This is a genomic window from Microbacterium sp. Z12_35, assembly GCF_058310475.1.
This window is the reverse complement of record NZ_JBZEGJ010000002.1, coordinates 1-56,604: the sequence shown is the minus strand read 5'-3', so window position 1 is coordinate 56,604 and position 56,604 is coordinate 1. Positions and strand designations below refer to the sequence as shown.

At 70.5% G+C, this 56,604-nt stretch carries 56 protein-coding genes and 1 riboswitch (1 of these 57 only partly in view); of the genes, 19 read left to right on the top strand and 37 right to left on the bottom strand.

Features of this window, described 5'->3' with window-relative positions; all coding sequences use genetic code 11:
- The 6 genes from AC4FS1_RS13200 to AC4FS1_RS13175 all read right to left on the bottom strand — a co-directional run.
- Window positions 1-872: the 5' portion of an ABC transporter ATP-binding protein gene (locus tag AC4FS1_RS13200; protein ID WP_491155854.1), read on the bottom strand. It extends 4 nt beyond the left edge of the window; only the first 872 of its 876 coding nucleotides appear in the window; it begins with the start codon at window positions 870-872; its stop codon lies beyond the left edge, outside the window.
- Window positions 873-918: 46 nt separating this feature from the next.
- Window positions 919-2,196: a dual-specificity RNA methyltransferase RlmN gene (gene rlmN / locus AC4FS1_RS13195; protein WP_491155852.1), complete on the bottom strand. Its 1,278-nt coding sequence runs from the start codon at window positions 2,194-2,196 to the stop codon at window positions 919-921.
- Window positions 2,197-2,376: 180 nt separating this feature from the next.
- Window positions 2,377-2,730, bottom strand: coding sequence for a VOC family protein (locus tag AC4FS1_RS13190; RefSeq protein WP_491155850.1), 354 nt, complete (start codon window positions 2,728-2,730; stop codon window positions 2,377-2,379).
- Between the two features lie 78 nt (window positions 2,731-2,808).
- Entirely contained in the window at window positions 2,809-3,648 is an 840-nt protein-coding gene (locus AC4FS1_RS13185) for an SDR family oxidoreductase (RefSeq protein WP_491155848.1), read from the bottom strand.
- Between the two features lie 70 nt (window positions 3,649-3,718).
- On the bottom strand, window positions 3,719-4,492 hold the full coding sequence (locus AC4FS1_RS13180; protein ID WP_491155846.1) for an enoyl-CoA hydratase/isomerase family protein: 774 nt from the start codon (window positions 4,490-4,492) through the stop codon (window positions 3,719-3,721).
- Window positions 4,493-4,526: 34 nt separating this feature from the next.
- Window positions 4,527-5,291, bottom strand: coding sequence for an SDR family NAD(P)-dependent oxidoreductase (locus AC4FS1_RS13175; RefSeq protein WP_491155844.1), 765 nt, complete (start codon window positions 5,289-5,291; stop codon window positions 4,527-4,529).
- A gap of 117 nt (window positions 5,292-5,408) precedes the next feature.
- Here AC4FS1_RS13175 and AC4FS1_RS13170 point away from each other — a divergent pair, with 117 nt between their 5' ends.
- Together AC4FS1_RS13170 and AC4FS1_RS13165 are read left to right on the top strand one after the other, a co-directional pair.
- The gene (locus AC4FS1_RS13170; protein WP_491155842.1) at window positions 5,409-5,894 is read left to right on the top strand and encodes a GNAT family N-acetyltransferase; all 486 of its coding nucleotides are present in this window, start codon (window positions 5,409-5,411) and stop codon (window positions 5,892-5,894) included.
- 511 nt (window positions 5,895-6,405) lie between these two features.
- Window positions 6,406-7,170, top strand: a complete 765-nt coding sequence (locus AC4FS1_RS13165) for a phosphotransferase (RefSeq protein WP_491155841.1) — start codon at window positions 6,406-6,408, stop codon at window positions 7,168-7,170.
- A gap of 9 nt (window positions 7,171-7,179) precedes the next feature.
- Here the strand turns inward: AC4FS1_RS13165 and AC4FS1_RS13160 are convergent, their stop codons facing one another.
- From AC4FS1_RS13160 to AC4FS1_RS13150, 3 genes are all read right to left on the bottom strand, one after another.
- Window positions 7,180-7,965, bottom strand: coding sequence for an energy-coupling factor transporter transmembrane component T family protein (locus AC4FS1_RS13160; protein WP_491155840.1), 786 nt, complete (start codon window positions 7,963-7,965; stop codon window positions 7,180-7,182).
- On the bottom strand, window positions 7,962-9,422 hold the full coding sequence (locus AC4FS1_RS13155) for an ABC transporter ATP-binding protein (RefSeq protein ID WP_491155838.1): 1,461 nt from the start codon (window positions 9,420-9,422) through the stop codon (window positions 7,962-7,964). Before AC4FS1_RS13155 ends, AC4FS1_RS13160 begins: the two co-directional genes overlap by 4 nt.
- The gene (locus AC4FS1_RS13150; RefSeq protein ID WP_491155837.1) at window positions 9,419-10,066 is read right to left on the bottom strand and encodes an ECF transporter S component; all 648 of its coding nucleotides are present in this window, start codon (window positions 10,064-10,066) and stop codon (window positions 9,419-9,421) included. The genes AC4FS1_RS13155 and AC4FS1_RS13150 overlap by 4 nt, the downstream gene beginning before the upstream one ends.
- Window positions 10,058-10,167: riboswitch (TPP riboswitch) on the bottom strand. Its footprint overlaps the gene before it by 9 nt.
- Before the next feature lie 37 nt (window positions 10,168-10,204).
- Between AC4FS1_RS13150 and AC4FS1_RS13145 the strand changes: the two genes are divergently transcribed.
- Entirely contained in the window at window positions 10,205-11,686 is a 1,482-nt protein-coding gene (locus AC4FS1_RS13145; RefSeq protein ID WP_491155835.1) for a D-alanyl-D-alanine carboxypeptidase family protein, read from the top strand.
- Between the two features lie 13 nt (window positions 11,687-11,699).
- Here the strand turns inward: AC4FS1_RS13145 and AC4FS1_RS13140 are convergent, their stop codons facing one another.
- The 3 genes from AC4FS1_RS13140 to AC4FS1_RS13130 all read right to left on the bottom strand — a co-directional run bounded on the left by AC4FS1_RS13140 (window position 11,700) and on the right by AC4FS1_RS13130 (window position 14,210).
- Entirely contained in the window at window positions 11,700-12,617 is a 918-nt protein-coding gene (locus AC4FS1_RS13140; RefSeq protein ID WP_491155833.1) for a DnaJ domain-containing protein, read from the bottom strand.
- Between the two features lie 88 nt (window positions 12,618-12,705).
- A complete protein-coding gene (locus AC4FS1_RS13135) occupies window positions 12,706-13,083 on the bottom strand; it encodes a PPOX class F420-dependent oxidoreductase (protein ID WP_491155831.1) in 378 nt (125 codons plus the stop codon).
- Between the two features lie 77 nt (window positions 13,084-13,160).
- Window positions 13,161-14,210, bottom strand: a complete 1,050-nt coding sequence (locus AC4FS1_RS13130; protein ID WP_491156770.1) for an enoyl-CoA hydratase/isomerase family protein — start codon at window positions 14,208-14,210, stop codon at window positions 13,161-13,163.
- A gap of 115 nt (window positions 14,211-14,325) precedes the next feature.
- Here AC4FS1_RS13130 and AC4FS1_RS13125 point away from each other — a divergent pair, with 115 nt between their 5' ends.
- A complete protein-coding gene (locus AC4FS1_RS13125) occupies window positions 14,326-15,828 on the top strand; it encodes an ABC transporter ATP-binding protein (protein ID WP_491155829.1) in 1,503 nt (500 codons plus the stop codon).
- Window positions 15,825-16,646: an ABC transporter permease gene (locus AC4FS1_RS13120; protein WP_491155827.1), complete on the top strand. Its 822-nt coding sequence runs from the start codon at window positions 15,825-15,827 to the stop codon at window positions 16,644-16,646. Before AC4FS1_RS13125 ends, AC4FS1_RS13120 begins: the two co-directional genes overlap by 4 nt.
- Here the strand turns inward: AC4FS1_RS13120 and AC4FS1_RS13115 are convergent.
- Entirely contained in the window at window positions 16,639-17,094 is a 456-nt protein-coding gene (locus AC4FS1_RS13115) for a hypothetical protein (RefSeq protein ID WP_491155826.1), read from the bottom strand. The genes AC4FS1_RS13120 and AC4FS1_RS13115 overlap by 8 nt on opposite strands.
- Before the next feature lie 159 nt (window positions 17,095-17,253).
- Here AC4FS1_RS13115 and cofG point away from each other — a divergent pair, with 159 nt between their 5' ends.
- From cofG to cofC, 4 genes are all read left to right on the top strand, one after another.
- Window positions 17,254-19,815: a 7,8-didemethyl-8-hydroxy-5-deazariboflavin synthase CofG gene (gene cofG, locus AC4FS1_RS13110; protein WP_491155824.1), complete on the top strand. Its 2,562-nt coding sequence runs from the start codon at window positions 17,254-17,256 to the stop codon at window positions 19,813-19,815.
- Entirely contained in the window at window positions 19,812-21,302 is a 1,491-nt protein-coding gene (locus tag AC4FS1_RS13105) for a flavin-containing monooxygenase (RefSeq protein ID WP_491155822.1), read from the top strand. The genes cofG and AC4FS1_RS13105 overlap by 4 nt, the downstream gene beginning before the upstream one ends.
- Window positions 21,299-22,315: a glucose-6-phosphate dehydrogenase (coenzyme-F420) gene (fgd, locus tag AC4FS1_RS13100; protein WP_491155820.1), complete on the top strand. Its 1,017-nt coding sequence runs from the start codon at window positions 21,299-21,301 to the stop codon at window positions 22,313-22,315. Before AC4FS1_RS13105 ends, fgd begins: the two co-directional genes overlap by 4 nt.
- Window positions 22,316-22,522: 207 nt before the next feature.
- Window positions 22,523-23,209, top strand: a complete 687-nt coding sequence (cofC, locus tag AC4FS1_RS13095; RefSeq protein WP_491155818.1) for a 2-phospho-L-lactate guanylyltransferase — start codon at window positions 22,523-22,525, stop codon at window positions 23,207-23,209.
- A 140-nt stretch (window positions 23,210-23,349) separates the two neighbouring features.
- Here cofC and cofD read toward each other — a convergent pair whose 3' ends face one another.
- The 17 genes from cofD to AC4FS1_RS13010 form a co-directional block, all read right to left on the bottom strand.
- Entirely contained in the window at window positions 23,350-24,327 is a 978-nt protein-coding gene (gene cofD, locus AC4FS1_RS13090; protein WP_491155816.1) for a 2-phospho-L-lactate transferase, read from the bottom strand.
- A 43-nt stretch (window positions 24,328-24,370) separates the two neighbouring features.
- Window positions 24,371-25,741 carry a glutamate-1-semialdehyde 2,1-aminomutase gene (gene hemL / locus AC4FS1_RS13085; protein ID WP_491155814.1) on the bottom strand — a complete coding sequence of 457 codons (1,371 nt, stop codon included), beginning with the start codon at window positions 25,739-25,741 and terminating at the stop codon, window positions 24,371-24,373.
- A 91-nt stretch (window positions 25,742-25,832) separates the two neighbouring features.
- A complete protein-coding gene (gene hemB / locus AC4FS1_RS13080; RefSeq protein WP_491155812.1) occupies window positions 25,833-26,816 on the bottom strand; it encodes a porphobilinogen synthase in 984 nt (327 codons plus the stop codon).
- Window positions 26,813-27,619, bottom strand: coding sequence for a uroporphyrinogen-III synthase (locus AC4FS1_RS13075; protein WP_491155811.1), 807 nt, complete (start codon window positions 27,617-27,619; stop codon window positions 26,813-26,815). The genes hemB and AC4FS1_RS13075 overlap by 4 nt, the downstream gene beginning before the upstream one ends.
- Complete coding sequence (hemC, locus tag AC4FS1_RS13070; RefSeq protein ID WP_491156769.1) at window positions 27,616-28,632, bottom strand: hydroxymethylbilane synthase; 1,017 nt, start codon at window positions 28,630-28,632, stop codon at window positions 27,616-27,618. The genes AC4FS1_RS13075 and hemC overlap by 4 nt, the downstream gene beginning before the upstream one ends.
- 1 nt (window position 28,633) lies before the next feature.
- Entirely contained in the window at window positions 28,634-29,305 is a 672-nt protein-coding gene (hemQ, locus tag AC4FS1_RS13065; RefSeq protein ID WP_491155809.1) for a hydrogen peroxide-dependent heme synthase, read from the bottom strand.
- 41 nt (window positions 29,306-29,346) lie between these two features.
- Window positions 29,347-29,625, bottom strand: a complete 279-nt coding sequence (locus tag AC4FS1_RS13060; RefSeq protein ID WP_491155808.1) for a hypothetical protein — start codon at window positions 29,623-29,625, stop codon at window positions 29,347-29,349.
- Complete coding sequence (locus AC4FS1_RS13055) at window positions 29,615-30,025, bottom strand: phage holin family protein (RefSeq protein WP_491155806.1); 411 nt, start codon at window positions 30,023-30,025, stop codon at window positions 29,615-29,617. The genes AC4FS1_RS13060 and AC4FS1_RS13055 overlap by 11 nt, the downstream gene beginning before the upstream one ends.
- A 5-nt stretch (window positions 30,026-30,030) precedes the next feature.
- Window positions 30,031-30,528, bottom strand: coding sequence for a hypothetical protein (locus AC4FS1_RS13050; protein WP_491155804.1), 498 nt, complete (start codon window positions 30,526-30,528; stop codon window positions 30,031-30,033).
- A 107-nt stretch (window positions 30,529-30,635) separates the two neighbouring features.
- The gene (hemG, locus tag AC4FS1_RS13045) at window positions 30,636-32,099 is read right to left on the bottom strand and encodes a protoporphyrinogen oxidase (protein WP_491155802.1); all 1,464 of its coding nucleotides are present in this window, start codon (window positions 32,097-32,099) and stop codon (window positions 30,636-30,638) included.
- On the bottom strand, window positions 32,096-33,130 hold the full coding sequence (hemE, locus tag AC4FS1_RS13040) for a uroporphyrinogen decarboxylase (RefSeq protein ID WP_491155800.1): 1,035 nt from the start codon (window positions 33,128-33,130) through the stop codon (window positions 32,096-32,098). The genes hemG and hemE overlap by 4 nt, the downstream gene beginning before the upstream one ends.
- 68 nt (window positions 33,131-33,198) lie before the next feature.
- Window positions 33,199-33,951 carry an SDR family NAD(P)-dependent oxidoreductase gene (locus AC4FS1_RS13035; RefSeq protein WP_491155797.1) on the bottom strand — a complete coding sequence of 251 codons (753 nt, stop codon included), beginning with the start codon at window positions 33,949-33,951 and terminating at the stop codon, window positions 33,199-33,201.
- Between the two features lie 11 nt (window positions 33,952-33,962).
- Window positions 33,963-34,292, bottom strand: a complete 330-nt coding sequence (locus AC4FS1_RS13030) for an NIPSNAP family protein (RefSeq protein ID WP_491155795.1) — start codon at window positions 34,290-34,292, stop codon at window positions 33,963-33,965.
- Window positions 34,293-34,365: 73 nt separating this feature from the next.
- Complete coding sequence (locus AC4FS1_RS13025; RefSeq protein WP_491155793.1) at window positions 34,366-35,364, bottom strand: NAD(P)H-quinone oxidoreductase; 999 nt, start codon at window positions 35,362-35,364, stop codon at window positions 34,366-34,368.
- Window positions 35,365-35,395: 31 nt separating this feature from the next.
- A complete protein-coding gene (locus AC4FS1_RS13020) occupies window positions 35,396-36,628 on the bottom strand; it encodes a serine hydrolase domain-containing protein (protein ID WP_491155792.1) in 1,233 nt (410 codons plus the stop codon).
- A gap of 20 nt (window positions 36,629-36,648) precedes the next feature.
- Complete coding sequence (locus tag AC4FS1_RS13015) at window positions 36,649-37,596, bottom strand: 3-hydroxyacyl-CoA dehydrogenase family protein (RefSeq protein ID WP_491155790.1); 948 nt, start codon at window positions 37,594-37,596, stop codon at window positions 36,649-36,651.
- Window positions 37,597-37,678: 82 nt separating this feature from the next.
- Entirely contained in the window at window positions 37,679-39,592 is a 1,914-nt protein-coding gene (locus tag AC4FS1_RS13010; protein WP_491155789.1) for a helix-turn-helix domain-containing protein, read from the bottom strand.
- A 292-nt stretch (window positions 39,593-39,884) separates the two neighbouring features.
- Here AC4FS1_RS13010 and AC4FS1_RS13005 point away from each other — a divergent pair, with 292 nt between their 5' ends.
- From AC4FS1_RS13005 to AC4FS1_RS12995, 3 genes are all read left to right on the top strand, one after another.
- Window positions 39,885-41,654 (top strand): ABC transporter family substrate-binding protein, encoded by a 1,770-nt coding sequence (locus AC4FS1_RS13005; RefSeq protein WP_491155787.1) that lies wholly within the window; start codon window positions 39,885-39,887, stop codon window positions 41,652-41,654.
- Window positions 41,655-41,745: 91 nt separating this feature from the next.
- Window positions 41,746-43,281: an ABC transporter permease gene (locus AC4FS1_RS13000; protein WP_491155785.1), complete on the top strand. Its 1,536-nt coding sequence runs from the start codon at window positions 41,746-41,748 to the stop codon at window positions 43,279-43,281.
- Window positions 43,281-44,417, top strand: coding sequence for an ABC transporter permease (locus tag AC4FS1_RS12995; RefSeq protein ID WP_491155783.1), 1,137 nt, complete (start codon window positions 43,281-43,283; stop codon window positions 44,415-44,417). The genes AC4FS1_RS13000 and AC4FS1_RS12995 overlap by 1 nt, the downstream gene beginning before the upstream one ends.
- Window positions 44,418-44,431: 14 nt before the next feature.
- Here the strand turns inward: AC4FS1_RS12995 and AC4FS1_RS12990 are convergent, their stop codons facing one another.
- Entirely contained in the window at window positions 44,432-45,034 is a 603-nt protein-coding gene (locus AC4FS1_RS12990; RefSeq protein WP_491155781.1) for a PH domain-containing protein, read from the bottom strand.
- A gap of 38 nt (window positions 45,035-45,072) precedes the next feature.
- Here AC4FS1_RS12990 and AC4FS1_RS12985 point away from each other — a divergent pair, with 38 nt between their 5' ends.
- Together AC4FS1_RS12985 and AC4FS1_RS12980 are read left to right on the top strand one after the other, a co-directional pair.
- Window positions 45,073-46,836 carry a dipeptide ABC transporter ATP-binding protein gene (locus tag AC4FS1_RS12985; protein WP_491155779.1) on the top strand — a complete coding sequence of 588 codons (1,764 nt, stop codon included), beginning with the start codon at window positions 45,073-45,075 and terminating at the stop codon, window positions 46,834-46,836.
- Window positions 46,837-46,883: 47 nt separating this feature from the next.
- A complete protein-coding gene (locus AC4FS1_RS12980) occupies window positions 46,884-47,393 on the top strand; it encodes a VOC family protein (protein WP_491155777.1) in 510 nt (169 codons plus the stop codon).
- A 40-nt stretch (window positions 47,394-47,433) separates the two neighbouring features.
- On the opposite strand, the gene AC4FS1_RS12975 is transcribed toward AC4FS1_RS12980, so the two are convergent.
- A complete protein-coding gene (locus AC4FS1_RS12975) occupies window positions 47,434-47,997 on the bottom strand; it encodes a YbaK/EbsC family protein (RefSeq protein ID WP_491155776.1) in 564 nt (187 codons plus the stop codon).
- A 90-nt stretch (window positions 47,998-48,087) separates the two neighbouring features.
- On the opposite strand from AC4FS1_RS12975, the gene AC4FS1_RS12970 reads away from it, so the two are divergent.
- A complete protein-coding gene (locus AC4FS1_RS12970; RefSeq protein ID WP_491155774.1) occupies window positions 48,088-49,389 on the top strand; it encodes a glutamyl-tRNA reductase in 1,302 nt (433 codons plus the stop codon).
- Window positions 49,390-49,527: 138 nt separating this feature from the next.
- On the opposite strand, the gene AC4FS1_RS12965 is transcribed toward AC4FS1_RS12970, so the two are convergent.
- The gene (locus tag AC4FS1_RS12965; protein ID WP_491155772.1) at window positions 49,528-49,941 is read right to left on the bottom strand and encodes a nuclear transport factor 2 family protein; all 414 of its coding nucleotides are present in this window, start codon (window positions 49,939-49,941) and stop codon (window positions 49,528-49,530) included.
- Window positions 49,942-50,074: 133 nt separating this feature from the next.
- Here AC4FS1_RS12965 and AC4FS1_RS12960 point away from each other — a divergent pair, with 133 nt between their 5' ends.
- Entirely contained in the window at window positions 50,075-50,644 is a 570-nt protein-coding gene (locus AC4FS1_RS12960; protein ID WP_491155770.1) for an HhH-GPD-type base excision DNA repair protein, read from the top strand.
- A 1-nt stretch (window position 50,645) separates the two neighbouring features.
- A complete protein-coding gene (locus AC4FS1_RS12955) occupies window positions 50,646-51,032 on the top strand; it encodes a DUF1801 domain-containing protein (RefSeq protein ID WP_491155768.1) in 387 nt (128 codons plus the stop codon).
- Window positions 51,033-51,108: 76 nt separating this feature from the next.
- Here the strand turns inward: AC4FS1_RS12955 and AC4FS1_RS12950 are convergent, their stop codons facing one another.
- From AC4FS1_RS12950 to AC4FS1_RS12935, 4 genes are all read right to left on the bottom strand, one after another.
- Window positions 51,109-52,494 (bottom strand): glycine--tRNA ligase, encoded by a 1,386-nt coding sequence (locus AC4FS1_RS12950; protein WP_491155766.1) that lies wholly within the window; start codon window positions 52,492-52,494, stop codon window positions 51,109-51,111.
- 162 nt (window positions 52,495-52,656) lie between these two features.
- Window positions 52,657-53,991: an alpha-hydroxy-acid oxidizing protein gene (locus AC4FS1_RS12945; RefSeq protein ID WP_491155764.1), complete on the bottom strand. Its 1,335-nt coding sequence runs from the start codon at window positions 53,989-53,991 to the stop codon at window positions 52,657-52,659.
- Between the two features lie 31 nt (window positions 53,992-54,022).
- Entirely contained in the window at window positions 54,023-54,889 is an 867-nt protein-coding gene (locus tag AC4FS1_RS12940) for a hypothetical protein (RefSeq protein ID WP_491155762.1), read from the bottom strand.
- 9 nt (window positions 54,890-54,898) lie between these two features.
- The gene (locus tag AC4FS1_RS12935) at window positions 54,899-55,264 is read right to left on the bottom strand and encodes a hypothetical protein (RefSeq protein ID WP_491155761.1); all 366 of its coding nucleotides are present in this window, start codon (window positions 55,262-55,264) and stop codon (window positions 54,899-54,901) included.
- A gap of 94 nt (window positions 55,265-55,358) precedes the next feature.
- Between AC4FS1_RS12935 and AC4FS1_RS12930 the strand changes: the two genes are divergently transcribed.
- Together AC4FS1_RS12930 and AC4FS1_RS12925 are read left to right on the top strand one after the other, a co-directional pair.
- Complete coding sequence (locus tag AC4FS1_RS12930) at window positions 55,359-56,165, top strand: SDR family oxidoreductase (RefSeq protein WP_491155759.1); 807 nt, start codon at window positions 55,359-55,361, stop codon at window positions 56,163-56,165.
- Window positions 56,166-56,191: 26 nt separating this feature from the next.
- Window positions 56,192-56,383 carry a multidrug transporter gene (locus AC4FS1_RS12925; RefSeq protein WP_491155758.1) on the top strand — a complete coding sequence of 64 codons (192 nt, stop codon included), beginning with the start codon at window positions 56,192-56,194 and terminating at the stop codon, window positions 56,381-56,383.
- Window positions 56,384-56,604: the final 221 nt, after the last annotated feature.

Sequence of the window (56,604 nt, the reverse complement as noted above, 5' to 3'; positions counted from 1 at the left end):
GCTCCCACCTCGGCGGACCTCTCCACCGCCGCGTCCCCGCCGAGGAAGGACAGGTAGATGTCCTCCAATCGGGGGCGCACCACTTCGAGCCGCGCGGGCTCCCCGCCGGCGGCCATGATCTCCGCCACCCGCGCGCCCGGGTGGACGGTGCGCTCCTCGTGCGTTCCGTCATCATCCGTCCAGCGCACGATGGGAACGCGCGCCTCGGCGCCCCCGAGCCGGTCGATCGGCCCGACCGAGGCGACCCGACCGTCGACGAGGATCGCCGCCCGCTCGGAGAGCTCGGCCGCCTCATCCAGGTAGTGGGTCGTCAGCAAGATGGTCGTACCGTCCTGCTGGAGCCCCCGGATGAGACTCCAGAATTGACGGCGCACCTCAGGATCGAAGCCCGTCGTGGGTTCGTCGAGGAAGAGCAGTTCCGGGCGGCCGATGATGCCGAGGGCGACGTCCACGCGCCGGCGTTGCCCGCCGGAGAGCTTGCGCACGCTCACGCGGGCCTTGCCGGTGAGGCCGACCGCGGCGATCACCTCGTCGACGTCGCGCGGACGTGGGTAGAAGCCGGCGAAGTGCGCCAGCATCTCGCGCACGGTGGCGGACGGGGCTTCGCCGGTGTTCTGCAGCACGATGCCGAGGCGCGCCTTCCACGGCAGGCCGCCTCGGTGCGGGTCGACGCCCAGGACGGACACCTCACCCGATGTCCGGTCGCGGTAGCCCTCGAGGATCTCGATGAGCGTGCTCTTGCCGGCACCGTTGGGGCCGAGGAGCGCGAAGCACTCCCCGCGCTGGATGTCCAGATCCACACCGCGGAGCGCCTCGAACCCGCCGCGATAGACCTTGCGCAGGCCGCGCACGCGAACGACGTCCTCTGTCACGCTTCCCAGTATGAGTCGCCGCCGCGGGTCGACGGCTCGTACGAGCTCAGACCGCGGGTGCGGCCGCGGCGGCGACCTCGTCCTCGGCGGTGGCGACCAGTTGGCCGCACGCGCCGTCGATCTCCTTGCCGCGGGTGTCACGCAGAGTGGTGGGGATGCCGGCGGCGTTCAGTCGACGGACGAACTCGTTCTGCACCGGCACCTCGGATGCGGTCCAGATCGAGCCGGGCGTCGGATTGAGCGGGATCGGGTTGACGTGCACCCACCCCCGGCCACGCGCGTTGAGCTTGTCGGCCAGAAGGTCGGCGCGCCACGCGTGGTCGTTCATGTCCTTGATGAGCGCGTACTCGATCGAGACGCGCCGCCCGGTCTTCTCGAAGTAATCGCGCGCGGCGTCGAGCGCCTCATCCACCTTCCACCGCGAGTTGACCGGGATCAGCTCGTCACGGAGGTGATCGTCGGGCGCGTGGAGGGACAGCGCGAAGGTGACGGGGATGTTCTCGTTCGCCAGCTTCGTGATGGCGGGCACGAGGCCGACGGTGGACACGGTGATTCCCCGGGCACTCATGCCCAGGCCGTGCTCCTTGTCGACCATGACCCGCACGGCCTGCATGACGCGGGCGTAGTTCGCGAGGGGTTCACCCATCCCCATGAACACGATGTTCGAGACCCGCTCGGGCGACTGACCCGGCCCGTCGGATCCGCGGAGGGTCTTGCCGCCCAGTCCGCCGTCGGCGATGAGCCGGTTGGCACGGACGATCTGCTCGATGATCTCGGCCGCCGACATGTTCCGGGTGAGGCCGGCCTGCCCGGTCGCGCAGAACGGGCAGTTCATGCCGCATCCCGCCTGGCTCGATACGCACAGGGTGATGCGGCCGGGGTAGCGCATCAGCACCGACTCCACCAGCGCGCCGTCATGCAGCTTCCACAGGAATTTGATCGTGTCGCCCTTGTCGGTCTCCAGTCGCCGCACCTCGGTGAGCAGGGGTGGCAGCATCCCCGCGACGAGTTCGTCGCGACCGGCGGCCGGGAGATCGGTCATGTCCGCCGGGTCGGACGTGTAGTGCGTGAAGTAGTGCTTCTCGAGCTGCTTCGCACGGAAGCCGGGGAGTCCCAGCTCCGTCACCTTGGCGACCCGCTCGGCGGCGGTGAGGTCGGCCAGGTGGACGGGCGGCTTACCGCGCTTCGGACTGGCGAACTGCAGCAGCGGCCGGCCCGCGTCATCCTTCTTCTGCGACCAGCCCTCTGTTCGGGGCCGCACCTGCGGCGCCGCGGGGCGCACCTGACGGGGCTTGGTGGTGCGCACGGGGGGCTGATCGGTCATGGATTCAGGGTACCGGGGCTCGCCTGCACAGGACCTGGTCGCCTCGAGCCCGCGCGGACGGGGGTGGGGCCCGCGCGGGAGCGGGAGCGGGCGGGAGCCCGCGAGACTGCACCGTGCCCACGAGACCGCGGCGGAAAGCCGCTCGCTCGTGGGCAGCGTGCAGTCTCGCGGTCCCCGGGGTCAGGCGGGCACGGGAGCGCCGAGGTAGAGGGGGTTGCCGTCAGGGTCGCGCACCTGCGCGACACGCTCACCCCATGGCATGTCGTCGGGCGGCTCCTCCGACCGACCACCGGCGTCCAGCACCGCACGGTAGGCATCGTCGACATCGTCGACGTAGAGCCAGATGGCCACGCGGCCGGATGCTGCGACATCGGGCTCGAGGCCGATGCCGATCGCCCCGGGGCCGATGTCCAGAGCCACGTACACGTCCTCGAACCGGTAGCGCTCGACCGCCCCGAACGCCCGCTCGTAGAAGTCCTGCAACCGCGGCAGGTCGGGTGTGCGCAGGATGGGGAACAGTGACCGCACCGTCATGCGCGCCACGGTACGCCGCCCTCACGCGCCCGTCACCCCTCCCCGCGGCCGGCCGGGCGGATGGGCGGCGCGCGGGCCTCAGTCGAGGAAGATGTCCGGGAACAACGCCGCGTCGGGGGTCCCGGGCACCGCGGCGTACCGGGAGAAGTCGGTGACGCCGGCCTCGGCGAGCACGTCCTCGACGATCAGCGTCTGCCCGGTCCGCTCCCCTGCAGGCGTCGTGAGCACCTCGTACGCGGCATCCGCATAGATCTCGGGTGTGCGGCTCGCGGCCATGATCCGGTCGCCGCCGAGGATGTTCTGCACCGCGGCGGTCGCGATGGTCGTGCGCGGCCACAGGGTGTTGGCGGCGATGCCGGCGCCGGCGAACTCCTCCCCCAGGCCGAGGGTGACCATGGTCATCCCGAACTTCGCCAGGCTGTACCCCGGATGCGCTCCCAGCCACCTCGGCGTGACGTTCAAGGGCGGCGACAGCGTCAGGATGTGCGGATTCTCGGCGTCCTTCAGAATCGGGATCGCCGCGCGCGAGAGCAGGAACGTGCCCCGCACATTGACGTCCTGCATGAGGTCGTACTTCTTCGTCGAGAGGTCGAGCGAGCCCGACAGGTCGATGACGCTGGCGTTGTTCACGACGATGTCGATGCCGCCGAACTCGCCCTGGGTGGTGAGCACCGCCTCGGTGATGTCGTCTTCGTTGCGCACGTCGCCTACGATCGGCAGAGCCTTGCCGCCCGCCTCGCGGATCGCGGCGGCCGCGGTGTGGACGGTGCCCTCCAGGCGTGGATGCGGGGTGTCGGTCTTCGCGAGGATCGCGACGTTCGCCCCATCCCGCGCCGCCCGCAGCGCGATCGCGAGGCCGATCCCGCGGCTGCCGCCCGACATCAGGATGGTCTTCCCGGCGAGGGTGTTCTCGGTCATGACGTTCCCTTTCCCCGTGATGTCTCACTCGTGCAGGTTTCCAGCGCACAAAACCTGCGTGTGCGGGACATCATGTGCGTTTCTTGGCGGATGCGGCGGCGAAGGCGCCCACGCGAGCCTTCGCGTCGGCCGTGTCGAAGGCGGCACCGATCGTGCGCGCCTCGTCGTCGAGATTCTCGGCGAAGGTGCGCTCGGCACCTGTGCGCACGAGCCGCGCCGCCTGGCCGAAGGCCGCCGTAGCGCCGGCGAGCCAGAAGCGCGCCACCTCTTCCGTGCGGGCGGCCACGCCCTCGGCCGGCACGACCTCGGCGACGAGCCCCCACTCGAGGGCTTCGGAGGCGGACAGCGAGCGGTCCTGGAGCAGCAACTGCAGCGCGCGGCGCTGCCCGATCGCCGCCGGCAGAAGCGTCGTCACCCCGAGATCGGGGGTGAGGCCAATGTTGGCGTACTTGCTGACGAACCGAGCCGCGTCCGAGGCGACCACGTAGTCCGCGGCGAGCATGAGCCCGAGGCCACCTCCGGCCACCGCCCCCTGGACAGCCGCGACCACGGGGACCGGGGCTTCCGCGAACGTGCGGATGCCCTCGTGGATGATGTGCGCGGTCGCCGTGAGATCCGCGCCGGACGCACCCGACGTGGCCATGGCCACGACGTCGCCGCCGGCGCAGAAGGCCGGCCCCGCCGCATCCAGGATCACGGCGCCGATGCCGGGAGCCGTCGCCGTGCGGGCCGCATCGCGCCACCGTTCAGCCATCTCGAAGTCCATGGCGTTCAGCGACGCCGGCCGGTTGAGGGTCACCCGCGCGAGGTTGCCCTCGACGGTCACCAGGATGCTGTCGCTCACGCTCGTCCTCCTCTTTCGGCCTCGCGAGGCGCGGTCATTTCGGGGCCATCCGGATCGCACCGTCGAGGCGGATCGTCTCACCGTTGAGATAGCCGTTGTCCACGATCGCCATCACGAGGCGGGCGTACTCGTCGGCGACGCCCAGGCGCGAGGGGTAGGGCACCTGCTGCCCCAGTGAATCCTGCGCGGCCTGCGGCAGGCCCCGGAGCATCGGCGTCTCCATGATCCCGGGCGCGATCGTCACGACGCGGATCGCGTGGCGGGCGAGCTCGCGGGCGATCGGCAGCGTCATCGCGTGGACCCCGCCCTTGCTCGCCGAATACGCCGGCTGTCCGATCTGACCGTCGAAGGCGGCAACGCTCGCGGTGTTGACGATGACTCCGCGGTCGCCGCTTTCCGTTTCCGGCTCGGTGCGGGCCATGACCGCTGATGCCTGGGCGATCACGTTGTAGGTGCCGACGAGGTTCACCCGCACGATCCGCTCGAACGCGTCGAGCGGAGTGGGGAGGCCCTCGCGGTCGAGGACCTTTCCGGGCGGCGCGATGCCGGCGCAGTTGACCACCACCCGCAGCGGACCGGCCTCGGCGGCGACCGCCACGGCGGCAGCGATCTGCTCGGGGTCGGTGACATCCGCCGCCACGAACCGGCCGTCGATCTCCGCCGCGGCTTCTTCGCCCGGCGAAGAGGGCAGGTCGACGATGGTGACGGTGGCCCCGGATGCGGCGAGCCGACGTGCGGTCGCCCGACCCAGGCCGCTCGCACCACCGGTGACCAAGGCAGTCGCGCCTGCGATGTCCATCCGCTCTCCGTTCGTCGTCGAAACCGGGACCGGGTTCCAGCCTAACCGGCACTCAGGTTCGCACCCCGCTCCGCCCCGTGTTCCCCCACCTTGCCCGGCCGGAGGCAGGATGGGAAGGTGACGGTACGCATCGAAGAGGTCGGCGTCGACGATCCGCGGGCGGTGACCCTGCGTGACCTCCTCGACGAGGAACTGAGCACCCGCTATGCCCACGTCGTGACCGGCGAACCGCCCGAACTCTCGGCAGCGCGCAACGCGGCCCTCCGCGTCCACCCCGAAGACGTCGTCACGACCTTCCTCGCGGTCGACGAGTCGGGCACGCCGCTCGGTCATGTGCTCCTGCGTCGCCTCGGCCAGGAGTGGGAGCTGAAGCGCCTCATCGTGCCCGCAGCCGCGCGCCGACGCGGGGTGGGCCAGGCCCTCACGGCGGCCGTGGTGGAGCGGGCCCGCGCCGGGGGCGCGCGGCGCGTGATCCTGCAGACCGGGGCACCGCAGCCCGAATCGATCGCACTGTACGCCGGAGCCGGCTTCACGCCCATTCCCGTCTACGAGCCGTACGTGGCGACGATGCCGGAGTCGCTCTGCTTCGAGCGCACGCTCTGACCTCGACCTCGACCTCGACGCGGACGTCGACCTCGACCTCGACCTCGACGTCGACGTGGACGTCCACGCCGACGCCGACGCCGCAGCATCCGAATCAGGAGATCTGACCGACACAGGCCGATCCGCCCGCAAACGTCCTGTCTGCGCCGCATCTCCTGATTCGGGCACCGGGCAATCGCCGGAAGCGGGCGCCGGGCGCAGCCCGAAGCCGGCGGAAGCGGGCGCCGGGCGCAGCCCGAAGCCGGCGGAAGCGGGTGACGCCGACACATCCGAATCAGGAGATCTGACCAACACAGGCCGATTGGCCCGCACGCGTCCTGTCTGCGCCACATCTCCTGATTCGGGCACCGGGCGCAGCCCGAAGCCGGCGGAAGCGGATGACGCCGCAGCATCCGAATCAGGAGATCTGACCGACACAGGCCAATTGGCCCGCAAACGTCCTGTCTGCGCCACATCTCCTGATCTGGGCGCCGCGCAGCGCCGGAAGCGGACGGGAGCGGATGATGGGGCCATGAGCGAGAGCGCACCGGCCACGTCGCAGCAGTCCTTCATCCCGCCTGCCGTTCCCGCCCCCGCTCGCGTGCGCGAGCTCGCGGGCGGCGCCTCCCTCGAACCCGTGTGGGAGAACGAGCTCGGCGGCGTGACCTTCCGCGCGAGCGGACGCGACGGCATCCGATACATCAAGTACGGTCCGCGTAACGCCGAGACGTCGATGGCGGCGGAGGCGGAGCGCATTCGATGGGCGGCGCCGTACACGCCGGTGCCGTCGGTGCTCACGGCCGGGGCGGACGAGACGTCCGAGTGGCTCGTCACCGTCGGGATCGACGGCGACAGCGCCGTCTCACCCCGCTGGCTTCCCGACCCCGCCACGGCCGTCCGGGCCATCGGGAAAGGCCTGCGCGCCCTGCACGGGGCCCTGCCGGTCGATGAGTGCCCCTTCGACTGGAGCATCCCGGCACGTGTGGCGAACGCCGAAGAGCGGGGCATCCACCTGCCGTCGGCCCTGCGCGACACGCCTCCGATCGACCGGCTCGTGGTCTGCCACGGCGACGCGTGCGCCCCCAACACGCTCCTCGGCGAGAACGGCCAATGGGTGGCGCACGTGGACCTCGGTGCCCTCGGTGTCGCCGACCGCTGGGCCGACATCGCCGTCGCCGCCATGAGCACCGAGTGGAATTACGGCCCCGGATGGCAGGACGCCCTGGTGGAGGCCTACGGCATCGCGGACGATCCGGTTCGGATGGCGTTCTACCGCGACCTGTGGAACGCGACCTGACCGCCGGAGTCAGAGACCGAAGATCGGGCGCCACGCGCCCACCATCACCGACACGACGACGGATGCTGCGGCGATGACCGCGGCCACCAGCACAAGCCCCGCGTCCCGGCCCCGGAAGCGCGACGGACGCGCCCACGTCCGCTTTCCCGGGGCGCCGAACCCGCGAGCCTCCATAGCCGTGGCGAGCTTGGAACCGCGCCGGATCGCGAGGACGAGGAGCGCGAACATCTGGCCGAGCAGCCTCCGGATCCGTCCGGTGTCGGCGACGCCGCGCGCACGGCGGGCGAGCGACAGCTCACGCCAGTCCTCCAGGAGGAGCCCGACGAGGCGCAGACCGGCGAGCGCCCCCAGCACGAAGCGCGCGGGCAGGCGGAGATTCTGCGCGAGCCCGTCCGCGAGGTCGGTGGGATCGGTCGTCGCGAACAGCACGACGCTCGGCACCGCGATGGCCAGCACCCGGAGGAAGATGGCGAGGGCCAGCGCGATCGATCCGTCGGTCACGCGCAGCACCCCCCACTCGACGTAGACGGCGCCGGAAGGCCGCCCGTAGAGCACCGTCGCGGAGGCCGCGATCACCGCCCCGACGACGATCGGCCACACCCGGAGCCACAGGTCGCGGACACGGATGCGGGTCAGCGGAAGGAGAAGGAGTGTCGCCCCCAGGGTGACCCCGGCCGACACCGGGTCGATCGACGCGAGCAGCGCCCCGGTGAGGACGAGCGTCGCCGCGAGCTTGGCGACCGGGTTCATCCGCGCCAGCAACCCGTCGCGCGGACCGAGCGAGATCAGACTCACGCCGCCCCCATCACGAGTTCGTCGTCGGCGAGCGCGTCCACCAGTGCACGATCATGGGTGACGAACGCCACGGCGGTGCCGCCGGCACGCAGAGCGTCGATGAGCGACGCGATCTCGCGCCAGGTCACCGCATCCTGACCGAAGGTCGGCTCGTCGAGCACGAGCACCCGCGGGGCCGTCGCGATCGCTGCCGCGACGGTCAGCCGCCGCTTCTCCCCGCCCGACAGCGTGAACGGGTTGACGTCGGCGAGCCGGGTCAACCGGAGCTTTTCGAGCAGGTCGTCCACGAGCGGCGCGATGTCGGCGGGATCGCGGTGAAGCGCGCGCGGCCCGACGGCGAGCTCGTCGCGCACCCGTGTGGTGAGGAGCTGATGCTCGGGCTCTTGGAACACCATCCCGATGCGAGTGAGCAAGTCGCGGGCGCGCCATCCCGTCGGAGCAGGCCCGAGCCGGCCGGCCAGCTCGGGTGTTGCCGCGAGCTCTCCGCCGGCGGGGCGCAGGAGGCCGGCCAAGGTCAGGGCGAGCGTCGACTTACCGGCACCATTCGGACCCGTCAGGGCGAGGGCGCGGCCCCCACGCAGCTGGGTCGAGATCCCGGATGCGGCCACCGCCGCCTCGCGCGCACCGAACCGCCGGCGCCCCACTGCCAGGTCTGCGGCACCGAGCAGAAGAGGCGCCGACGCGGCGCGGACGGTGCGCTCGATGCCGGGCGCCACACCGGGAACCCACACCCCGGCCGCGGTCAGAGCAGCCGCGTGGCCGCGGAAGACGGCATCCGGAGAACCGTCGGCGCGCACCCCACCGTCCCCGAGCACGACGACACGGTCGACGGCGTCCGCCCACAGCGACACGCGATGCTCCACGACCACCAGGGTCGCGCCGGTTGCTGCCGCAGCGGCCACGACCGCGTCGCGCACCTCGACCGCGCCCTGCGGGTCGATGTTCGCGGTGGGTTCGTCCAGGAGCAGCAGCCCGGGGCGCATGGCGAGGAGACCCGCCAGTGCGAGACGCTGCTTCTGCCCGCCCGACAGCTGTGCGGTCGGATGGTCGCGCGGCACCGGAAGCCCTACGGCCTCGAGCGCAGCATCCACCCGTCGCCAGATCTCCTCGCGCGGCACCCCGAGGTTCTCGCACGCGAACGCCACGTCATCCCCGACCCGGGCGAGGATGACCTGTGCGTCGGGGTCTTGCAGCACGAGCCCCGCACGACCGCGGGCGTCGCCGGCGGGCACGCCGTCGATGGTCAGCGAGCCCGCGCTCTCGCCGTCCTCGGCGTCGCCCACCACCCCGGCGAGCGCGCGGAGGAGCGTGCTCTTGCCCGATCCGCTGGCACCGAGCAGCAGCACCCGCTCCCCCGGCTGCACGTCGAGGTCGAGACCGGAGACCGCCCAGCGCCGCCGCCCGGCGTGACGCCACCCCCACCCGCGGGCGCGGACGCCGGCCGGAGCGACGTTCACGCGGGTTCGGCGGAGTCCGCCTCGCGGATGCGGTGCTCCCGGCCGGCCGCGAAACGGTCGAGCGCACCCGTCGCCGCGAGCGCCCGGGCGAGCACCCACGAGACGAGGCCGGCCAGCAGGAGCCCGGAGGCGACCGCCGCGACGAAGTAGACGACGCGGGCCTCGAACGCCAGGGCCGCCACGGAGGAGAAGGACGTGTCCAGCAGCCCGACGGCGAGCCCGGCGAGGGCACCCGAGACCAGCGCCGCGCCCAGGCGCCAGTTGGCGTAGGCGAACAGCGCGAACCCGAGCTCGGCTCCGAGGCCCTGCACCACGCCCCAGATGAGCGTCGTGAAACCCCACTGCGTGCCGATCGCCATCGACACGACGGCCGCGACCACCTCGGCGTACAACGCGGCGCCGGGCTTGCGGATGATGAGGCCGCCGAGCACGCCGGCGAACAGCCATCCACCGGCGAGAAGCCCCGACATGCCTGGCGTGAACGCCAGAAGTGTGTCCAGAGCGGGCCAGGCTTGACCCCACAACCAGAAGATGACGCCCGCTGCGACGCCGATGACGCTGGCGACGACGATGTCGACGACCCGCCACCGGAAGCGGCGGGTTCCGGTCCCGGTGCGGGCGGATGTGGACGTGGAAATGTTCATTTCGCTCCTCCCTGCGCTGGCATGACCCAGATCAGGTTCGACGGTCGAAGCGTGGATCGCTTCCTCTCAGCCCGGCTCACCGGACTCCCGTGGTTTGTCGCGCCTGAGTATACCGGCGCCGAACGGTACGTTAGGCGGGTGACTGCCGAAGCGCCTCCGCCCACCCGGCGGGCTCTGCGCACGGAGGGCCCCGCCGCGGAGGAAGACGCCTCATCGGGCGGCGCAGAGAGCCCCGGCACCCTGGTGATGCAGGAACCTGCCGACCCGCCGGTCGCCGCCAGACCTTCCGGACCGGTTGCCCTGGCGTGGGTGGATGAAACCCGGGTCACCATACCGGTGTCGACGACCGACGCCGCGTCTGCGACCGCGCCCGCTTCGGCGCCCGACCTCCTCCGCGGCGCCCGGCGACGCTCGCCGTGGCGCACGGGAGTCCTGGCACCGGGGGGTGTGCTCCTCCTGGTCGCCGCCGCCTACGCCGCGATCACGCTGCTGTGGCCGCTGCATGCCGTGGCGCCTCGCATCGAATCGGTGGCGGTGCAGACCATCGCCGCGCCGCCGGCCGCACCGGCCTGGCCCGCGGAGGGAAGTGCCGCCATCTCGGTGGCCGGCATCCCGGGGGCACTCGCCTCCACCGGCGACGCGTCCTCCATTGCGAGCATCACGAAGGTCGTCACGGCGCTGCTCGTCCTGGACCGCCTGCCGCTGGCCGTGGGCGAGAGCGGCCCGGAGTATCGCTTCGCCGCCGCCGACCGCACGCGGTACTGGCAGTACCGGGCCAACGGCGAATCTTCCCTGGACGTGCCCGTGGGCGGGGTCCTGACCGAGTACCAGCTGCTCGAGGGGATGCTGATCGGATCGGCCAACAACTACGCCGACCGGCTCGCCGACGACCTGTGGCCCTCCGACGAGGTGTACGCCGCCGCCGCAAGCGCGTGGCTGGCCGCCCAGGGCATCGACGGCATCACGATCGTCGACCCGTCCGGCATCAGCCCGGGCAACTCCGCCACGCCCGACGCGCTGCTCACCCTGGCCTCCCGCGCGATGGCGAATCCGGTCATCTCCGAGATCGTCCGCAAGGAGTCGACCGAGATTCCCGGTGCGGGAACGGTGCGCAACTCCAATCCGCTGTTGACGGATACCGGAATGGCCGGGATCAAGACCGGCACCCTCGACCGCTACAACCTCCTGACCGCGAAGGATGTCCCCCTCGGCGACACCACGGTGCGGCTCTACGCCGCCGTCCTCGGACAGCCCGATTCCGCCCGGCGCGACGAGGCCACCCGGGCCCTGTACGCGCAGGCGGAGTCAGAGCTGCAGCTGCGGCCGTCGGTGACGGAGGGGACGCTCGCGGGGCACGTCGTGACGCGGTGGGGGGAGAGAGTCGACGTCGTCACCGCCGAAGACGCCACGGTCGTGCTGTGGAACGGCGCCGCGGCGAGCGCCGCCTCCGATTTCGCGCTCGGAGACTCGGCGGCGGACGGCGACGTCGTCGGCACGCTCGCGGTGTCGGGGCCGGTGGACAGCACGAGCGTCGACCTGGAGCTGGCCGACGACGTCGAGGCCCCGAGCACGTGGTGGCGCCTCACCCACCCGCTCGACCTGCTGGGGCTCAACGACTGAAGCCGACGTCGCGTCAGACGTGGGCGACGCGCTGCTGCAGGCGGCTGCGGATATCGAAAAGCTCGGTCCCGCCGATCTCCCGGGCGCCCGCGACGCCCTGCCGCAGCAGCGTCGACAGGGCGCTGCGGGATGCCACCGCCACGGGTGTGCCGCGCACCTTCCCGAGCTGAGTGATCGCATCGAGCGTGTCGCCGTCGGGGAGGACCACGATCGCGCCACTGAAGCGCACACCCGCCGCGCGCCCGATCAGGCGCAGTCCGCCGACGAGCTGCGACACGGGAGACCCGACGACGTTCGGCCCCACGATCTCTCCCCGGCGGAAGCCGACGGGCCCGCCGAAGTCTTCCGAGAGCACGGCGTACAGTCCGCTGGGTCCGAGCACGACGTGGTCGATCTTCTCGTCGGGATTCCCCTCGCGGGATGCGGCGACATCGTGCCACACGGTGTACCCCATCCCGAGGTCGGCGACGATGCGGGCGGTGGCCTCCTCGGCGAGGGCGTCGGCGAGGAGGCGGCGCAGGTCGTGCGGTGCCGAGCGCACCAGCGACGGTTCGTACGGATCGGGGATCTCGACGCCGCGACCCACCCACTCGCGGATGAGCGTGAGGTAACGCTCTCGGCGCCATCCGCCCGGCTGACCGTAGGTGCGGGCGCGCGGCCGGGTGTCGGGGCGGGGTGCCGACGCCGAGGCGGGACCTGCCCACTCCGGGCTCGCGGAGCCCCGGCCGCGATCGTAGGCCGCCCGCGCTGCGGGGGTTCCGATCAGCTCCCACGCCCGCTGCACCTGGATGAACACGGCCGCGTCGCCGCCGGCGTCGGGGTGGCTCTGGCGCAGGCGCAGGCGGTACGCACGACGAAGCGTCTCGTCATCGGCGGCCGGCTCCACACCGAGCACCTCGTAGGCAGACGCCGACACCGGGCTGTCGAACACGAATCCTCCCCCGCGCGCTGTGCAGCGCAGCATCCATCAGGCTAACCGCCGCAGACTGGACGCGGGCTGTCGACGGCGCCGGTTCCGCTCAGGCCCGGAACTGCGGCGAACCCAGCACGCGTTCCACCGTGATCTCCAGCACCACGCGCTCCGGGTTGGGCGAGGGCTGCCGGTAGCGCCGTGCGTACAGCGCGACGGCGTGGGCCACCGCATCCGGGCTCTCATCGATGCGAGCAGGTCCCTCGAAGCTGATCCACCGACGGCCATCCACGGTGTTCACGCTCGCGCGTCCGGTCCGCTGGACGTTGAGGAACTTCTGCGAGCCGCGACTGCCGATCACCCGCACGGAGCCGTCCTCATAGGTGATGCCCACCGGGACGGAGTGGATGCGTCCGTCGCGGCCCAGGGTGGAGAGCGTAGCCAGGTGGTACTCGCTGAGGAAGGCCAGCGCTTCGTCGGTGATCACTCCCTCAGGGTGCCATGCCTCGCCCGGCGGACGTCACGCGCGAGGCGTGGCGGTCTCGCTCCGCCTGCGCCGACACGTCACGCGTCCCAGAGGGAAAGCGCGGGCGTATAGGCGAAGGCGTCGGCGATCAGCTGCTCCGGAGCATCCGGCTGCCAGCGGGGAGAGCGGTCTTTGTCGATCAGCTGCGCGCGGATCCCCTCGACGAGGTCGGGCTGTGACGTGACGAACCACATCACCAGCCCGTACTCCTGCGCGAGGGCCGATTTCAGGTCGGGCAGCGCCCGCGCCCGGCGCACCGCTTCCAGCGTCACGGCGAGCGACACCGGCGACAGTGCCGTGAGGATGTCGGCGGCTTCGGATGCCTCGGGTTCGGGCCGCGTCCGCAGACGGTCGACGATCTCGGCCACCGTTTCTCCGGCGAACGCCTCATCGATCCACGACCGTGCCGCAGCCAGCGCTGAGGGCGCCGGCGTGTCGTCGAGGAGGAGCACGAGTTCCGCCGGTCCGGTCGGATGCGCGCGCGTGGCCAGTGCGTCGCGGAGCGCTTCGATCCGGGCCGTCGGCACGAGATGGTCGGCGAAACCGGCATAGATGGCGTCCGATGCATCCATCGCCGCCCCCGTGAGCGCGAGGTATTCGCCCAGCCGGCCCGGCGCGTGGGCCAGCAACCACGACCCGCCCACGTCCGGGGTGAATCCGATCCGCGTCTCGGGCATCGCCAGGCGCGAGCGTTCGGTGACGACGCGGATGGCGGCGTGTCCGGCGAGTCCGATCCCGCCGCCCATGGTGATGCCGTCGGCCAGCGCCACGACCGGCACCGGCGACGATGCGATCGCGGCGTTCAGCCGGTACTCGTCGCGGAAGAAATGCGCCGTGTCTTCGATGCGGCCCCCGACGATCTGCTGGTACAGCTGACGGACGTCGCCGCCCGCGCAGAAGCCGCGGTCGCCCGCGCCGTCCAGCAGCACCACGTCGACGGCCGCGCTGGACTGCCATCCGGTGAGGGCTGCAGCGAGGTGCTGGATCATGCTGTGACTGAGTGCGTTGAGCGTCTTCGGCCGGTTGAGCGTGAGCCGTCCGAGGCTCCCCGCGACGCGCACGAGGACGTCAGCATCCTCCGCGTCCATCGTGTTCACCACGCCGCCACGTTACCGGCCGCCGCACCCGAGCCGGGCGAAGTCCCGCGCAATCCCGGGGAATCCGGGAAGATAGGGGCAATCGCACAACGACGAGAGGTTCGGCATGCCCGAAGGACAGGTGCTGGAATTCTCCGGCGTCACCAAACGCTTCGGCTCCGTCACCGCCGTTTCGGATCTGACCACGCGGGTCGAGCCCGGCCAGGTGACCGGGTTTCTCGGTCCGAACGGCGCCGGCAAGACCACGACCCTGAGCATCCTGTTGGGTCTCGTCCGCGCCACCGAAGGCTCGGCGACGATCGGCAGGGTCCCCTATGCACAGCTCCGCCGGCCCCTGCAGTCGGTGGGCGCGGTGCTGGAATCGTCGAGCTTCCACCCGGGCCGCACCGCCGCGAACCATCTCACCGTCTACGCACAGGCTGCCGGCATCCCCCGTGCGCGCGTCGACGAGGTGCTGGGCATCGTCGGGCTGGCGGATGCGGCGGGCCGCAAGGTCGGCGGATTCTCGCTCGGCATGCGCCAGCGACTCGGCCTCGCCTACGCGCTGCTCGGCGACCCCGGCGTGCTGGTGCTCGATGAACCGTCGAACGGCCTCGACCCCGAGGGCATCCGGTGGATGCGGGGGCTGCTGCGCAGCCTCGCGGCCGAGGGGCGCACCGTGCTCTTCTCGTCGCACCTGCTCGCCGAAGTGCAGCAGACGGTCGATTCGCTGCTGATCATCACGCAGGGAAGGCTCGTCTTCCAGGGCGGCATCGAAGACCTCGCCGACGCGTCCGACCACGCGACGGTCGTCGACGCGCCCGACCGCGACGCGCTGGAGGCGGCGCTGACGGCGGCCGGCCACTCGTTCGAGGTGCTGCGAAACGGACTGACCGTGCGGACGGCGGAGCCCGCGGAAGTCGGGGCTCTGGCCGCCGCCGCCGGGATCCCCCTCTCCGGCCTGCAGCGCCGTGGTGCGACGCTCGAGGACGTCTTCCTCGAGCTCGTCAGCGGCGCCCGCATCCACCCCAGCGCCGGTGGCGACCCCAGCGCCGGAGGCGACCCCGGCTCCGTCCTGCCCGCCGCCGTCCCGTCCGACGCCGCATCCACCCCCGCCGCCGTCGTGTCCGACGCCACATCCACACCCACCGGCCCCGCCGCATCCACCCCCGCGGCCGTCGCCGCATCAGGAGATGTCGCGGACACAGGACACATCGCCGAAGATCGGCCTGATCTCGCCGCATCTCCTGATCCGGATGCACCGGACGACGACCCCACCGGGATCGCCCCCGCCGCGGCCACTCCCGCCCCCTTCCCCGCCGCATCCACCCCCACCGGCGACGCCGCATCAGGAGATGTCGCGGACACAGGACACACCGCCGAAAATCGGCCTGATCTCGCCGCATCTCCTGATCCGGATGCACCGGACAACCCGGACGCCACGGACACCCCCGACACCCCGGACGGGGCGTCACCAGAGGTCGAGCCGGGCCGGGCGCGTCACGAGCCGCCCCTGGTCACCGCCTCCTTCGCTGTCGCCTCCACCGGCGTGATCGACATCGTCCCGCGAGAGGCGAACAGCCCCGATCCCGTGAACGCCCCGCACACCGAGGAGGGGGACCAGCGATGAGCCTCATCTCCGCGAGCCGTTCCGAGCTCACGAAGCAGTTCACCACCGCCATCTGGTGGATCCTCGGGCTCGTCATGGTGCTCTACATCGGACTCACCGCGGCCGGCTTCGGCTTCCTCCTCGCCTCGCTCGCGACGGGCGCCCTCGGCGGCGCCGCCGAGGGCCCGCAGGTGCCGGCCGACATGCTGCCACCCGTGATCTACAGCATCGCCACGTCGTTCGGCTACGTCTTCCCGCTCCTCGTCGGAACGCTCATGGTGACGACGGAGTTCCGCCACAAGACCCTCACCCCCACCTTCCTGGCCACCCCCCGCCGCGGCGTCGCGCTGGCCGGGAAAGTCGTCATCGGCGTGGTGATGGGTGTGCTCTTCGGCGTCCTGGGCCTGATCGCGACGGTCGTGCCGGGCGCGATCGTCCTCAGCGCATCGGGCCTGGAAACCGGCCTCGGCTCGTCGGACACCTGGGCGCTCGCAGGGCGGATGGTGCTCGCCTTCGTGCTGTGGACACTCGTCGGTATCGGGGTGGGGTCAGTCGTGCGCAACCAGGTGGTCGCGATCGTCGTCGTGCTCGCTTTCACGCAGTTCATCGAACCGATCGCGCGGCTCGCGGGCGGCTTCGTCGACGCCCTCGAGCCGGTCGTGCGGGTGCTCCCGGGCGCCGCCAGCGACGCGCTGGTGGGGGCGAGCGCCTTCTCGATCAGCATGCCCACGACCAGCGACCCGATCCCCTGGTGGGCCGGCGGCCTCGTGCTGCTCGCCTACGCGCTCGTGTTCCTCGTCGTCGGACAGTTCACGAGCTGGCGGCGCGACGTCAACTGACGCCGGGTACGACGACCGGACGCTTCGGCCGCGCCTTTCCGGCCTTCGCCGGGGTGGGGGCGGCGAGGATGGCGACGTCCTCCGGCTCGTCGGCGACATCCTTGAGCCGCAGCGCCTGTACGAGCGCCACCCCGTGACGGGTCGTGAGCACGAGCCGCTCGAACTCCTCGTGCTCGTGGAGGTCGATCACGACGCTCGGCCGGCGACGGCGGATGACCGCGAAGTCGGCGCCGGACGCCGACTTCCACGTGCCCATGGCGAGCGCTCCGGGCAGATAGGTCCCGGGGCTCGGCACGCCGCGCAGCCACGTCCACGCGTCATCCGTCAACTGCGCCCGGACGATCTGCTCGCGAGGCACAACGACCTTGCGGTGGCGGAAGGACACCGCCCTTTCGACGGTCGAGAGCACGACCTCCAGCTGCGACGAGTCGAGCAGCAGGGTCACCATGCGTCTAGTCTGCCAGCGCGCCCCGACCGCCACACGCGCGGATGCTCACAGGTCGGCAACGATCCGCCCCTCCCCGCCCCCGGGACCTCGCACTTTCCTGCCTGAGTCGACGCCGCCGCAGCGGAGCCGCCCCCTCCCCCAGCGGGATAGCCTGAAACCATGACCACCGGCAGCGCGGTGCCCCAGGCGAGACCGCAGTATTCGCCGGTTCGGGATGTTCGCGACGTGCTCGCGCGATCGGCGGCGGGTCACGCCCTGGACGCCGACGACGCTTCCGTGCTCCTGACCGCGAACGGCGACGATCTCGACGCCCTCCTGCACGCCGCGGGCGCCATGCGCGACGTCGGCCTCGCCGCGGCCGGGCGGCCCCGCGTGATCACCTACTCCCGCAAAGTGTTCGTGCCCCTGACGACGCTCTGCCGCGACCGGTGCCACTACTGCGTCTTCGTCGACACCCCCGGTCAGCTGTTCAAGAAGCGCAAGCCGGCGTACATGTCGCCCGAGCAGGTGCTCGCCGTGGTGCGCCAGGGGCAGGCTCTCGGCTGCAAGGAGGCCCTGCTCACGCTCGGCGACCGGCCGGAGGATCGCTGGCCGGAGGCGCAGGCGTGGCTCGACGAGCACGGTTACGCGTCGACCCTCGACTATGTCGGCGCGATCGCGCGGCTCATCACCGCCGAGACGGGGATGCTCGCGCATCTGAACCCCGGCGTCATGTCGCACGACGAGCTCGGGATGCTCCGCCCCACGGCCCCCTCGATGGGCATGATGCTGGAGACCACGTCCGAGCGGCTGTTCCGCGTGCCCGGCCAGGTACATTTCGGTTCCCCGGACAAGGACCCGGCACTGCGGCTCGCGGTGATCGAGGACGCCGGGCGCCAGCGCATCCCCTTCACCACCGGCATCCTCGTCGGCATCGGCGAGACGCTGCGCGACCGCGCCGAGTCGCTCCTCGCGATGCGCGACCTGCACGAGCGGTACGGGCACGTGCAGGAGATCATCGTGCAGAACTTCCGCGCGAAGCCGCACACCGCGATGCAGGGGGCGCCCGATGCCGACCTGCTCGAGTACGTCGCCGCCGTCGCCACCGCACGACTCGTCTTCGGACCCGGCATGCGCATCCAGGTGCCGCCAAACCTCTCCGACCCCACGGAGTTCGCGCTGCTGATGCGCGCCGGCATCGACGACTGGGGCGGGGTGTCGCCGCTGACGGCCGACCACGTCAACCCCGAGCGGCCCTGGCCGCACCTCGACGACCTCGCCCGCTTCACGGCCGATGCGGGGTTCGTCCTGCGCGAGAGGCTCACGGCGCATCCCGAGTTCGTCCGCGATGCCGTGGGATGGATCGACCCTGGGCTCCACGACGCCGTCGCGGCGCTGGCCGAGCCCGACGGGCTGGCGGCCGATGTACAGCCGGCCGCGCTTCCCCGTGTCCGTCATTCCGGAGACGCGCCGAGCCGACGGGCCGCCACGACCCCGGATGCTCCGGATCTCCTGAGTTCGGCGCGCTCGAGCACCGTGACCGCGCTCGCCGAGCGGGCCGCGAGCGACCCCCTCACCCTCGATGACGCGGAGTGGGAGACACTGCTCACCGCCACCGGCGCCGACCTCGACATCCTCGCCGCGACCGCCGACGACGTACGCCGGTACACCGTCGGCGAGACCGTCAGCCTCGTGGTCAACCGCAACCTCACGTCCGCCGGATTCCTTGCGGCCGGCCGCACGGCGGCGGGCACGTTCGGCCTCGCCGATGTCGCGGCCATCGCCGCGGATGCCGCGGACCTCGGCGCTACAGAGCTCTGCATCCAGGGCCGGCTTCCCGACACCGAGGATCCGGCCGCGTACCTCGACATGGTGCGCGCCGCGAAAGCCGCTGCGCCCGGGCTGCACCTGCACGCCTATCGACCGCAGGATGTGTGGGACCTTGCGGACCGCTCGGGCCTCGGCCTCGATGGCGCGCTAGCCGCGCTCCGCGACGCCGGTGTCGACACGGTTCCGGGCACGGGCGTGAAGATCCTGAGCGAACGCGTCCGCGCACTCGTGGCGCCCGGAGATCTGGACATCGACCGCTGGGTCGAGGGGATCACCGCGGCGCACCGCGCCGGGTTCTCCTCCACGTCGGTGCTCTTCTACGGGCACGTCGAGACCGCGGGCGAGCGCATCGCGCATCTGCGGGCGCTGCGCCGCATCCAGGACGCTTCGTCAAGCTCAGCGGCCGGGAGCGCACACTCGGCGGGCGGGAGCGCACACTCAGCGGGCGGGGGCGGCTTCACCGAGTTCGTCCCGATCCCGCTCCCCGGGCACGGCACCCCCCTCGTCCCGGGCCGGGCGCCCCTGGACGAACACCGGGCCATGGTCGCCGTGTCGCGGCTGATGCTCTCCGGCAGCATCCCGCACATCCAGATCGCGTGGACTCGCGTGGGTCGCGAGGCTGCCGCGACGCTCCTGGGCGCGGGGGGCGACGACCTCGGCGGGACGCTCCTCGACGGCCGCGTGCTGCCGGACACCGGCATCGAGCAGGGCCTCGAGCTCCCCCTCGCCGACGCGGAGCGAATCGCCGCACGCCTGTTCCGCCCGTTCCGCCAGCGCACGACCGACTATCGGACGCCCCATCAGGCGCACGGTCCGGACGCCGCGCAGGCGCACGGAACGGCTCAGGAACAGGCACCAGGCGCGTCCCCGGGGCACGTCCCCGCGTACCGATCGACGGCGGCCCCCCGGTGACCCGCACGCAGGTCGCGATCATCGGCGCGGGCTTCGCCGGAATCGGCATGGCGATGGCGCTTCGCCGAGCCGGCCGGGAGGACTTCGTCGTCCTCGAACGCGGAGCATCCGTCGGCGGCACGTGGCGCGATAACACCTACCCGGGTGTCGCCTGCGACGTTCCGTCCCACCTGTACGGGTTCGCCGCGCATCCGAATCCGCGGTGGTCGGCCAGCTTCGCCCCCGGCCCCGAGATCCACCGGTACCTCGCGGATGTCGCGGACGCGGAAGACCTCGGCGATCGCCTTCGCCTGCGCACCCCGATGCTCGGCGCGGAGTGGGATGCCGATTCCTCCGTGTGGCGGATCGACACCGGTGCCGAGCCCGTCGTCGCCGACGCCCTCGTCCTGGCGTGCGGGCGCCTGACCGAGCCCGAGGTTCCCGCCATCCCCGGCCTGGAAACCTTCCCCGGGCCGATCTTCCATTCCGCCCGCTGGGACCACGAGACACCCCTCGCCGGCGCGCGCGTCGCAGTGGTGGGCACCGGCGCCAGCGCCGTGCAGATGGTGCCCGAGCTTGCGCGCCTCGCCGCCCACGTCACCCTCTTCCAGCGCACTCCCGCGTGGATCGTGCCGCGGGGCGCGTCGGCGTACACCCCCGACGAGCAGCGCCGCTTCGCCGAGCACCCCGGCGAGCTCGCGCGCCTGCGCGCCGAGCTGTACGCGGACGGGGAGGCACGCTTCGCGTCCCGCTCGGGGGATGCTTCGGCCGCGGCCGAGGCCCGCGACGTCGCGCTTGCACACCTCGCGGCGCAGATCGCCGACCCCGCGCTCCGGGCCGCGCTGACCCCCGACTACGACTTCGGCTGTAAGCGAGTGCTCCTCTCCGATGAGTTCTACCCCGCCGTCGCATCCGACGCCGTCACCCTCGAGCCCTCCGCCCTCGCCGAAGTGGCAGGCTCAACCCTCGTCTCCGCCGCGGACGGGCGGTTCACGGCCGACGTGATCGTGCTCGCGACGGGGTTCGCGGCGTCACAGCAGCCGTACGCCGACGTCGTTCGGGGCGACGGTGCCACGACGCTTGCCGAACACTGGGCCGCCGGGATGACGTCGTTCGGGTCGACCGCCGTGTCGGGATTTCCCAACATGTTCGTGCTGAACGGACCCAACGCCAGCCTCGGACACAACTCCTCGGTGCTCATGATCGAAGAGCAGGCCGCGTACGTCGTCCGCGCCCTCGCGCTTCGCGACCGCCGGCCGGACAGCGTGCTGCGCGTGCGGCCGGAGGCGGAAGCGGCCTACACCTCCGAGATCGTCGCCGCCGCCGCATCTACGCCGTGGATGACCGGCGGATGCCGCAACTGGTACGTCGACGCACGGTCGGGGCGGCTCACCCTGCTCTGGCCGGGCACGGTGCAGGCGTTCCGCGAGCGCCTGGCGGGCGCCGACGGATCCGAGTTCGAAACCGATCACGCCTCCATCCGCGGGGCAGCAAGGGGAGACACATGAGCGTTCCGCTGAGGTTCGGGTACAAGGCCTCGAGCGAACAGTTCGGTCCGACCGAGCTGCTCGATTTCGCCGTCCTGGCCGAGGAGATGGGGTTCGACTCCGTTTTCCTCTCCGACCACTTCCAGCCCTGGATGCACGACGGCGGTCACGCCCCGGCGGCACTGCCGTGGATGGGTGCGCTCGGACAGCGCACGTCGCGGATCATCATGGGGACGTCGGTGCTGACGCCGACCTTCCGTTACCACCCGGGCGTGATCGCGCAGGCGTTCGCGACCCTCGGGGTGATGTACCCCGGCCGCGTCATCCTCGGCGTGGGCACGGGCGAAGCACTGAACGAAGTGACCCTGGGGCTGGAGTGGCCCGATCCGCCCGAGCGGTTCCAGAGGCTCAAGGAAGCGATCACGCTCATCGAGAAGCTCTGGGACGGTGAGCGGGTCACCTTCGACGGCACGTACTACTCGGTCAAGGACGCCACGGTCTACGATCGCCCGCCCGCCGACCAGAAGGTGCCGATCTACATCGGCGCGTCCGGGCCGGCCGCCACGCGCCTCGCCGGCCGCGTCGCCGACGGCTACATCACGACCAGCGGCAAGGCGCCCGAGCTGTACACCGACACGCTGCTGCCCGCGCTGAAGGACGGGCTGCAGAAGGCCGGTCGCCCCGAGGACGCGATCGACACGATGATCGAGGTCAAGGTTTCGTACCACCCCGACGCGGACATCGCGCTGGAGAAGACCCGGTTCTGGGCGCCCCTGGCCCTCTCGGCCGAGGAGAAGATGGGCGTGCACGATCCCATCGAGATGCAGCGCCTGGCCAAGGAGCTGCCGATCGAGCGCGCCGCATCCCGGTTCATCGTGTCGACAGACCCCGAAGAGCACGTGGAGAAGATCGCGCGATACGTTGAACTCGGCTTCCGCCATCTCGTGTTCCACGATCCGGGCGCGGATCAGCGCGAATTCTTACGCATGTACGGCGCGGAGATCCTCCCCCGCCTCCGCGCACGCTTCGCCTGACCCGCTCCCCGGCCGCCCGCACGCCCGGACCTCGCGCACCCCGCACCCGCTTTCCCGCACCCGCACCCCGCACACCCCGCCCCGCAGCCCGCTTTCCCGCACCCGCACCCCGCACACCCCGCCCCGCAGCCCGCTTTCCCGCACCCGCACCCCGCACTCCGGCCCCCGCAGCCGACTCCCGCGCCGAACTCAGGATGGACGTACCGAATGACCCCGAAACGACCCGTGGAACCGGTTGGCGACACGAACGAGCCTGAGTACGGGCAGCGGACGGACGGGTGGACCGTGATCGTCCCGGTCAAGGCGGCCGATACCGGCAAGTCGCGCCTCGCCGATGCCGGCGGCGACCGGATGGCCCTGGCCCGCGCCATCGCCCTGGACACGATCGCCGCCGTGGCCGAGGCGACGCAGGTCGCGCGCATCCTCGTGGTCACCGACGATCCCGAGGTCTCGGCCTCGGCCGCACGGTGGCGTGCGGTCGAGGTGGTGCGCGACGGGGATGCCGCGGGGCTGGACGCCGCCGTGGCCCTCGGTGCGCAGGCGGCGGGCACCGGGGTGCCGCGCGCCGCCCTGCTGGGCGATCTGCCTGCATTGCGGCCTGCCGATCTGGATGCCGCCCTCGAGGCGGCCGCATCACTCGAGCGGGGGCTGGTTCCCGACGCGGAAGGCACCGGGTCCACACTCGTCACCGCGCGAGCCGGCGCCGTGTGGACATCCGCGTTCGGCGAAGGGTCGGCCGAGCGGCACCGGCTCCTCGGCTGCACCGTGATCGATCTGCCGGAGGACTCGTCGCTGCGGCGCGACGTCGACACGCCGGCGCAGCTCTCCGAGGCCGCGGGCCTCGGCCTCGGCCCGCGGACATCCGCCCTCCTCGGCGCCGCCTACGCCCGCTGACCCGCCTCCGCCCTTCCCGTTCGCGCGAGCGCACGACCTCGTGTCGAATGTATGACGTTCCTCCGCGCACAGGCCGTGCGGTCGGCACGATGTCGTGCACTCGCGTGCAGCGCGGCGGGGTGGGGCGGGGCGCGGTCGGGTCAGGATGCGGCGGCGAGGGCCGCGTCAGCGATCGCGGATGACGCCGAGACGTCGGTCATCCACAGCGGCGCGACGATGCAGCGGATGCCGGATGCCTCCACCGCAGGCGAGGCGGAGGCATCCTCGTCCGCGATGAGCCACGCGTCGAGCACCCCGCCGGCCGAGCGCGCGCCGTAGTGGGCGGCGACGGCAGCGGCGGAGGTTTCCACTCCGATCGCGGTGAGGCACACGTCCGCCATGCCCCGCACCACCCGTCCGCCGATGATCGGAGAAACGCCCACGACGGCGGATGCCCCCGCCAGCGCCTCGCGGATGCCCGGCACAGCCAGGATGGGTCCGATCGACACGACCGGGTTCGACGGAGCGATCAGCACCACGTCCGCAGCCGCGATGGCCTCGACGACACCCGGGGCGGGCGTCGCCGCCGCGATACCCGGGTTGTCGAAGCGTACGGGGGTGAGCGCCGCGCGGTGGCGCGTCCACCACTCCTGGAAGTGCAGAGCCCGCTCGGCGGCGCCGTCGTCGTCGCGCACGGTGACGATCGTGTCGACTTCGTCGTCCGTCATCGGCAGGAGACGCGCTCCGAGATCCCAGCGCTGCGCCATCCGGGCCAGCACCTGGGTGGGCGTGAGGCCCTCGCGGAGCCATCCGGTGCGGGCGAGGTGCGTCCCCAGGTCGAGGTCGCCGAGCGTGAACCACGGCCAGCCCGCGCCCCACGCGGAGAGCTCCTCGTTGACCCGCTCGGTGTCGCCGGCCCGGCCCCAGCCGCGAGAGGTGTCGTTCACGCCGGCCAGCGCGTACGTGATCGAGTCGATGTCGGGCTGCAGCCGCACGCCCGAGAGCCACAGGTCATCGCCGGTGTTGACCACGACCGTGGCCTCGGGGGCCCCGCGCCGGGCCAGAGCGGCCCGAACCCCGAGCGTGAATTTCGCCCCGCCGACCCCGCCGGCCAGCACGACCACGCGCGGTCCGCTCACGCGGCACCGCCCGCCGGTGTTGCCGCGGGCGCCCCGGCGTCGATCACGCGGACATCGCCGGCCGAGGGGCGGATGCGGCCGCCCGCGCCGCGGCGGGAAGGGCCTCGACCACGCGCGCCACAGCGTCGTCATCGTGCGCGGCGGTGAGGAACCACGCCTCGTAGACGCTCGGCGGCAGGGAGACGCCCGCGTCGAGCATCGCGTGGAAGAACGGCGGGTAGCGCCACGCGTCCTGGGTGAGGGCCGTGGCGTAATCGCGCGGCACGTCGGGGAGGAACGCCACCCCGAACAGCGACCCGGCACGCGGCACGGCGTGGATCACGCCTTCGGCGGCGAGCGCGGCCGAGAGGGCGTCGGCGATCGTGGATGCCGCGGCATCCACCCGCGCGTACACCTCGGGGGTCGCGAGCCGCAGCGTGGCGAGCCCGGCGGCGACCGAGAGCGGATTCCCCGACAAGGTGCCGGCCTGGTACACCGGTCCGGTGGGGGCGAGGGCATCCATCACGTCGGCGCGTCCGCCGAGCGCCGCCAACGGCATCCCGCCACCGACGACCTTGCCGAAGGTGAACAGGTCGGGCGTGTAGTGCTCTCCGGCGGCGGCCTGCAGTCCCCAGAAACCGGCGGGATGCACGCGGAAGCCCGTGAGCACCTCATCGAGGATCAGGAGCGCCCCGTGCGCGTGGGCGATGTCGGCCAGCGCGGGGTTGTATCCGGGGAGCGGCGGGACGACCCCCATGTTCGCGGATGAGGCCTCCACGATGATCGCTGCGATCCGGTCGCCGTGCGCGGCGAAGGCCTCCCGCACGGCGTCGAGGTCGTTGTAGGGCAGCACGAGGGTCTGCGCCGCGATGGGAGCGGGGACGCCCGCCGACCCCGGCAGGGCGAGGGTGGCGACACCGGAGCCGGCGGCGGCCAGGAGCCCGTCGGAGTGCCCGTGGTAATGGCCGGCGAACTTCACGAGGAGGTCGCGGCCGGTGACACCGCGGGCGAGGCGGATCGCGGTCATCGTCGCCTCGGTGCCCGTGGAGACCAGACGCACCTTCTCGACCGGGTGCCGCGTCTCGGTCGCTCCGCTCCCTGGATCAGCGACCGGCGCCGCGGTGACACGGGAGACGATGAGGTCGGCGAGCTCCACCTCCGCCGCGGTGGGTGCCCCGAACGACAGGCCGCGGGATGCCGCATCCTGGACCGCCGCGACCACCTCGGGATGGGCGTGCCCGAGAAGCGCGGGCCCCCACGAGGCGACGAGGTCGACGTAGGTGCGACCCGCCTCATCCGTCACCGTGGCGCCGGAGGCCGAGGCGAGGAACCGGGGCGTACCGCCCACGGATCCGTACGCCCGCACGGGCGAGTTGACCCCGCCCGGGATGACAGCCCGTGCCCTCTCGAACCAGTCGTCGTTGCGGTCGGTCATGTGCGGTTTTCCTTCCAGCCACGTCGGAGAATGTCGCGAAGGTCGGAGGATGCGAGGGAAATCGTCCGACGACGGCGCGATCCTCCGACGTTCACAGGTCGGCGCGGAGCCAGCGGGCGGCCTCGGCTGCCCAGTACGTCAGGATGGCGTCGGCACCGGCGCGGCGGATCGCCAGGAGGCTCTCCGAGATCGCACCACGGCGGTCGATCCAGCCGTTGGCGGCGGCGGCTTCGACCATGGCGTACTCGCCCGAGACCTGGTACGCCCACACGGGCACGTCCACGGCGCCGCGTACCTCGGCGAGCACGTCGAGGTACGGCAGGGCCGGCTTCACCATCACGACGTCGGCGCCCTCGTCGACATCGATCAGCGCCTCGCGCACACCTTCGCGGCCGTTGCCGGGGTCGAGCTGGTACGTGCGGCGGTCGCCGGTGAGCTGCGAGTCGACGGCCTCACGGAAGGGTCCGTAGAACGCTCCCGCGTACTTCGCCGAGTACGCCAGCAGCAGCGTGTCGGTGTACCCCTCGGCATCCAGTGCCGCGCGCACGTACGCCACCTGGCCGTCCATCATGCCGGAGAGCCCGAGCATCACCGAGCCGGCACGGGCCTGCGCGAGACCCATGGCGGCGTACCGCTCCAGCGTCGCGTCGTTGTCGACGCCTCCGCGGCCGTCGAGGACGCCGCAATGCCCGTGGTCGGTGAATTCGTCCAGGCACAGGTCGGTCTGCACCACGAGCGCGTCGCCCACCTCCGCCACGATCGCCTCGGTCGCGACGTTGAGGATGCCGCGGGGGTCGTCGGCTCCGGATCCGACGGCGTCGCGCACCGCCGGCACGCCGAACAGCATGACTCCGCCGACGCCGGCCTCAGCCGCATCCACGGCCGCCGCGCGAAGTGAGTCGAGCGTGTGCTGATGTACGCCGGGCATCGACGAGATCGGCGCGGGTTCCGCGATCCCCTCGCGGACGAACAGGGGCAGGACCAGCTGCGACGGAACGAGATGCGTCTCGCGGACCAGCCGCCGAACGGCGGGGGTCTGGCGGAGGCGGCGCGGCCGATGCGAGGGAAAGCTCACGGCTGCAGTTCGTCCGCGGCGTGCGGGAGGGAGAAGCGGGAGACCGCGTCGATCAGGGCATCCACGGTCTGCTGGTCGGCGATGACATCGACGCTCAGTCCGGAGCGACGTGCGTCCTTCGCGGTGCGCGGGCCGATCGCGGCGATGACGGTCGTCTCCGGAATCTCAGTGAATTGCTCGTGCACCTGCTCGGCGACGGATCCGCTCGTCACGAGGATCGCATTGATCCTGCCGGACGCGACGTCCTGCGCGATCCGCTCGGTGACGGGCACGCCCACCGTCCGGTACGCCACGACACTGCGCACCCGGTGACCGGCTTCGGCGAGGAGGCGGGTCAGCACGGGCTTCGCGATCTCACTCCGGAGCGTGAGCACGTCACGCGGCTCGCTCTCCCGTGCGATCATCTCCTCCGCCAGTCCCGCAGCGGAGTTGTCGCGCTCGGGGACGAGGTCGACGCGATATCCGACGGCCTGGAGCGCGGCGGACGTGGTCTCGCCCACCGCAGCGATCTTGGTGTTGCCGGGGATGAGCGCGCGGTACGCATACAACACGTCCACCGTCGTTGCGCTGGTCACGGTGAGCCAGTCGAACGCCCCGGCAGCGAGCTCGGCCAGCGCCTGCTCGAGCGAGGCTTGATCGTTCGTCGGGGCGAAGTTGATGAGCGGTGCGATCACCGGCACGGCCCCCTGCTGACGCAGGGTGGCGGCGACGCCGTCACCCCACGGCCCGCCACGCGGCACCAGCACCCGCCAGCCCGCGAGGGGCTTCTCGGATGTCGGCGTATGCCGGGAGCTGTGGTTCATGGGGTCGACTCTCGTGGTACCAGGTCGGCCGCCCCGCGTTCGAGCAGCCGACGTGCAATGTCGTACCCGGTGCGCGCTGCTCGCGCGATCGGGTCCGCGCCGTCGGCAGCAATCGCACCATCGCCGCTGCCTGACTTCCCACCATACCCCGGGTCGGCCGCGGGAAGGGGCTGCATCCGGACGGTGCGGTCAAGACCGATCCGATGAGCGCCGTCCAGCGCATAAACGATCGCGCGGACCCGCAGATCGCCGTCCCGCACTTCCGCGTGCGTCCCGACGGGAGCGGAGCATCCCGCGTCCAATCCGGAGAGCACGGTGCGCTCCGCCGTCACGGCGATCCGGGTGTCGAGGTGATCGAGGGTGGCCAGCGCGGAGAGCAGTTCGGCGTCCGCGTCGGCGCGGGTCTCGACCGCGAGGGCGCCCTGGCCCGGGGCTGTCGGCCAGTCGGCGAGGCCGAGCGACTCGGCGTGCAATCCGCCGAGGTCGCCGCCGAGTCGCGAGAGTCCGGCGGCGGCGAGGATGACCGCATCCAGCTCTCCGTCGCGCACGCGGCCCAGGCGCGAGTCCACGTTGCCGCGCAGATCCTGCACGCGGACACGGGGATTGCGACGCCGAACCTGAGCGACGCGGCGCGGGGATCCCGTGCCCACGACGGTGCCGGCCACGAAGTCCGCCAGCGGCGTCCCGTCGCGGGTGATGACGACGTCGCGAGCGTCTTCGCGGGCCGGGGTGGCGGCGAGGACGAACTCCTCGGGCTGGGTGGTGGGCAGATCTTTCAGCGAGTGCACCAGCAGATCGCACCGCCCGGCGAGAAGTGCCTCCCGGAGGTTCGTGGCGAACACGCCGCGCCCGCCGATTTCCGAGAGCGAGGCGCGCGACACGTCGCCTTCACTGACGATGGGGACGAGTTCGACCTGTTGCCCGGATGCGGCCGCCAGCGCGTCGGCAACCTGCTGCGACTGGGCGAGAGCGAGCGCGCTCCGGCGGGTGCCGATCCGGAGGCTCATCGCCAGCTCACTGCAGGACCTCGGGCACGTCCTCCGGCCCGATGAGGCGTCCCGTGAAGAACGGCACCTCCTCGCGCACGTGCCGGCGAGCCTCGGTGTAGCGCAGCTCCCGCATCATGTCGACGAGGTCGGTGAGCACATCGGCCTCCATGGGAAGGAGCCACTCGTAGTCGCCGAGGGCGAAGGAAGCCACGGTGTTGGCGGTCACGCCGGTGAAGGCCGCACCCTTGCGCCCGTGGTCGGCGAGCATCGCGCGGCGCTCCTCATCGGGGAGGAGATACCACTCGTAGCTGCGGACGAACGGGTAGACGGTCAGCCACTGCTTCGCGGGGATCCCGCGGAGGAACCCCGGCACGTGGGCGCGGTTGAACTCGGCGTCGCGGTGCACGCCCATCGCGTTCCACACCGGCAGGAGCGGACGGAGCAGTTCGGTACGGCGAAGACGGCGCAGGTCGCGCTGCAGGGCTTCGGCATCCGGCCCGTGCATCCAGATCATCAGGTCGGCGTCGGCGCGCAGTCCGCTGACGTCGTAGAAACCGCGGATGCTGACACCGCCGTCCTCGATCAGCGTGACGATGTCGGCCAGCTCGGTGGCGTCGGGCTCGGACACCGGATTCTCGGGGTCGCGCCGGAGAACGGCCCAGAGCGTGAAGACGGATGCAGGGGACTCCTCGGACATACCCCCAGTCTCCCCCGCAGGCCGCGCGCGGCCAAACGCGCTCAGCGCGTGTAGGCCCGGACGGCCAGCCAGACGAGGCCGCCGACCGTCGCGGCCACCCCGACGACCGCCGCAGCGGCTCCGGCAGGATTGGTGCGGCGGAAATCGCGCGCTCGGGCGACGGCGCGATCCACGCCGTGCCCGAGGCGACGCGGCACGTTCCCCTTGATCTCGATGGCGGCCAGCGTCGCCTTCAGTTCGGCGCGGGCCTTCTCCACGGGGTCGGAAATTCCCAGCGCCACGCCCGTGCGGGGGACGGGGATCGGACGATCAACGCTCATCGCCAGCCTCCTTCACGATCCGAATGTCCTGAGCCACCGCTGATCCGGGGTTGTCCCGCGAGCTCAGCTTGCGGAAGCGCATGATCCCGAGGATCGCGAGGATGGCCACGATCACCAGCATCACGCCGAAGACCACGAGCGCCGACAGCCACACGGGCCACCAGGACGACAGCCCCGCGATCACGAACGCGAAGAACACCGGCAGCGACCAGAACAGGACGAACAGCGCGCCCACGAACCAGCCTGCGCCGATTCCAGCGTCCTTCGCCGTCTTGGCCAGCCACTTCTTGGCGGCGTTGATCTCGGCGACGACGAGATTGCGCACCAGGTCGGGGACATCCCCGAGCAGAGTGAAAAGGCTCTCGTCGGCGCGATCGCGGAACCCGCGAGGCGTCGTCATATCAGTCAGCTCCCGGTGCTGGAGGCGCTCTGGTTGCCGTTCGAGCCGCCCTGCGAGCCGTTAGAGCCGCCCTGCGAGCCGTTCGAGCCGCCCTGCGAGCCGTTCGAGCCGCCCTGCGACCCGGTGGATGAGGTGCCCGAGGTGCCCGTGGACTCGTCGGCGGCGGCCTTCTCGGCCTCCTCCATCGACTCCTCGACGGCCTCGGCAACGTCACGCGCGGCAGACTTCGCGGTGGAGGCGGCGCGCTGGGCCTTCTCCTGGACGCTGCCCGAGCCGCTCGCGGCGCTGGTGACGCGCTTCGCGCCGTCCCACAGCGCGCCCGGGACCACCTTCGCGGCAGAGGCCCCGAAGGCCTTGGCCTTGTCGACCTTCTTCTGCACCGGGTCGGTGTTCCAGACGTTTGCCGCCTGTTCCTTGATCTGCTCGTAGCGTTCGCGGCCCGCGCGACTGCCGAGTACGTATCCGGCGGCGAGGCCGATGACGATTCCTACTTTGCCCTTCATGGGGCGCTCCTCACGATTGATGATGGGAGGTGACGTGGGATCCCACAGTAGCGCCGTATGCCGCCCGCGGCATTCGCCCTTGACATCGCCGGGCGACCGGGGCAGGGTCACGCGGGCGGCGCAGACCTCCCCCACAGCAGCGCCGAGCGGATGCGGTCGGCTTCGGTGCGCGCGTCGGGCACGACCTGCGCGAGTCCGGTGCCCGCGAGCCACGCGCCCACGGCTCCCAGCCCACCGACGGCGGAGATCGCCCCCCGCGCGGCGGAGGTTGCCGCAGCGCGGCCGATCGTGGCGGCCGGCTGCGCCTGCGGGTAACGCTCGCGACGGGCACCGCGCAGATCCGCGGGGGCCAGGCGAACGCCGAGCAGCGCGGACGCCTCGGCCAGCGCGAGTTGTGCCGCCGCATCCTCGTCCAGGGCGGCGGTGGCCGGCTCCTCCCCCTGCGCACCGAAGGACACGCGGATGACGTGCCGGCCCGGTCCGGCGGCCTCGGCCACCCAGCTCCACTTCGCCGTGGAGTGCGTCAGCGCCTTGGCCGCGCGCGCACCGGGCACGGTCAGCACCCCCGAGCCACGCGGGACGGCATCCAGGTCGGCGCTGTCCACGACCAGGGTGACGACTTCGACGACGGGTGAGAGGGAGGTCTCCGCATCCAGCGCGGGAACGACCGGCGCGAGCATCGCCCGTGCGGCGCGCTCGGGGACGGCGACGACCACCGCGTCCGCTTCGACGGCGTCGTCGTCCGGGTTCTCCAGGAGCACCCGCCACCCAGCATCCCGCGGCTGCACAGCCGCGACCCGTGCGCCGGTGCGCACCTCTCCGCCGAGGTCGCGCACGCGCGCCACGAGCGCATCGACAAGGGTCGCCATCCCGCCGACGAGCCCTTCCACGGCACCACCCGGCGCCGTGGTGCGGCTCCCGCGGAGGTCGGCGACCGCGCCGCCGAGCGATCCGGTACGGGTGAGCGCCGCGTTCAATCCCGGAGCCGCCAGGTCGACGTCGATGTCATCGGGCCGGGCCGAATACACCCCGCCCGTCACCGGTGCGACCAGACGCTCCAGCACGCGGGATCCCATGCGGGTGCGCACGAGCTCGCCGAGGCTGTGCCGATGCCCGATCGTCAGCGGCGGTCGCAGCCGGTCGAGATACGCGCGCCACGACCCGGCCCACCCGATGATGCGGCGCACCTCCGGCGCCCACGGGTTGTCGGGGATGCCGAGGATGCCGCCCCGCGGCAGCGGGGCCGCCGCTCCACCGGGAAGGCCGGCGACCCACGCGCCGCCGGGGTTGGGGGCGGTCACGGCATCGCCGAGTCCGAGTTCGTCGATCAGCGCGCGCACCGTGCCGCCGCGCGTGGCGTAGCTCTCCGCACCGACGTCGAGGGTGAGTCCGTCGACCTCAGCCGACCGCACGACGCCGCCGGGGCGGTCGTCCTGCTCCAGCACGGTGACCCGCACCCCCACCTTCGCGAACTCCCACGCCGCGACCAGACCGGCGATACCGCCACCCACGATGGCGACGTGCGCCTGGCTCGCCTGCGCAGCGAGTCGGTCGAGGTCGAGTCCGCTCACGCCGACTCCCCGTGCGCTGCGGCCACGATGCGGGTGAGGACACCGGGGTCGGTGTCGGGCGGGACCCCGTGGCCGAGGTTGAGGATGTGCGCGCGAGCGGCACGGCCCCGGGTGAGGACGTCGTCCACGTGCGCGAGGAGCACCTCCTCGGGTGCGGTCAGGAGCGCGGGGTCGATGTTGCCCTGCACCGTCGTTTCCGCGCCGAGCACGGCCGCCGCCTCATCCAAAGGCAGGCGCCAGTCGACACCCACGGCGTCGGCGATGCCGCCCAGGCGCATGTCGGCCAGGAACGGTCCGGTTCCGATGCCGAAGTGGATGCGGGGCACGTCGAGTCCCTCGAGGGCTTCCCGGGAGTGCGGCGCCGCGTAGGAGCGGTAATCGGCCGTGGACAGCGATCCGGCCCACGAGTCGAACAGCTGCACGGCGGCGGCTCCGGCATCCGTCTGCGCCCGTAGGAAGGCCGCCGACACTGCCGCCAGCCACCCGGCCAGCCGGTGCCAGGAAGCCGGGTCGGCATGCATCATGGCCCGCGCGCGCAGGTGCTCCTTGGATGGCCCGCCCTCCACGAGGTAGGCGGCGAGGGTGAAGGGAGCGCCGGCGAACCCGATGAGCGGGGTGTCGCCGAGCTCTGCGGTTACGATCCGCACGGCCTCCCGCACGGGTTCTGCCGCCTCGGCGACAGCGGACGGGTCGATCGCGGTGACGCGCGCGACATCGGATGCGGTGCGCACCGGGTCGGCGAACACCGGCCCCCGTCCGGGCTCGATCTCCACGTCGATGCCTGCCAGGCGGAGCGGAATGACGATGTCGCTGAAGAAGATTCCCGCGTCGACGCCGTGGCGGCGCACCGGCTGCAGGGTGATCTCGGCCGCGAGATCCGGCGTCAGGCAGGCGTCCAGCATCCGGGTGCCCACCCGCAGCTCGCGGTACTCCGGGAGCGAGCGCCCGGCCTGCCGCATGAACCACACCGGGGTACGTTCGGGGCGGTCGCCACGGAGGGCGCGGAGGAGGGGTGCGTCGGGGGCGGGCATGTCCTCCATCCTCGCACCCGGCATCCGCGCGTCCGCTGGGCGCCGGGCGCCTGCGGCCTTCCGGCGCCCTAGTAGAGCGTGTTCCCGCCCGAGACGTTGATGGTCGCGCCCGACACGAACGAGGCGCGGTCGGAGCACAGATACACGGTCGTATCCGCGATCTCTTCCGGGCGACCGAAGCGGCGCAACGGAGTCGCGGCCTCCATGGCCGCCCGCTCCTGCGACGACAGCCCCTGTCGCATCATCGCGGTATCGATCAATCCCGGCGCGATGCAGTTGACACAGATGCCCGCGGGCCCGTACTCCTTGGCGAGACTCCGGGCCATCGTGGTCACCGCGCCTTTGGATGTCGCGTAGGGCAGTCGGGTCGACATTCCGCCAGACAGCCACGACCCCGAGGACATGATGAGGATGCGCCCTGGGATACCTCGGGCCCTCATCGCCTCGGCGGCCGCCCGCGTGAGGAAGAAGGTGGCACGGACGTTGACGTTCATGTGCTGGTCCCACTGCTCCTCGCTCACCTCGGGAACCGGGATCGCCTCGAGCATCCCCGCCAGATGTGCGACCACGTCCACGCGACCGTGCTCTCGCAGAACCCGCTGGATGACCGCATCCGCCGTCGCCTGGCCCGTCAGCGTCGCGGCGATGTGGCTGTGCCCGGTGCCGGGGAGCTCCGGCACCAGCCGCTCCAGCACCGTCTCGTCGCGATCGACGGCCACCACCGTGGCACCCTCCTCCGCGAACCGGACCGCCGTGTGACGTCCGATCCCACCGGCGGCTCCCGTCAGTAGGACGACCTTCCCTGTCAGCCCGAGATCCATGAGCCGGCGACCTAGCCGACGGGCGGAGTGAAGCTCGGGGAGAAGGCCGTCGGCTTCAGAAGCCGGCTCTCCTGGCTGACCAGCAGAGGCAGGGACACGTCGAGATAGGCCTGCCAGCCCGGGTCGCGCGCAAGAGCCGCGCGACGGGTGTCGCGATCCGCGGCGTCGGCATACCCCCAGAGATGCACCACCTGATTGAGCGCGCCACTCTCGGACGTGAAGTAACCGATCAGCGTCCCGCAGTACCGCGTGTACAACGGCAGCCCCTGCGCCGCGAACGTGTCGACGAAGTCCTGCAGGCGCCCCGGTCGAGTGGTGTAGGTCCGTTGATCGACGATCATCTCGCTCCTCGGTGCGGGTGGGTGCTGACTACTCGGGACAGAGAAGAGCCGCGACGGCCGGCTCGATGCGGCGTCACAGCGTCAGCACCAGTTTGCCGACGTGGTCGGATCGCTCCATGACCTTGTGCGCCTCGGCCACGTCTTCCAGCTCGAACGTCTGGTGCACGACCGGTCGGATCACTTTGTCGGCCAGCAGCGGCCACACGTGCTCGACGGTTCTGCCGACGATCATGGCCTTCTCCTGTGGCGACCGGGCCCGTAGCGACGTAGCGGTGACCGAGCCGCGTCGTACGAGCAGCTGCCCCAGATCCAGTTCACCGGTCGCCCCACCCTGTAGGCCGATCACAACGAGCCTCCCGTCCGTGTTGAGCACCTCGACGTTTCGCCGCAGGTAGGACGCACCCACCATGTCGAGGATCACGTCAGCCTTCATGTCCCGAGAAACCATCTCTGCCACGAAATCGGCCGTGCGGTAGTTGAGTGCGAGGTCGGCTCCGAGATCACGGCAGATCTGGAGTTTCTCGTCCGAGCCGGCTGTCGTGACGACCCTCGCTCCCGCTGCGGCGGCGAGCTGGATCGCCATCGTGCCGATTCCGCTCGACCCCCCATGCACCAAGAATGTGTCGCCGCGGCCGAGCCCACCCACCCAGAACACGTTCGACCAGACGGTCGCGGCCGTCTCCATCACCGACGCGGCCTCGACCATCGTGAGGCCGGGGGGAATCGGTGCGACCTGCCCCGCCGGCACGGTCACGAATTCGGCGTATCCGCCGGCGGAGAGCAGGGCGCACACTTTCTCGCCGACGTGACGGTCGAGCACACCGTCCCCGAGCTCCACTATCTCTCCAGCGCACTCGAGACCGAGCACGTCGGACCCACCAGGTGGGGGCGGGTAATTGCCCGCCCGCTGCACGATATCCGCGCGGTTGACGCCGGCGGCCTCGACCCTCACCAGGATCTCGCCGTGTGAAGGAACGGGCCGGGGCCGATGCACCACGGCGAGCACATCGGGTCCGCCAGGACGCACCGCGACGACCGCGCGCATCGATCCACCGCCGTCAGGTACCGTCATGGGCGCCTCGACACCACCCGAGTTGTACGCGTCATGCAAGGGCTTCGTAGATGGCCGTGATGTAGGTGTCCGCAACGTCGGAGGAGATGATGGTGCCATCCGACATCTTGTTCATCATGTACGAGATCGTGAGACCACGGTCGGGGTGCATGATGATCATGGAGCCGCCCCAGCCGCCCCAGAAGCAGATCTTCTCGTCGGGGATCGCAGGCACAGTTTCCTGCTGCGGCAGGGCGTAGCCGATCCCCCATCGCAGGGGAACCCCGAGCACCAGGTCGACCCCGTTCGCCTGCTCCTGGAAGATCAGGTCGATGGTGTCCGGGCTGAGGAGCCGGACGCCGTTGACGGTCCCCCCGAGCGAGATGGCGGACAGGATTCGAGCCATCGACCGGGCGTTGCCGTGACCGTTCACCGCACCCATGTCGGCTCGTCGCCACTCCGGGGCGTTGGCTGAGTTGGGATCTCCCTTGGGGCCGAAGAAGGTCTTCTCCATGGGGCTTCCCGGTGGCAGCTGGCTGAGGTCGAAGGCACGGTTCTTGAACGGGATGATCTCCGCCACGCGGTGGTCGTCGTGGGGCAGCGCTCCGATCTGGAAGTCGGCTCCCAGCGGCTCGGAGATCTCCGTGCGAACGAACTCCTTCAGCGTCTTGCCGCTGACGCGTCGCACCACCTCGCCGATCAGATGTCCCATGTTCGAGGCGTGGTAGCCGGAGGCGGTGCCCGGCTCCCACCACGGAGCCTGCGCTGCCAGCTGACTGGTGGACTTCTCCCAGTCGAACATGTCCTCGATCGAGAATGGAGTGTCCCACCCGGAGACGCCGGACGTGTGCGACATGATGTGGCGCACCTGGACAGCTTCTTTGCCGTTCGCGGCGAACTCGGGCCAGTAGGTCGCGACCGGTTCGAAGACGTCGAGATCGCCGCGGTCCACGAGCATCAGCGCTGCGAGGGCCGTCACGGTCTTGGTGCTGGACCACATGTTGACGATCGTGTCGGCCGTCCATGGTTTGGTGCGGTCGGCGTCCGCATACCCGCCCCACAGGTCGGCGATCATCTCGCCGTGAAGGTCGACGGCGATCGACGCGCCGACCTCTACGCCGGATTCGATGTTCTCCGCGAGCAGCGAGCGGACCTTGTCGAAGCGGGCGTCCGCGGTCCCCTGAACGGTCGGGGTCCCCTGAATGGTGTCTGTCATGGCTGAGCGCTTTCGGATAGCGGTACGGGTGCCGACGACTGCATCGGCCACGTCCTGGATGGTGGTCACACTGAATTCCTGTTTCGTCATCATGCCGAGCGGTTCGCGCCACTCTCGAGGCGGCGGGCAAGCGCGGCGTCACGGGCGGACGAGAGCGCCGCGCCTTCGCCGTTCTCGTAGGAGAAGACGCCCTGACCACTCTTTACGCCCACGTCTCCCCGATCGGCAAGGTTTTGAAGCAGGGCGGGGACGGCGAAGCGTTCCCCGAGGGTTTGTGTCAGGTAGGTGAGGATCGACGCGTACGTGTCGAGACCACCCATGTCGGCCAGACGTATCGGGCCGAAGTCGCCCAGCCTGATGCCGAAGGTTGATCGGGCGATCTCATCGATACTCTCCGCAGTCGTGAGACCCTCTTCGAGGCACCGAAAGGCCTCGGCGATGAGCGCGAACTGCAGGCGATTGCCCACGAAACCGGGGCTGTTCTTCACCACGAACGGCTTCTTGCCCACGGCTGTCATGAGCGCAAGCGCCCGAGTGACGGTTTCGGGGGAAGTGACTTGGCCCGGGACGATCTCCACTCCCGGTATCAGCTGAGCGGGGTTGTACCAGTGGATGCCGAGGAACCGGCCGGGAGTGCCGACAGCCACGGCGATCGCGTCGATGTCGAGCGCTGACGTGTTGGTGGCCAGCATCGTGTGGTTGCTCGTGGCGGCGGAGATCTCGGCCCATACGGTGTGCTTGATGCGCAATGTCTCCGGGACGGCTTCGAAGATCACGTCTGCCGTGGAGCATGCTTCGCCCAGGTCGTCCGCGATGCGGATGCGCCTCAACGCGTCCTCGGCACGCGACGCCGGCAAGCGGTCGGCCCCGACAGCAGCCGACAGACTTCTCTCGACTTCGCTGAGCCCCTTCTCGGCGAGCTCAGGAAGTCGGTCGACGAGCACGGGCGACCATCCGCCCAGGGCGAACGATTGGGCGATGCCCTGCCCCATCAGTCCGGCGCCGACAATGCAGATCTGTTCTGTCCTCGCTGACATAGTGTCATCACCGTAACCGCGGCCCTGCGGGAAAGCTATGTCGACGAGCGCCATACTCAGCGGGAATGTGTATCTGAGTGACCTACCCCATCGCGAGGTCGCGGATGACGGTGTGGATCACCAGTGACAGTTGCACGTCCAGTGACGGAGTGCCATCGCGCCAGTTGGGGCCGAGCAGGTGGTCGATCCTCGCCAACCGTTGCGTCACCGTGTTCGGGTGAACGTGGAGTGCCTGCGCCGTCTCGTTCACGCTCCGATTGGTACGGAAGTAGGCGTCGAGGGTGGCGGTCAGGTCTGTCCCACGGCGCCGGTCGTACTCGAGAACGGGGCCGAGCTGATTGGTCACGAACGAGTTCAGGTCTCTGGAATCCGACAGCAGCAGGCCCGCCACTCCGAGGCGAGTGCGGTCCGCGCCTGTGCGTTGACGACCGAGAGCGTGCAACACCTTGAGACACATGCTCGCCTCTTCGTAGGCGTCGCGCAGGCCGACCAGACCCGCAGTGCTCGTCGCTTCGCCGATCGTCACATCGGCGTCGAGTTCTGCAGCCAGCCTCGGGGCCAGATCGGCAGCGCTCAACACCGGGTCAGGCGACCAGAACGCTACGACCAACTCGTCGGCGTATCGGACGTGCATCACGTGCTGCGAGCCGAGCCGCCGGCTGAGAACAGAAAGCACGCGGCGGTCAGGGACCTCGCTCCGAATCGCATACACATGCCAGTCCGCGCCGTCGGGCAGGCTGGAGCTCGCCGACGGCAGGTGCGCGGGCTTCACTCCGGCCGGCCGGGAGACGGCCTCGATCAGAAAGGCGCTGCGGTCTCGATCACTTGTCTCGGCCACGGATCGCCGCCAGAACAGCAGGAGGGCTGCGACCGTCGCGGCTCGCGCGGCGATCCGACCGTTGACGTCCGAGAGCGGTGTCGGATGGCTCAATGCCAGGGCCCCCAGCCGATCATGAACAGCATCGATGGGAATGACGAGCCACTCCCCCTCGCGATCGGTCTGCGGAGTCCCCGCTTCGGGATCGCGAGGAGGCACTCTCGGGAGGCTCTCCGGGCCCCGGGGAAACCCGACCGAAGCGAGAAGCTCGCCGTCGGCATCCAGGATCACCGCCGGAACGGCCAGCACGTCGTGCAAGGCCGCGGTCAACTCTTCCAAACCCCCGCCCCGGAAGATGATCGCCGTGAACAGCTCGTGCGCAGCAGCTCCGCGATCAATCGCCGCCTGGTGCTCAACTGTCGCCGCGTGAGCGCTCTCGATCTCCGCGAGAGCCTCACGAGACTGGTCGAGCAGCTGTGTCTTCTCGATGGCAAGCGCAGCGAGGGTCCCCAGCGAGGAGAGCATCTCCACCTCGTCCGCCGCGAAGGTGCGCCGCGATCGATCGGCCGCGAACAGGATGCCGATCAGATTGCCCGACACCTTCAGCGGGACGCCCAGAATGGCCTTGATTCCTTCAGCCGCCACGGCAGCATCGACGTCGGCGTTGTGGGAGATGCGTTCGTCGCGCAGGTAGTCAGAACTCTGATGGGACATACCGGTGAGGGCAACGGGGCCACCAACGCCGACGTCGATCGGCAGTCGGAGGTGTTGCAGGAGGGGAGACACGGTCCCGTCCGTGACACGAATACTGGTCTCTGTGCCGGACTCGTCGATGAGGCTGAGGTAGGCGAGATCGGTGCCCAGCAATTCCCTGCCTCGGGCCGCAATCGACGTGAGAATCGCTGTGAGGTCCTTCAACGACGCCAGGTCCTTCGCGGTGTCGAACAGCGCGGACAGGTCGCGGTCTCGACGGGCCCGACGATCAAGGAGATCTTTCACGCGCAGTGTCTGCTCTCGGAGGCTTGCCCCCGCCGCCTCGGAGGGCGCCCGTCTCGCGATGGATTCGGCCACGGCGAACACCTCTGAAGCGGGGGCTGACTCAGCCAAGAGAGTCATGAGCGCCACCTGCTCGGCGAGCATGTCGTCAAGCGCCTGCTGCGGCCCATCGTTATCGGTCACAGACACATTCTGCGGCAGTTGAGCCGCGGGTGTTCGAGTGCGGGGCGATGACATGCGACACAGGTGCAACGCTCGGGCCGAAGCGGCGTCATGCCACTCCCACACTCAGCCTCCACCTGTCGCGGGTGATTCCCGCCGCCCTCAGCGATCTTGGGATGGGGTAGCCCATCCGGCTACATACTGCGACCGAGTGTGGCGCTCATCGACATAGAACTTCCGAAGGGGCGCCACTACGGTGATCACACCCTGTCGACGAAGACAGACCCGTTGCATAGGCGCACAGGAGGAAAGAGTGACCCACAGCACATCGCGCATACGCGCCCTTGCCGTCATCGCGGGTGTCGGCGCAACAGCCGTCGTTCTTGCGGCTTGCACCACGACCCCCGAAGTGGGGCCGCCCGAAGAGGTCGTCGGCGCCCAGGTCGTGATCGCAGAAACCAACGAGTTCTTCAGCGCGAACGCCGAGAGCGCGACCGGTCTCAGCGAGATCAACCTCAAGCTCGCCTACCTGACCCGGCCTGGCTTCTACTACATCAGTGACGACTACGAGGTCGTCCCCAACGAGTCCTTCGGCTCGATGGAGATCGTCAACGAAGACCCGCTCCAGGTGAAGTACACGCTCAACGACGGTATGGCTTGGTCGGACGGCGCCCCCATCACCACCGACGACCTCGTCCTCGGCTGGGCGGCTGCGTCAGGCATCTTCGACGACGCGACCTTCGGCGCCGACGGCGCCGTGACCAGCGGCACGCAGTACTTCACGTTCGCGGGCAGCACCGAGGGCCTCAACCAGTCGACGATCACCGAGGTCGGCGACGACAAACTCTCGCTCACTCTCGAGTACGACAACCCGTTCGTGGACTGGAACCTCGCCGGCCTGATCGGCCAGCCCGCGCACGTTGTCGCAGAGAAGGCCGGTGTCGAGCTCGACGGCCTCGTCGACACCATCCTGACGTCGCCCCGCGGTGATGCTGCGAACCCGGCGCCGGTGAATGAGACGCTGAAGACCGCAGCGGACTTCTGGAACACAGGCTTCGACATGTCCTCGCTCCCGAGTGACCCGTCGTTGTATCTGTCGAGGGGGCCATGGGTCATCGACTCGTGGGAGCCGACGAGGTCGATGACGCTCAAGATCAACCCCGAGTACAAGGGTGCTCTCACCCCGCAGTTCGACACGCTGGTCATCCGCTTCATCGGTGACCCGAATGCACAGGTCACGGCGCTCCGCAACGGCGAGGTCGACCTCATCGTCCCGCAGGCCAGCGGCGACACGCTCGCAGCTCTCGATGCGATCTCGGACATCACGGTGCTGGAAGGCAGTCAGCTCACGTACGACCACCTCGACCTGACCTTCGCGGGTCCGTTCGCGGATCCGAACGTGCGCGAGGCTTTCCTCAAGACGATCCCGCGCCAGCAGATCGTCGACACGCTCATCAAGCCCGTCGTGGCCGACGCAGAAGTCCTCAACTCGCGGCTCTTCATCCCTGCGCAGGAGTCGTACACGGCTGCGGTGGAGGGCAACGGGTCGGACGCGTACTCGGAGGTCGACATCGAGGGTGCCACCAAGCTCCTCGCCGGTGCGACCCCGACGATCCGCCTGCTCTACAACATCAACAACCCGAACCGCGTGGCGGCGTTCGAGGCCATACAGGCGTCCGCTTCGCAAGCCGGATTCATCATCGAGGACGTCGGCCGTGAGGACTGGGGTTCGCATCTAGGAAGCGATATCTACGACGCGGCCATCTTCGCCTGGTTCGACACCGGCGTCGGCAACACCCGAATCCCACAGCTCTACGCCTCATCCGGCGGGTCGAACTTCAACAAGTACGCCAATGCCCGCGTCGATGAGATCGCCCGCGAGCTCTCGACGACGTTGGATGCCGACGCCATCGATGACCTCAACATCGAGGCGGACGCCGAGATGTTCGCCGACGCCTACGGTCTGCCGCTCTTCCAAGTCCCCGGCCTCACGGCCCACACCGATCGCCTCCAGGACGTGACGTTCATGGGAAACCTGACCGGCCCGCTGTGGAACTTCTGGGAGTGGACCGTCTCGGAGTGATCCGCTCCTGACCGAAACAGAGCCAGGGGCGACGAGCCCGTCGCCCCTGGCTGTCAACTCATGCTCGACCCTCTGAAGGGGGCGCACCTCCTTGCTCTCGTACGTTCTGCGACGCATCGGCGTGTCCGTGCTGATCCTGGTCGCCGCCTCCTTCGTCATGTACGCCATGGTGGCGTGGGCACGCGACCCGCTCTCAGACCTCTACGCGTCGAACAGCCCCAACCGCGACCAGCTGATTGCGCAGCGCATCGACTGGCTCGACCTCGACCAGCCCGTCATAGTCCGCTGGTTCAACTGGCTCATCGGCGCCGCTCAGTGCGTCGTCCCGTTCCGCGGCTGTGACCTCGGAGTCACGATTGAGAATCAGCCCGTCACGATCCTCCTGGGCCGAGCCGTGGGATCGACACTCCAGCTGGTGACGGCCTCCACGGTCTTCGCCATCGTGCTCGGCATCCTGGTGGGCATCGTTTCGGCTCTCCGCCAGTACAGCGCCGTCGACTACACCTTCACGTTCGCGAGCTTCTTCTTCTATTCGCTCCCGTCGTTCGTCATGGGCGTCTTGCTCAAAGTCTTCGTCGCCCTCGGCTTCAACGACTGGCTCCGAGCGCCCGTCTTCTCCTGGACATGGATCATCGGCCTGTCGCTGGTATCGGGCTTGTTCTGGCAGGCGATCATCGGCGGTCATCGCCTGCGGCGGCTCGCGGTGTTCGCCGCATCCGTCCTCACGAGCGCCATCATGCTCTACGCCATGTCGGTAACCGCGTGGTTCCTCGACCCATCGCTGGGCCCCGTTCTCGCACCGCTGTTCATCGCGGCCCTCGCCGCCGGTGCGGTGCTCATCATCGCGGGCCCCCATGCACGCTTCGCCTGGCGCACGGCCGGTGCCGTGACCCTTGTTCTCATCGCCGCGTACTTCGTCCTGCAGCCTGTGCTCAGGGGGTTCGGACCGTGGGGCGTTGCGCTGCTGTTCGTGCTCGCGACCGGCGTCGGCGTCCTCGCGGGATGGATCCTCGGCGAGTACGACAAGGGGCAGGCGATGCGCATCGGCGCGTTCTCGGGCCTCCTCGGCACGGGGGTCATCATCCTCGACCAGTACATGCAGCGATGGAACGACTACATGACCAACCCCGGGGTCCGTGGACGCCCCATCGCGACCGTCGGGTCGCAGACGCCGAACCTGCAGGGCGACTTCTGGATCCAGAGCATCGACTCGTTCACGCACCTCCTGCTGCCGATGATCAGCCTGATGCTCATCTCCTTCGCGGGATACACGCGCTACGCACGAGGCGGAATGCTCGAGACGCTGAACCAGGACTACATCCGGACAGCGCGGGCGAAGGGTCTCCCCGAGCGCACGGTGATCGGACGCCATGCCTTCCGCAACTCCCTCATCCCGATCACGACCATCGTCGCGGCGGACGTCGGCGGCCTCATCGGAGGCGCCATCATCACGGAGCGGATCTTCGCGTTCTCGGGAATGGGAGCGCTGTTCGCGCAAGGCCTGAACGCGGGCGACCCGAACCCGGTCATGGCGTATTTCGTCGTCGTGGCCATCTTCGCCATCACGTTCAACTTCCTCGCCGACCTCAGTTACTCGGCGCTCGACCCGAGAGTGAGGGCCAGGTGATGACAATTCCCCTCGATCCCGGAACCACGCCGGCGGGCACCACACCCGCCGGACGTTCCACCGTCCTGACCGAAGAGGAGAAGGGCCGGAGTCAGGGCAGCCTCATCCTCCGCCGGTTCCTCACCCACAAACCCGCGCTCGTGAGCCTGATCCTGTTCCTGCTCGTCATCGGGCTGGCTGTCTCGGCGAGCGGCGCTTTCGGGATTGCGGGCTGGTGGAAGCAGGATCACACGAGCCTTTATCCGATCCAGAACGGCGGAAAGCCCACCCTGACACTGTTCCCCTTCTCCTTGGGCGACCACCCGTTCGGGCAGAACACCGTCGGCAAGGACTACTTCGCGATGACGATGCGCGGCACGGCCAACTCGTCCTACGTCATGTTCATCATCGGGCTGACGGCTGCGTTCATCGGGGTGATCGTCGGCGCCATCGCGGGCTACTATCGCGGCTGGGTCGACTCCGCGCTCATGCGCCTCACCGACATCGTGATGGTGATCCCGGTGCTCGTCATCGGCGCCGTCGTCGGCACCGCGGTCGGCGGTCTCGGGCCCGTGCCGCTCGCGATCTTCCTCGGGTTCATCGCGTGGCCGGGCATCGCGCGACTCGTGCGCGCCGAATTCCTGAGCCTGCGCGAACGCGAGTTCGTCGAAGCGGCGCGCCTCGCCGGGGCTTCGGATCTCCGCATCATCTTCACGCACATCCTGCCGAACACGACGGGTGTCATCATCGTCTCCACGACGCTGCTCATCGCGGTGGCAATCCTCTACGAGACGGCGCTGTCTTTCCTCGGCTTCGGCGTCCGCTCGCCCGAGGTGTCGCTCGGTCTTCTCATCAGCGCCAACGAGTCGGCGTTCCAGACGCGACCATGGCTGTTCTGGTGGCCGGCGTTCTTCATCGTGCTGCTTTCGCTCCTGGTCAACTTCGTCGGCGACGGCCTGCGCGACGCGTTCGACCACCGGCATAAGCGCATCAATTTCCGTCGCGTGAAAGAGCTGCCGAAGGATGCCGCGATCATCAGCACCCAGGACGTGGTCTCGGACGTCCCGGTCGGTCCGATCACAACGAACACCGGTTCGACGACGGCCGTGGGACTGTCCCGCGATGAGCCGCACCCGTACGCGAGGCGCGAATCGTGACGCGTGACGAGCCGTCAGCCGGTTGCGGCGAGCGCCCCGACGCTCGCCACCGCCAAGGCGGCGAGTCCCGTGAGCACCGGCGTATCCCACTGGCGGCGAACGGGAACGTCGTCGGCGATCCCGGTCTGCACCTGCCCGCTGTCGAGGCGCCGGCGCCACTGCTCGCGCACGACCGTCGCGGGGCTGCCCGACTCCGTGCCGAGGAGGTCGCCTGCGCGCAGCGACGCGTCGGCCGCGCGGGTCTCGCGGTTCGTGGCATTGCGGCTGGCGCGCATCGACCCGATGAGGCCCGGTGCGGGCGCGGACCACGCGGCGAACTTGCCGGACGGCGTATGCAGCGTCAGGGCGTACCGCGTGTCGACATGGATGAGCGCGGTCCACGGGATGGTGACGCGATGGGTCACGTTCTGAATCACGACGCCCGCGTCGTCGACCCGTACACCTGGGCGCCACAGCCCGGCCCATCCGAACAGCGACAGCAGCGCCGCGGCCGGGGAGAGCGGCACGAGCCGCTCGTCGCCCAGCAGGGCGCCCACCGCAATGAGCCCGCACACCACCCAGACCACGACCGCCAGGGTGCGATTGAAGCGCGAGTGGAGCGTGACCGATTCGCCCATCTGATCATTCTGTCAAGCCAGGAAGTCAGGAACGACCGATGAACCAGCTCCGCGACCGTCACGGCGTCACAGGCCCGCTTCTCGAGGTGGACGGGCTGTCCGTGGACTTCGCCGTGGACAACTACTGGGTGCCCGCTGCCAAGAAGCTCCGCTACACGGTAGAAGCCGGCAAGGCGCTCGCGATCGTCGGCGAGTCGGGCTCTGGTAAGAGCGCGAGCTCGATGGCGATGCTGGGGCTCCTGCCGAAGAACGCACGCGTTCGCGGCAGCGTCAAGTTGGCCGGACGGGAAATCCTGGGGCTGCGCCCGAGCGAATTGCGGCGTGTGCGCGGGAGCGAGATCGCCGTCATCTTCCAGGAGCCCATGACGGCACTCAATCCCGTTCTCACGGTCGGCTTCCAAATCATCGAGACGGTGCGGACCCACTTCGGGGTGTCGCCGAGTCAGGCGAAGAAACGCACACTCGAGCTGCTCGATCTCGTCGAGCTGCCCGACCCGGTCAAAGCGTTCCACTCGTATCCCCACCAGCTCTCCGGCGGCCAGCGCCAGCGCGCCATGATCGCCCAGTCGATCTCGTGCGACCCCTGGCTGCTCATCGCCGACGAGCCGACGACGGCGCTCGACGTCACCGTGCAGGCCGAGATCCTCGACCTCATGCGCGACCTGCGCCACCGCCTGGACTCCGCGATCCTGCTCATCACCCACGACATGGGGGTCGTCGCCGACCTCGCCGACGACATGGTCGTCATGCGCGACGGCGAGATCGTGGAGCGCGGCAGGGTCGGAGAGGTTTTCACCCAGCCGCAGCATCCCTACACGAAGCAGCTGCTCGCGGCAGTCCCCCGCATCGGCGACACCCGCGGGGACGAGATCGACACGACCGCCGCACTCGCGGGAGACACGTCGGCGATCCGACTGGCCGAAGTCGCGGCGCGTCAGGACGTGGAGCGTCGCGCGGGCCTCGGCGACCCCGTGCTCGAGTTCACGAACGTCTCGATCGAATACCCCAAGCACGGGCCTGTGCCCGCCTTCCGCGCTGTCGACAACGCGACGTTCGCGATCTACCCCGGCGAGGTCACCGGGGTCGTCGGCGAGTCCGGCTCCGGCAAGACGACCGTCGGTCGCGCGGCGATCGGACTGGTCCCGATCGCGGAGGGGCGGGTGACCGTCGTGGGCACCGACATCTCGCAGGCGGACCGGCGGGTCCTCCGCACCGTGCACAAGGACGTCGGCATGGTTTTCCAGGATCCGTCGTCGTCGCTCAATCCCCGTCTTCCGATCTGGCAGTCGATCGGCGAGCCTCTTCTGCTGGCGGGAGCGGCCAAGGGGGCCGCGCTCGACAAGCGCGTGCAGCAGCTGCTGGACGCCGTCGAACTGCCCAGATCGTGCCGCTCCCGCTACCCGCACGAGCTCTCCGGCGGACAGAAGCAGCGCATCGGCATCGCGCGGGCGCTCGCGCTCGAGCCGAAGCTGCTCGTGGCCGACGAGCCGACGTCGGCGCTCGACGTCTCGGTGCAGGCGACTGTCCTCGAACTGCTCCGGCGGCTCCAGGCCGACCTGGGCTTCGCGTGTCTGTTCATCAGCCACGACCTCGCCGTCGTCGACACCCTCGCCGACCGGATCGTGGTGATGCGTCACGGCACCATCGTCGAGACGGGCGCGACGGGCCAGATCCTGCGAGCGCCGCAGGAGGCGTACACGCAGCGTCTCATCGCCGCGGTACCCGTGCCGGACCCCGCCGAGCAGCGACGACGCCGCGAGGCGCGCACCGCACTCCTGGAAGCCGAGCGCGACCCCTCCTGATCCGTGGACGGACACCACATCCCTGCACAAGAGAAGAGGAACATCGCATGACAGATCTATCCGCACTCGTCCTTCCGAAGGCGCTTCACTCACTGAAGGTCGTTCAGATCGGCCTGTTGGTTCCCGACCTGCAGGAGGCACTGGCCCAGTACAGCCTCCTCCTCGGCAGAGAGGACTGGTCGATCTTCACCTACGGGCCGGAGAACCTTGAGGGGCTCACCTACCGCGGCGAACCGAGCTCCTACAAGATGCGCCTGGCCTTCGTGGAACAAGGGCCGCAGATCGAGCTGGTCGAGAGCATCGACGGCCCGAACATCTACACCGAGTGGATCGCCCGCCATGGCTACGGTATGCACCACTTCGGGTTCTATGTCGACTCGATCGCCGAAGCGACCGCCGCGATGCAGGACGAGGGCTTTGAACCGATTCAGACGGGACGGGCGACCGGGCGTGACGGCGACGGCGGTTACGCCTACTTCGATACCGAGGACCTCCTCGGCGTCATCACCGAGCTCATCGAGATTCCTTCACGGCGCCGGGACAGCGAACTGATGTGACGGATCGATCGGTTCCCCGACGCCCGCGTCGCCAGAGCCGCTACGCCTCGCGCGGCGGCATCCCGAGCCCGTCGATCACCTCGGCATGCGGGAGCGCGGCGAGGACGGAGCCGGGGAGGAAGAGTTTGGCACCGCGGATGCCGGCGCCCACGACGACGTCGGGGGCGGCGGCGACGGCCGCATCCACCAGGATCGGCCAGTCCGACGGAAGCCCCAGTGGTGTGATGCCGCCGTACTCCATGCCGGTCAGCTCGACCGCTTCGGCCATCGGGGCGAAGGAGGCGCTGCGCACATCCAGCCGCCGGCGCACGGTGCCGTTGACGTCGGCGCGCGTGGTGGCGAGCACGAGGCATGCGGCGTACCGGATGTCGCTGCCGCGCTTGCCCTTCACGATGACGCAGTTGGCGCTCTGCTCGAGCGGTGACCCGTACCGCTGGACGAACGCTGCCGTATCGGCCAGGTCCGGGTCGATGTCGGCGACGCCGACGAGTGGCGCGAGATCGGGGTCGAGGGCGACGAGGGCCGCCGCGACCGTGGGCGGCAGCGAGGCGAGGCGATCCAGGGCGGGGACGGGCTCCAACGAGCCGGCGGAAGACCAGTGCACGTCACCAGTGTAGGAAGCCGCGCCGGGGGTATCGCTCGTCGTCGAGGCATAGCGCCAACGCCCAGCCGCCCGCGGGTAGAATCTTGTCTCGTGCTGCTGTGCGTCTCCGCGAGTCATAAGACCGCGCCCTTCGAGCTTCTCGAGCGCCTCAGCGTCTCCTCGGTCCCCATCGCACCGCTCATCTCCGCGCACTCCGAATTCGTGCAGGGTGCCGTCGTCGTCGCGACGTGCAACCGCTTCGAGGCGTATGTCGACCTGGACGAGCCCGTCACCGCATCCACGGCCCTCGGCGTCGAGGCCACTCTCGCCGCGATCGAAGCGGCCACCGGTGTGCCGGCGGGCGAACTCACCGGGTCGTACGAGGTGCTGGGCGGCGATGACGTGGCCGAGCACCTGTTCGCCGTCGCATCCGGTCTCGAGTCCGTCGTCATCGGCGAGGGTGAGATCGCCGGACAGGTGCGCCGCTCTCTCAAGGAGTCCCGGCGCCTCGGCACCACCTCGGGCGACCTGGAGCGGCTGTTCCAGCGCGCGTCGGAGGCTCAGCGCGGCGTGAAGAACGCCACGGCGCTCGGGCGCGCCGGTCGCTCGCTGGTGCGCCTCGCCCTCGAGCTCGCCGGAAGCCGGATCGCCGACTGGTCCGCTCTGCGCGTTCTGCTCGTGGGCACGGGGTCGTATGCCGCGGCCACACTGGCGGCGTTGCGCGACCAGGGCGCCGAAGACATCTCGGTCTACTCCCCGTCGGGCCGCGCCGCGAAGTTCGCGACCAAGCACGGGCTGCAGGCCATCGCGGCCGAGCGCTTCCCCTCCGTCGCCGCGCAGGCCGACCTCATCATCACGTGCACGACCGCTGAGCACACCGTTCTCAGCGCCGCGACGTTCGCCGCCGGCGCCCTGGAACCGTATCCCGCCGCAAAGCGGCGTCTCGTGATCGACCTGGGCCTCCCCCGCAACGTCGAGCCGGACGTGGCAACCGTCGCGGGTGTCGATCTCCTCGACCTCGAGACGATCCGCCTGCACGCGCCGCTGGAGGAGCTGCAGGCCACGGATGCGGCGCGCGAAGTCGTCCGCGACGCAGCCCGCCGCTTCGCCGTCCTCGGCGAGCGCCGCAACGTCACCCCCGGTGTGGTGGCCCTGCGCGCCCATGCGTTCGCCGCCCTCGAATCCGAGATCGCCCGCGCGAAGGCCCGCGGTGACGAGGACGGTCGCACGGAGCAGGCGCTCCGCCACCTCGTCGGCGTGCTGCTGCACACTCCCACGGCCCGCGCGCACGAGCTCGCGGAACTCGGGCGTGGCGAGGAGTACTTCGCCGCCCTCTCGACCCTCTTCGACATCGACGTCGACGTCGCGGACGAGGACGAGCGCGCCACCGACGCCGGCTCCGGCGTCGCCTGACCCCTGCAGGACCGCCGGCCCCCCAAGGTCGGCCGGGCGGAGACCACGGGGAATTCGCGAGTCACGAAGCCCTGTCGACTCCGCGGTTCGCTCAGTCCCGTCGACTCCGCGAGTCGCCCAGCCCCGTCGACTCGGCGGTCACGCGCCCGGCGCTGACGGAACAGCCCCGAGCGCGGATGCCTTCGGCGCTGCGGTGACCACGGGGCCGAGATAGAACCGCGCCCACGACACGAGACCGTCGTCATCGGTGCGCCAGATCACCGTGCCGGCCAGCGTGTCCGCCCCTCCGTCGCTCGCCGTGCCGGACATCGTCCACTCCGACCACACCTCGTCACCCTGCACCGCCCAGCGGAGCAGATCGGCTTTCAGATCCGGGAGTCTCCCGAGGATCGCCTGCCAGTTCCGTTCCACCTGTGCGCGACCGGTGAATGAGAGGTGGGGATCCCTAGGAGCCTCGACGGAGTAGTCCTCGGAGAAGTTCGCCGCGATCCGCGCAGCCTCGTGGGCGTTGACGGCATCGCGGAGGCGGTGGAGAGCAAGGAGGTGGTCCATTCCGCCCAGCCTATGTCGCGATCTCTCTCCCGAGGTCGCGCGCAAGGGCCGCGCAGCCCGACGCGGAGACGCCTCGACCCGGCAGCCGCATCGGTGGGTGGGCGCCCGGGGAGGTGGGTGGGAGGATGGCGGCATGACGTTGCGCATCACCGACGATCCCGCAGCCGACGCGCTGCTCAGCGACGACCCCCTGGCTTTGTTGATCGGGATGCTGCTGGATCAGCAGATCGCGATGGAGACGGCGTTCACCGGCCCGCTCAAGATCCGGGAGCGCGTCGGCTCGGTGGATGCCGCGACCCTCGCGCACTACGACGCGGAGGCGTTCGCGGAGGCTTTCAAGACGCCGCCGGCCGTGCACCGCTACCCCGGCTCGATGGCCGCTCGTGTCCAGGCACTGTGCGCGGCGATCGAGCAGGAGTGGGGCGGCGATGCCGCCGCTCTGTGGACACGGGGCACCCCGACCGGGCCGGAAGTGCTGAAACGCCTGAAGGCGCTGCCCGGCTTCGGCGAGCAGAAGGCGAAGATCTTCCTCGCACTCCTCGGCAAGCAGTGCGGCTTCACCGGGGAGGGGTGGCGCGAAGCATCCGCCCCCTACGGCGAGGACGGATCTTTCCGCTCCGTCGCCGACATCACCAGCCCCGAGTCGCTCATGAAGGTGCGCGAGTTCAAGCGGGCAACGAAGGCCGCCGCGAAGGAGAAGTGACATGGACGTTCCTGCCGATGTTCAGGCGCTGGTCGACCGAGTAGAACCGGCCAAGCGCCGGCGCGATGCGGAGACTCTCTTGGACGTGTTCGCTCGGGTGACCGGCGAGGAGCCCACCCTGTGGGGGTCGATCATCGGATTCGGGTCGCACCACTACAAATACGACAGCGGCCGCGAGGGTGACACCGCCGCGGTCGGCTTCGCTCCGCGCAAGACGGCCACGACGATCTATCTGGCCGACGGCGTCGATGCCCACGCCGCTGAACTCGAGCACCTCGGCCCGCACACGACCGGCATCGGGTGCCTCTACGTGAGGGATGCCTCCACCGTCGACCTCGACGTCTTGGCGGGGATCATCGGCGACTCCTACCGCGCGACGACCCGCTGACCGCCGCCCGCTGACCCGGGGGCGGGGCGCCGACCCGGGGGCGGGGCGCCGGCCGCCGGGCGCGGGATGCGGCGGGTCAGGCGCCGCGCAGGCGCTCGGCCAGGTACGTGTGCAGGTTCTCCAGCGGCACGCGTTCCTGCGCCATCGTGTCGCGGTCGCGGACGGTGACGGCGCGGTCGTCGAGCGAATCGAAGTCGACGGTCACGCAGAAGGGCGTGCCGATCTCGTCCTGGCGGCGGTAGCGACGGCCGATCGCACCGGCGTCGTCGAAGTCGACGTTCCACAGGCCGCGGAGGCCGTCGGCGACCTCGCGCGCCAGCGGCGAAAGCCTCTCGTTGCGCGAGAGCGGCAGCACGGCGACCTTGACCGGCGCCAGGCGCGGGTCAAGGCGCAGCACGGTGCGCTTGTCGGTGCCCCCCTTGGCGTTGGGCACCTCTTCCTCTTCGTAGGCGTCCACGAGGAACGCCATCATCGCGCGCGTCAAGCCGAACGAGGGTTCGATGACGAAGGGCGTGTACTTCTCGCCCGAGGCCTGGTCGAAGTAGGTGAGGCTCTGACCGGATGCCTCGGAGTGGTTCTTCAGGTCGAAGTCGGTGCGGTTGGCGATGCCCATGAGCTCGCCCCACTCCTTGCCGGGGAATCCGAAGCGGTACTCGACGTCGATCGTGCCGGCGGAGTAGTGCGCGCGGTCCTCGACGGGGACGTCGTAGCGGCGCATGTTCGCGGGGTCGACGCCGAGGTCGACGAACCAGTTCCAGCACGCCTCGACCCAGTGGTCGAACCATTCGTCCGCCTCTGCGGGCGGCGTGAAGAACTCGATCTCCATCTGCTCGAACTCACGCGTGCGGAAGATGAAGTTTCCGGGGGTGATCTCGTTGCGGAACGCCTTGCCGACCTGCCCGACGCCGAACGGCGGCTTGCGACGCGAGGCCGTGAGGACGTTGCTGAAGTTCACGAAGATGCCCTGCGCGGTCTCGGGCCGCAGGTAGTACAGGCCGCTCTCGTCGTCGACGACGCCGAGGTAGGTCTTCACGAGACCGGAGAACGCCTTCGGCTCGGTGTACTGGCCCTTCGTGCCGCAGTTGGGGCACGGGATGTCAGCGAGCCCGTTCTCGGCCGGCCGGCCCTTGCGCGCCTCGAAGTCCTCGACCAGGGTGTCGGCGCGGAAGCGCTTGTGGCAGTGCAGACACTCCACGAGCGGATCGGTGAACGTCGCAACGTGACCGGATGCCTCCCACACGCGCTTGGGGAGGATGATCGACGAGTCCAGGCCGACCATGTCCCCGCGGCCGCGGACGAACGTCTGCCACCACTGGCGGCGGATGTTCTCCTTCAGCTCGGTGCCGAGGGGGCCGTAGTCCCACGCCGAGCGAGAGCCGCCGTAGATCTCGCCCGCCTGGAAGACGAACCCGCGGTGGCGGGCGAGGGCGATGACCTTGTCAAGGCGGGACTGTTCGGCCACGGTGGCTCCAATGGTCGCAAAGAGGGTGGGATGCCGCGGAAAGTCGCGGTACCTCGATTCTATCGAGCGGCGCCTGCGGCCCGGCTCACGCCCGTCGGCGGCAGCCGCGCGGAAAAGGCCTGGCTCACGCCCGCCGGCGGCCGCCGCGCCGAAAGCCGCGGGTCACGCCCTCGCGTCGCGCAGCGCAGCCGGGCCGACCTGGGCGACCGTCGTGAAACCAGCGAGCCCCAGGGTGATGTCGAGCTCGGCGAGGACGTTTCGGACCACCTCCCGCACGCCTGCCTGCCCCGCGACCGCCAGCCCGTACGCGTAAGGCCGTCCCACCGCGACCGCCGTCGCCCCGAGTGCGAGGGCGGTGAAGACGTCGGAACCCTGTCGCACACCCGAGTCGAAGATCACCGGAACCGCCCCGCCGACACGGTCGACGACGGCGGGAAGAGCGTCCAGCGTCGGCACCGACAGGTCGATCTGCCGGCCGCCGTGGTTCGACACCCACACCCCGTCTGCGCCGGCATCCATCGCGCGGGAGGCGTCGTCGGGATGGACGATGCCCTTCAGCACGATCGGCAGAGAGGTCCACTCGCGCGCCCGGGCGAGGTCATCCCAGGTGAGAGACGGGGTCGAGAAGACGTCGAGGAACGTCTCCACGGCCGCGCGGGGCAGGGGAGAGCGCAGACCCTCCCGGACCCCGCCTCCGGTCAGCGCCGAGCCTTTGCGGGCGATGGTGATCCCCGCGGCGATCGCCTTCGGGGTGATCCGCACGCCCGGGGCGCCGTCGGCATCCCTCGCCCCGGCCCGCTCGGCGACCATCCGCCGGAACACCGGATCCGAGGTGTACTGCGCGATGCCGAGTCCCCGCGTGAAGGGCAGGTAGGCGAGGTCGAGGTCGCGCGTGCGCCATCCCAGGAGGTGGGTGTCGAGCGTCACCACGATCGCGGAGCATCCCGACTCCTCGGCTCGGCGCAGCAGCGACGCATTCAGCTCGTCGGACGACGACCAGTACAGCTGGAACAGCCTCGAGGCTGCCGGCGTTGCCGCCGCGACCGCCTCCATCGCGACGGATGCCTGGTTGCTGAGCGTGTACGGCACGCCGAGCTCGGCCGCGGCGCGGGCCACCGCGAGGTCGGCGTCGCGATGTGCCATCTCCATCACCCCGAGGGGCGCGAGAAGCAGCGGCGTCGGCAGTCGCCGGCCGAACAGCTCGATCGACAGATCGCGCTCGGCGACATCGCGAAGGGGCCGCGGCCACACCTGCCACCGCTCGAACGCGGCGCGGTTCGCCGCGACGGTGCGCTCCGCTCCCGCGCCCCCGGCGAGATAGGCGAAGGCCGCGGCGCTCAGCCGGCGTCGCGCCGCTTCCTCCAGCGCCGTCGCGTCCACCGGCACCTGCGGCCGGGTTCCGCTGATCCCTGCGCGGTAGATGTCCGACTGCGTGAGCCGGGAGATCCCGCGCGCGGCGGCGGCCGGGTCGAGCGGAGCGATGTCGCCGTGGTCCATGGCGACAGCGTACGGATGCGTCCACGCCGCGTCATCCGGGCGTGCCGAACCCGCACCACTGGGCCACCCACGACAGCATCCGCGCTTTCATGGGCGGCGGCGCGGGCAGATCGACATCCCCGGTCACGCCGTCGACGGCGACATCGACCGTGAAGATCGTGCCGCGCTTGTCCTCCTGCACGACGTGCGGGTCGCAGCGCTGGGGCACGAGCGGGATGTCGAGGGTCGTCGCCGGCGAATCCGGCCTGATCTCGACGTCGAGGGGGTACGGGGCTGCGGGAGCGTCGGCCGCGAACATGAGCAGCGGCGTCGAGTCGACCGCGGACAGCCGGGCCGAACCGACCCCGGTCGGCGCGATGGACAGGGTGAGCGTTCCCGTGCCGCCCGGCGGGGCCGGGGTGAAGCCTTCGATCGTGACGGTGGCGACGGCGGCAAGCGCGGCGCCCAGGCACTCGCGCGCGTGCAACGCGGGAAGGAAGGCGAGCGGGTCGGGGATGTCGGCGACCACGGTGCGCAGGGCGCCGCCGATCTCGAGCTTCACCGTGACCGTCGGAGCACCCGCATCCGCTGTCGTGCAGTCCATGGCGGGGAGCTGCACGCGGACATCCACAGCGCGGCCCGGCGGAACGGTCGTCACCCGGTCCACCACGCGCTCGGCGGTGCCGGCGAACCCGGGGGATGCCACCTGCACCGCCCCGACCGCGAGAGCCGCATCGCCGTCGTTGCGGATCTGCACCTGCGCCTGCCGCGCGGCGACATCCGACCGCAGTTGCACGAGGCTCACGCTCACTCCGTCGGGAGGCGCCGTGGATGCCGCATCCCCCGGGGCCGCGCAGCCGGCCAGCACCATCGCGGCGAGCACGACGACGACCCCCGTGGGAGGCCGCCTCGCGCGCATGGCGTCAGGCTACTCGCGGTCTCCGTCATCCCGCGGTCGGAGCGTTCGAGGCGGAGGCCAGGGCAGTTCGAAACGCTCCACGGGAACGTCGATGGCCCCGAAGTCGTCGGTCTGCACGACGACGCGCTCAGGTGTGACCTCGACGAGCTTCACCCGGAGCGGTCGATCGGCCACGCCCTCCAGCATCCAGATGCCCGCCATCCACGCCAAGCCCGTTTGCTCGAGCACGGCCTCCGCGTCGAGCCACTCGACCGCCTCACTCACGTCGCGTCCGAGGAGAGACACGGCGACCCACGCGCCCCCCGCGGGGCGGATCCATCCCACGAGTTCTCGGTCGTCCGGCCGGCGGTGCGGGGTCCAGTCGGCGGGGATCACGGCCCCGCGCTAGTGCGAACCGGGAACGCTAACGCCGCGGTGAGCGGATGTAAAGGGCGTCTGCGCGGCGCCCGGATGCTCGTAGCGTCGAGCCATGCATACCGACGACTTCTCCCCCCGGCACGCGATCGTCACCGGTTCCGACTCCGGCATCGGCGCCGCGTGCGCCGTCGCGCTGGCCGAAGCGGGCATGGACGTGGGCATCACCTGGCACTCCGACGAGGAGGGCGCGCAGCGCACCGCCGAGGCCGTCCGCGCCCGCGGCGGCCGCGCGGTCGTGACCCAGTTCGACGCGACCGACCTGGAAACCGCCGGCCACGTCCTCGACGCCCTCGCCGATGAGCTCGGCGGGGTGGACGTGTTCGTCAACAACGCCGGCGGCGGCGTCGGCGGTCACGTGCTCGATCTCGACCTGTCCGGCTGGCGTCAGGACGTCGGTCTCAATCTCGATGCGGCTTTCGTGGGCATGCAGGCCGCTGCCCGCCGGATGGCAGCTGCCGACAGGGGCGGACGGATCATCGCGGTCTCGAGCGTGCACGAGCACCAGCCGCGCGTGGGGAGCGCCGCGTACGTCGCCGCCAAGCACGGCCTCGGCGGTCTCGTGAAGACCATGGCGCAGGAGCTCGGCGCGCAGGGCATCACCGTCAACGCCGTCGCCCCCGGCGAGATCGCCACACCGTTGAACGACATGGATGCCGAGGATGCCGAAAAGACGCATCGCCCGGGCATCCCCCTCGGCCGGCCTGGTCGCCCGGAAGAGATCGCGGCGGTCGTCGCATTCCTCGCCTCCCCGGCCGCGTCGTACGTCACGGGTGCGAGCTGGGTCGTGGACGGTGGGATGCTGCAGATGGGACCCCAGGCCGGATCGCACCTCACCAGCGACGAGTGGCGCACCGCCTAACCTGAACCCGACCCTTTGGAGATGCCATGAGCGACCCCCAGACCGACGACGAGAAGCGCACCGATCAGCTGACGACGGCGCCCGATGCCACCGAGGCCGACGCCGCGCCGCGGATCGACGTCACCCACCGGGAGGGCGTGACGCGCGTCGACATCCGCGACGATGCCGCCGTGCGTCCTGGCCCTGGCCAGGGCGACCCCGCCGCCGAACACGAGTAGCGCGCACCTAGCTCAGGAAGAACCCGCCCCGACACCGGTGTCTTCCCCCACCCAGGCGCACCTGGCCTGAGTTAGGCAGGCCCGGGCGGCCCCAAAACGGCGAACCAACGCGCCAGCTCGGCGTCCGCCCGCACGGCCGACATACCGCAGCCGGATCCCCGCCGCCGCGCGACCGCACCGCCGAACACGGTGCAGCGCGCCCAACTCAGGAAGAACCCGCC

Coding starts and splice junctions, on each gene's coding strand:
- AC4FS1_RS13060 (WP_491155808.1), bottom strand. CDS start 29,625: ATGAGCGTTGATCGTCCGATCCCCGTCCCCCGCACGGGCGTGGCGCTG.
- hemQ (WP_491155809.1), bottom strand. CDS start 29,305: ATGTCCGAGGAGTCCCCTGCATCCGTCTTCACGCTCTGGGCCGTTCTC.
- AC4FS1_RS12945 (WP_491155764.1), bottom strand. CDS start 53,991: ATGGACCACGGCGACATCGCTCCGCTCGACCCGGCCGCCGCCGCGCGC.
- fgd (WP_491155820.1), top strand. CDS start 21,299: ATGAGCGTTCCGCTGAGGTTCGGGTACAAGGCCTCGAGCGAACAGTTC.
- AC4FS1_RS13130 (WP_491156770.1), bottom strand. CDS start 14,210: ATGGACGCGGAGGATGCTGACGTCCTCGTGCGCGTCGCGGGGAGCCTC.
- hemL (WP_491155814.1), bottom strand. CDS start 25,741: ATGACCGACCGCAACGACGACTGGTTCGAGAGGGCACGGGCTGTCATC.
- AC4FS1_RS12955 (WP_491155768.1), top strand. CDS start 50,646: ATGGACGTTCCTGCCGATGTTCAGGCGCTGGTCGACCGAGTAGAACCG.
- AC4FS1_RS13050 (WP_491155804.1), bottom strand. CDS start 30,528: ATGAAGGGCAAAGTAGGAATCGTCATCGGCCTCGCCGCCGGATACGTA.
- AC4FS1_RS12940 (WP_491155762.1), bottom strand. CDS start 54,889: ATGCGCGCGAGGCGGCCTCCCACGGGGGTCGTCGTCGTGCTCGCCGCG.
- rlmN (WP_491155852.1), bottom strand. CDS start 2,196: ATGACCGATCAGCCCCCCGTGCGCACCACCAAGCCCCGTCAGGTGCGC.
- AC4FS1_RS12980 (WP_491155777.1), top strand. CDS start 46,884: ATGACAGATCTATCCGCACTCGTCCTTCCGAAGGCGCTTCACTCACTG.
- AC4FS1_RS12925 (WP_491155758.1), top strand. CDS start 56,192: ATGAGCGACCCCCAGACCGACGACGAGAAGCGCACCGATCAGCTGACG.
- AC4FS1_RS13175 (WP_491155844.1), bottom strand. CDS start 5,291: ATGGACATCGCAGGCGCGACTGCCTTGGTCACCGGTGGTGCGAGCGGC.
- AC4FS1_RS13055 (WP_491155806.1), bottom strand. CDS start 30,025: ATGACGACGCCTCGCGGGTTCCGCGATCGCGCCGACGAGAGCCTTTTC.
- AC4FS1_RS13035 (WP_491155797.1), bottom strand. CDS start 33,951: ATGGATCTCGGGCTGACAGGGAAGGTCGTCCTACTGACGGGAGCCGCC.
- AC4FS1_RS13030 (WP_491155795.1), bottom strand. CDS start 34,292: ATGATCGTCGATCAACGGACCTACACCACTCGACCGGGGCGCCTGCAG.
- AC4FS1_RS12930 (WP_491155759.1), top strand. CDS start 55,359: ATGCATACCGACGACTTCTCCCCCCGGCACGCGATCGTCACCGGTTCC.
- AC4FS1_RS13185 (WP_491155848.1), bottom strand. CDS start 3,648: ATGACCGAGAACACCCTCGCCGGGAAGACCATCCTGATGTCGGGCGGC.
- AC4FS1_RS13150 (WP_491155837.1), bottom strand. CDS start 10,066: ATGAACATTTCCACGTCCACATCCGCCCGCACCGGGACCGGAACCCGC.
- AC4FS1_RS13190 (WP_491155850.1), bottom strand. CDS start 2,730: ATGACGGTGCGGTCACTGTTCCCCATCCTGCGCACACCCGACCTGCCG.
- AC4FS1_RS12985 (WP_491155779.1), top strand. CDS start 45,073: ATGAACCAGCTCCGCGACCGTCACGGCGTCACAGGCCCGCTTCTCGAG.
- AC4FS1_RS13025 (WP_491155793.1), bottom strand. CDS start 35,364: ATGACGGTACCTGACGGCGGTGGATCGATGCGCGCGGTCGTCGCGGTG.
- AC4FS1_RS12995 (WP_491155783.1), top strand. CDS start 43,281: ATGACAATTCCCCTCGATCCCGGAACCACGCCGGCGGGCACCACACCC.
- AC4FS1_RS12990 (WP_491155781.1), bottom strand. CDS start 45,034: ATGGGCGAATCGGTCACGCTCCACTCGCGCTTCAATCGCACCCTGGCG.
- AC4FS1_RS12960 (WP_491155770.1), top strand. CDS start 50,075: ATGACGTTGCGCATCACCGACGATCCCGCAGCCGACGCGCTGCTCAGC.
- hemE (WP_491155800.1), bottom strand. CDS start 33,130: ATGCCCGCCCCCGACGCACCCCTCCTCCGCGCCCTCCGTGGCGACCGC.
- AC4FS1_RS12965 (WP_491155772.1), bottom strand. CDS start 49,941: ATGGACCACCTCCTTGCTCTCCACCGCCTCCGCGATGCCGTCAACGCC.
- AC4FS1_RS13015 (WP_491155790.1), bottom strand. CDS start 37,596: ATGTCAGCGAGGACAGAACAGATCTGCATTGTCGGCGCCGGACTGATG.
- AC4FS1_RS13165 (WP_491155841.1), top strand. CDS start 6,406: ATGAGCGAGAGCGCACCGGCCACGTCGCAGCAGTCCTTCATCCCGCCT.
- AC4FS1_RS13115 (WP_491155826.1), bottom strand. CDS start 17,094: ATGGTGACCCTGCTGCTCGACTCGTCGCAGCTGGAGGTCGTGCTCTCG.
- AC4FS1_RS13125 (WP_491155829.1), top strand. CDS start 14,326: ATGCCCGAAGGACAGGTGCTGGAATTCTCCGGCGTCACCAAACGCTTC.
- AC4FS1_RS13075 (WP_491155811.1), bottom strand. CDS start 27,619: ATGAACCACAGCTCCCGGCATACGCCGACATCCGAGAAGCCCCTCGCG.
- AC4FS1_RS13120 (WP_491155827.1), top strand. CDS start 15,825: ATGAGCCTCATCTCCGCGAGCCGTTCCGAGCTCACGAAGCAGTTCACC.
- cofG (WP_491155824.1), top strand. CDS start 17,254: ATGACCACCGGCAGCGCGGTGCCCCAGGCGAGACCGCAGTATTCGCCG.
- cofC (WP_491155818.1), top strand. CDS start 22,523: ATGACCCCGAAACGACCCGTGGAACCGGTTGGCGACACGAACGAGCCT.